This is a genomic window from Flavobacterium sp. (genome assembly GCF_028689845.1).
Lineage (GTDB): Bacteria > Bacteroidota > Bacteroidia > Flavobacteriales > Flavobacteriaceae > Flavobacterium.
Map to the genome: position 1 here is coordinate 115,343 of NZ_JAQVCH010000001.1, position 57,671 is coordinate 173,013.

Here is a 57,671-nt window from a genome sequence, read left to right on the forward strand (position 1 = left end):
TTGCAATTGAAGTTCGATGGATGGAATACTCATTTTTGGACTATCTTGTAACGGATATTTCTGTTTGGCAAACAAATTTAACGCTAAAAAAGAAACGAAACAAACGTCTTTTTAGTTTAGATTTTTTTACTTTTATGTCATGGATAAAAAAGCAATACGAAAAAAATATAAGGAACTCAGAAAAGCGTTATCAAACGACGAGCGTGACGAGCGTAGTTTAGCGATTGCCAACCAATTGCTAAAAATTCCTATTTGGGATAAAACCTATTATCATTTATTTTTAACTATTTCTGAATTATTAGAAGTAGAAACGGAATTTGTTTTGCAAGTTTTAGCGGGAAAAGACAAAGAGATTGTGGTTTCTAAATGCGAGTTTAAAACTGTAGAAATGTTGCATTTTTTATTAACTGAAAATACAAAAATCAAGAAAAATAGTTTTAATATTCCAGAGCCCGTCAATGGTTTAGAAGTTCCTGTCTCAAAAATTGAAGTGGTTTTTGTGCCGCTTTTAGCTTTTGATACTAAAGGAAACCGAATTGGTTATGGCAAAGGTTTTTATGACAAATTTCTATCTGAATGCAAACCAAATACAATTAAAGTAGGTTTGTCTTTTTTTGAAGCTGAAGCAGAAGATTTTGAAACACACGCATTAGACCAAGTGTTAAACTATGTGATAACCCCACAAAAAGTGTATCAATTTAGCTCGTAGCGATTTCCGTTTCGGCAGTTCCAAATGCTTTTTTATTAAAAACAATTAGAATTCCGACACCCGTAGAAATGGCCATATCGGCAATATTAAAAATTGCGTTAAAAAAGGTAAAATATTTTCCGCCAAAATAAGGTAACCATTCAGGAAGCGTTCCTTTCCAAATAGGAAAATAAAGCATGTCGACTACTTTGCCGTGAAACCAAGTTCCGTATGGGTTTTCAGAAAAAAGAACCGCAGGAGCATTATAACTGTCATTAAAAATAACGCCATAAAAAACACTGTCGATAATGTTTCCAAAAGCACCCGCTAAAATCAAAGAAACGGCTATAATCAAATAATTAGAACTCTTTTTTTGAACGCTATCCCACAACCAATAACCAATTCCGAATACCGCCACAATTCTAAATAAGGTCAACATGAGTTTTCCATAATCTCCTGGAATTTCTGTTCCCCAAGCCATGCCTTCATTTTCTATAAAGTGAATTCGGAACCAATCAAAAACGTGGATTTCGCCGCCGAGAATAAAGTTGGTTTTAATGTATAATTTAGAGACCTGATCAGCTAAAAGAATCAGAACAACGATGATATAGGCCTTTTTTAAAGTCATTTTTTAAATTTTATCGTGCAAAAATAGGAATATTATCGCTCAAAAAGAGCAATTCTATCGCGGAGTCTATAATTTTAGGTTTTTTTTAAACCTTTTTGTTCAATTTTCTTCATTATTCTGATAAAGACAAAAAAAGACCCCGCAAAAAGCGAGGTCCATTTCAACTATTTGAAGGACAGTTAACGCTGCATATTTTTAGCTTCTATACTCATGGTAGCATGAGGAACTAATTTCAAACGATCTTTTGAAATTAATTTTCCAGTCACTTTACACACTCCGTAGGTTTTATTTTCTACTCTGAAAAGAGCATTTTTTAAATCGCGGATAAATTTTTCCTGACGAATGGCTAATTGTGAGTTGGCTTCTTTACTCATCGTTTCGCTACCTTCTTCAAATGCTTTAAATGTTGGCGACGTATCGTCTGTTCCGTTATTTAAATCATTCATATAGGCACTTTTAATAAGTTCCAAATCATTTTGAGCTTTCTCGATTTTCTTTAAGATAATTTCTTTGAACTCCGCCAAATCGGCTTCTGAGAACTTCACTACTTCATCTGTCATAATCTTTATTATTTTGAAATTATTATTTTTGTTTTAATATCATCAAACTCAATTTCCGTACCATTTTCAATTCTTTCTACAAAAACCAAGATTTTAGTTAAGGTTTCGGCTTGAACATACTCTAAATTCGTTGAAATTGCTTTTTCTAATTGTTTGTTTTTTTCCAATCGTACTTCAATCTTATCTGTGACTTCGAATCCACTATCTTTTCGAATGTTTTGAATACGGTTGACTAACTCTCTCGCAACCCCTTCCATTCTTAGCTCTTCCGAAATGGTAATGTCTAAAGCAACTGTAATTCCGTTCGCATTTGCCACTAACCACCCAGGAATATCTTGCGATGAAATCTCGACGTCATCTTGTGATAAAGTTATTGATTTTCCTGAAAGAACAAGCGTTAAGCTTCCTTCACGGTCAAATGTATTGATTTGTTCTTGCGAAAAAGACTGTATCTCTTTGGCAATCAACCCCATATCTTTTCCAAAACGAGGCCCAAGTGTTTTGAAATTAGGCTTTATTTGTTTCACCAAAACGCCCGAAGCATCGTCTAGCAAGACCACTTCTTTGACGTTTACTTCTGCTTTAATTAGGTCTGAAACTGCTTCAATTTCATGTCGCTGATTCTCGTCAAGTATTGGAATCATTACCTTTTGCAACGGTTGACGCACTTTAATCATTTCCTTCTTACGCAACGATAAAACAAGCGAAGAAACGGTTTGTGCTTTCATCATTCTACTCTCTAACGATTTATCAACATATTTTTCAACATATTTAGGAAAATCTGCGAGGTGAACGCTGTCAAAATTTTCTGTCTTTGTGGTTTGTGTTAAATCGCGGTAAAGCCTGTCCATAAAGAACGGAGCGATAGGTGCGGCTAATTTTGAAACGGTTACTAAACAGGTATACAAGGTTTGATAAGCGGCAATTTTATCGGTGCCATACTCGCCTTTCCAAAAACGGCGACGACACAAACGAACATACCAATTGCTTAAATTCTCTTGTACAAAATCGGAAATTGCTCTTGCTGCTTTAGTTGGTTCATAATCGGCATAACTTTCGTCTACCAATTGAACCAATGTTTGAAGCTCTGATAAAATCCACCGGTCTATTTCAGGTCTTTCCGTTAGAGGAACTTCCTCTTCTTGGTACGTAAAACCATCAATATTGGCATATAAAGCAAAAAAAGAATACGTATTATACAAAGTTCCGAAGAATTTTCGTCTAACTTCTGCAACGCCTTCTATATCAAATTTTAAATTATCCCACGGATTGGCATTGGCAATCATATACCATCGCGTCGCATCGGGACCATATTGAGCTAACGTTTTAAAAGGATCGACTGCATTTCCGAGTCGTTTGGACATTTTTTGTCCGTTTTTGTCTAAAACTAAACCGTTTGAAACGACATTTTTATAAGCAATTTGATCAAAAACTAAAGTTGCAATGGCGTGCAAGGTATAAAACCAACCTCGGGTTTGGTCGACCCCTTCTGCAATAAAATCAGCTGGAAAATCTTTATTCTCTTCAATTTTTTCTTTGTTTTCAAATGGATAATGCCATTGTGCATAAGGCATTGCCCCCGAATCGAACCAAACATCTATTAAATCCGTTTCGCGTTTCATTGGTTTTCCTGAAGCAGAAACTAAGATAATCTCATCGACTACATTTTTATGTAAATCAACTAAATCATAGTTTTCTTCTGCCATATTTCCAATTTCAAAACCTTTAAACGGATTTTCTTTTTGGAAACCAACAGCGATTGATTTTTCGATTTCAAGATATAATTCTTCCACAGAACCGATTACTATTTCTTCTGTTCCTTCTTCATTTCGCCATATTGGTAAAGGAATTCCCCAATAACGCGAACGTGATAAATTCCAATCGTTGGCATTTTTCAACCAATTTCCAAATCGGCCTTCACCCGTGGCTTTGGGTTTCCAATTAATGGTTTCATTTAAGTCGAACATCCGTTCTTTTACTTCGGTTACTTTGATGAACCAAGAATCTAGCGGATAATATAAAATGGGTTTATCGGTTCGCCAACAATGTGGATAACTGTGAACATATTTTTCTACCTTAAAGGCTTTGTTTTCTTCTTTTAATTGAATTGCAATTTCAACATCGACCGATTTTTCAGGAGCTTCGCCATCATTATAATATTCATTTTTAACATATTTTCCAGCATAATCACCTAAGCCTTTGATGAATTTTCCTTGTAAATTGACTAGCGGCACAAGGTTTCCTTTTTCGTCTAATACCAACATAGGTGGCACTTCGGGTTTTGCTTCTTTAGCAACTTTGGCATCATCTGCTCCAAAAGTAGGAGCCGTATGTACAATTCCAGTTCCATCTTCGGTCGTTACAAAATCACCTGAAATTATTCTAAACGCATTTTCTGGGTTATCATTAGGAAGAGCTAAAGGCATCAGTTGTTCATATCGAATACCAACTAAATCAGCTCCTTTGAATTCGGATATAATTTGATAGGGGATTTTTTTATCTCCTTCATTAAAATTTTCAAAATCATGAGGCTCATTACTTTCAAAAAAACCTTTACTAAATTGTTTTCCGACTAAGTTTTTAGCTAGAATTACTTTTGTGGGTCGAAATGTATATTGATTAAACGTTTCTACCAAAACATAATCGATTTTTGGCCCAACGGTTAACGCTGTGTTGGAAGGCAAAGTCCATGGCGTAGTTGTCCAGGCAAGAATATGCACCTCTCCAAATCCGGATAAAAAATCGGGTAACGTTTCATTTATCGCTTTAAACTGAGCCACTACGGTGGTATCGGTTACATCTCTATAACTTCCGGGCTGGTTGACTTCGTGCGAAGATAAACCTGTTCCTGCTTTTGGTGAATACGGTTGGATTGTGTAGCCTTTGTATAACAAATCTTTATTATAAATTTGTTTTAGCAACCACCAAACCGTTTCCATATATTTGGATTTATACGTCACATACGGATCACTCATATCGACCCAATAGCCCATTTTTTCTGTCAAATCGTTCCACACATCGGTGTACCGCATGACTGTTTTTTTACAGGCTTCGTTATATTCTTCCACCGAAATTTTGGTGCCAATATCTTCTTTGGTAATGCCCAATTCTTTTTCGGTGCCGAGTTCTACGGGCAAACCGTGCGTATCCCAACCTGCTTTTCGTTTTACTTGAAAGCCTTTTTGGGTTTTATACCGACAAAAAATATCTTTAATAGCACGAGCCATCACGTGGTGAATTCCAGGTAATCCGTTGGCCGAAGGAGGCCCTTCAAAAAACACATACGGTTTATTCCCTTCACGAGAAGTGATACTTTGTTCAAAAATCTGGTTTTCTTTCCAATACTTTAATACTTCGTCCGCCACTACGGGAAGATCAAGTCCTTTGTATTCTGTGAATTTCTTATTCATTTAATCAGTTTCTAAATCGAAATGCGAAAGTAATAAATTTAAGTCGAAAGTCGAAAGTCGAAAGTCGAAAGTTGTGAACTAGTCAGATTTAGGTTTTTTTAAGAAAAAACAGCTGCGAGCACATCCAACGACTTTGGTTTTTTAAACCCATCTAAATGTATCGCATAATAATCTAATACGATTTTCAAGAGTAGTTGTCTTTCTGCAGCTACAAACAATTTAGCTTCGCTATCGAAACGCAAATTAATTAATTTTTTAAATAAAAGCGTTTCGTGTTCACTCAGACAACTTACGCCGTGATAAGGTGTAAAAATGCCTTCTGTCAGTTCAAAAAAAGCTGCGTTTTGATTTGAAATAGCTGGATAAAATCCAAAAAAACGGGTCATTCCCAATAAAAGAATTAAATGAAAATTGGCAGCTTCATCATGTTCGTCAAGCCAAAATAAAGCTGCTTCTAAATAGTTGAAAAAATCCTCATTTTTTTCCTCCTCTTGAATACAATGGTGTAAAACTTCCGATAAGAATAATACAATTGCACTTTTAACAATATTTTGATGAATCGTTTTAAAGGGATAGCCCATTCGAACTTCTTTAAAATATTCTAAAGTTCCTTTATTCTTGTGCTTCGCTTCAATTTCTAAAATAGTCAGCGGCTGAAAATAAGCTATTTTTTGAAGGTTTTTTTTGCTTGCAAACGCATTAGCCACAAAATAGGTCTTCATTCCATCAGAGAGGGTTAAACACTTTACAATCAAGGATTTTTCTTGGTATTTTAACGCTGAGATGACAATGGCTTTGGTTTTGACTTGCATGGGATAAAATTCCAAAAAAATAGTGAGAATACCAATAAAAAACGGACGCTCAAATGAGGGTCCGTTTTTTTTAATTTTATAAAAAATTAATCTGTGTAATTATTTTTTCACGATTAAGAATTCACTTCTTCTGTTTTCAGCGTGTTGTTCTTCTGTACAGTTTTCTTTACAATCCACTTTTGGTTGAGTTTCACCCATTCCTTTTCCAGAAATACGCTCTTTTGAAATTCCTTTAGAAATGATGTATTGAATGGTTGATTTTGCTCTTCTATCTGATAAATTTAAGTTATAGATATCTGAACCGCGGTTATCTGTATGTGAATTTGCCATAATAACCATATCTTGATTATGTTGCATTACTTGCACTAACTTATCCAACTCGAACGCTCCTTCTTGCGTAATATTGCTTTTGTTGAATTCGAAGAAAATTGGTTTTAAAACTACTTCTGTTTCGGTTACAATCACATCGATTGGGTTCAATGGAGCATCCACTTTCTTTTCTGGTCCTTTACTTGCGGCTACAGGGAAAGTATTGCTTTCATAACCATCTTTTGAAGCTTGTACGGTGTAGTTTTTATCACATTCAACATAATACGTCACTTCTCCTTTAGAGTTTGACATTTCTGTAGAAATTACGTTTTTCTTATCATCAACAATTGACACTTTAGCATTCGCTAAAATAGCTCCTGTTTTGGCATCCGTTACGATAGTCATTACTTCAACGCCACAAATTGGTGTCGCTAAGTAAATATTATCAACACCTGCTCTATTACTAGAGATAAAGCCAATGTTTTTTTCTTTGTTGAAAGAAAAGGCGAAATCATCTTTTTCACTATTCACAGGTTTACCCATGTTTACCGATTCCCCTTTGCTCATGTCGTACATGAATAAATCATAGCCGCCAAAACCTTGTCTTCCGCTTGACGCAAAATAGAATATTTTATTGTCTTCAGAAACCGATGGAAAACTTTCATCCCCTTCTGTATTGATTTTAGCACCCATGTTTTCTGGTGTTCCAAAAGTTCCATCTTGGTTTACAGCCACTTTCCACACATCGATTCCACCAATTGAACCTGGCATATTAGAAGAAAAATACAATGTTTTTCCATCTTTACTCAAGAACGGATTACCGGTAGAATATTCGTTGTTACAAAAAGGAAGAACGGTGATGTTACTCCATTTTCCGTTAACGTTTGAAGCTTTAAAAAGATTGACTTGACTAATTTTTAATTTAGTATTGTTAATCTTGTCTTTTTCAAAACTTTTCTCTAAAAAACTTTCACTTGCAAAATACATGGTATTACCATCTGCACTTAACGTTACAGGGCCGTCATGCCATTTAGAATTAACTTCTGTCACGGGTTCTGCATTAATAATCGTTCCGTCAAGATTGTAATTCGCTTTATAGATGTCTAAATAAGGCTCTTCGGTCCATCCATAGGTTTTACGAGCACCATTTCTAGCACTAGCAAAATATAATGAATTTTGGTTTAAAAAAGCACCGAAATCTGATTTATCACTATTTAATTCCAATGCTTTCACTTCATATTGTTTTTGTTTATCTAACAATTTTGGTAAGTAGTTTGGATTTGCGTTAAAATCTTTTGCTCTTTGGTCATTTGGTGCTTTTGCCGCAAACTGTTTCATTTGTTTGTTGGCATCTTCATATTTTCCTTGTGCTTTAAGCATTTGAGCATAGCGAAAATATGTTTCTGCCTCTTGAGGTGTTTCCACTGCTTTGGCATACCATTTACTTGCTTCGGCGGCATTAAACATATTAAAATAACTTTCGGCTAACTGCTTGTGAACATAGCCATCCGCTTTACCGTTTTCTGCTATTTTAAGGTATTCTGCAGCGGCATCAAAATAGTCAAATTGCTTAAAAAGCTTATCTGCTTTTTTAGTGTCTTTGTTCTGTGCACTTAGAGGAGCAATGCTTAACATTACTAAACTAAGTATAAATATATAAACTTTTTTCATCGTTTGGATTGCTTATTAGGTTAGAAAAATCGTGATGAACGTGATACCTTTTTCGGGAAATTCAAATCAAACAACAAAATTACCTCGTGCGAGGAAGGTGTTGTAACATTCAAATCAGAAACGATATGGTCATAGGCATAACCGATTCTCAAACTTGGAGAAATGGCATAATTGACCATGGCACCAAAGCTATCTTCTAAACGGTAAGTTGCTCCAATTTCAAATTTTTCATTGAACAAGAAGTTCGTAGAAACATCTAGTGAAGTTGGAACATTGAATGCCGATTTTAACATAAAGAACGGTTTAAACTTAACATTAGGAGATAGGTCAAAAACATATCCACCGGTTAAGAAATAGTGCGAGGTTTCGCTACCATATTCTCTACCATCGTAATCTAAGTGTTTTGCATTTATCATGTTTGGAACAGATAAGGCAACATAGTATTTATCTGTATAATAGAAAATACCCGTTCCAAAGTTAAAATAAGTATTGTTGATGTCATTTGCAAAAACACCATCTTCAGGGTCTGGTAACGTTGGTCTTACTTTATTAAAATTCACATCGTGAAAAGTTACACCTGTTTTTAATCCTAATGCTAAGCGGTGTTCCCCTCCTAGATTTAACGTATATGAAAAGTCTCCATATACATTTTTTTCAGTAACTGGTCCAATTTCATCTGAAATAATCGAAAGTCCAACGCCTACGTTTTTTCCAACTGGCGAACTTCCAGATAGTGTAAAAGTGGTAGGTGCATCTTCAAGTTCTACCCATTGTTTACGGTAGAGAAGGCCAAAGGACAAGTTCTCTTTACTTCCTGCATAAGCTGGATTAATCACGTTCATGTTATACATGTACTGTGTGTAATGAGGGTCTTGCTGAGCCGAAACATCTGCTAGGCTTACTAAAGTAATTAGTATCGCAAAAAATATTTTCTTCATTTTTATAGTTTTTGTAGGGTTAAAGTGCACCGGTTGGACGAGCCAACCGGCTTACTTATTTTCTATTTAACGAACTCTATTAACATAAATCCATCCTGTAGTATTAGTACCTTCTGTAAAGTAAATTACAAAATAATAGGTTCCGTCAGGTAAATCATCGCCTTTATCGGTTTGACCATACCATTCGTTTTCATAATTATTTTTGCTATATACTTTTAGTCCGTATCTATTAAAGATCTCTAATTTGCTAACGTTATAGTTTGCTAAATCAAAGTAATCATTACTACCATCGTTATTTGGAGAAATACCCTTTTGAATCGTACAATTTTTAATTGTTACTTGAAAATCTGATTGGGCTGAACATCCATTGTTGGTTGCATATATGTAGATTAACTGTGATGTTGTTACATCCGAACCTGGCTGTAATGGCGTACCCGTTCCGTTTGGACCCGTATAGTAAGCATTACCTGCATTTAATTCTGGTAAGGTATATTTTCCACATTCTTCTACATCACTTAAATCTTGAGCCATTACTTCTACAATCGTCACGGTAAAACTTGTTTCATTGAAACAGTTTGGCGTGGTTCCACTTTGGGCATAAACATAAATCGTTTGTGATTCTGTTACACTGTACGGAAGATTTAATTGTTGACCTGTTGCTCCAGGACCAGTATAGTAACTGTTTCCTGAACTTAAAGGTTGTAATTCAAAACCTCCGTCTGATAAACAAGCTGTAGCATTTTGAACAACATCGGCTGTTGGTGTTGCAAAAACTTCAATAGTCATCGTAGTTCCTATAGCACATAGGCCAGCTGTTGGTGTAAATGTGTAGGTAGTAGGTCCGACTTGTTGCGTATTAATGGTAGAAGGATTCCAAACTCCTGTTATGTTTTCAATTGAGGACACAGGTAATTGAGGAGCTGTACTTCCTTGACATAATGACGCAATTTGTGCAAACGTTGCCGTTTGTGGTGCTTGTATCGTTATTTCTAAGCTAGTTCCTAAAGCACATTGATTAGGGTCTGCAGTGAAAACATACGTTGTTGTGCCCACAATAGTAGTATCAACAGTTGATGGCAACCAAGAACCAGTTACGCCGTTAGTTGATTCTAATGGAAGCGTTGGTGATGCTCCATTTTGACAAATCGGTGCAATGGCATCAAAAGTCGCTGTAACAGGAGTACTTATAGTGATTACTAACTCAGTAATAATAGCACATTCAATGGTTGCATCGGGAGTAAAGACATAAGTCGCATCTCCTAAGGTTGCAGTATCAATTATAGCTGGTTCCCATGTTCCAGGAACACTGTTATTTGAAGTTGGTAATGCATCAGGTGTTGCATTTTGACAATAGGTTGTCGTAATGGCATCAAATGTAGCTGCTATAGTTGGTTTCACTTCAACGATTAAACCTGTTGCAATAGCACATTCAAAAGTACTATCTGGCTCAAAAGTAAAGGTAAACTCTCCGGCTGTACTTGTATCGATTGTGCCATTCCATTGCCCGGTAATTCCTTCTAAAGAAGTAGTTGGCAATACCGGTGCTTCTGAACCTTGGCAAATTGAAATTGGATCAAATGTTGGAACAATTTCGGTTGAAACAGTGATGAGCAAGGTTAAACTTACCGCACACTGACCTGCATCTGGAGTAAAGGTATAAGGAACGTCAACAACTGCAACCGAAGTATCTATTGTTGCTGGACTCCATGACCCTGTTATTCCATTAGTAGATGTAGTTAAAACATCTGGTGATGCATTTAAACAATATGCCGTTACAATTGGATCAAAAGTTGGAACAATTTCATCATTTATTGTAATTAACAACGTAAATGTACTTGCACACTGACCTTCGTCAGGAGTAAACACATATTCAGCATCATTTACAGCTACCGAAGTATCAATTGTTGATGGACTCCATGAACCAAGCACTCCATTTAAAGAAGTAGTTGGTAATTCGTCAGCTGTTGCTCCAATACAATAAGTTACTGATATTGGATCGAATGCAGTATCAAAAGGAACAATTACTTCAACAGTGATTGTAACTGGAATTGCACATTCATAAGTTGCATCAGGTGTAAAAGTGAAATCAAATTGTCCTGCGACACTCGTGTCAATTAAACCATCCCAAGTTCCCGTTACTCCTTCTAAAGAAGTATCTGACAATATTGGAGCATCGGCACCTTGACAAACTGAAATTGGATCAAAAGTTGGAACAATTTCGGACGCCACAGTGATAAGCAATGTAACTGGTAACGCACATTGACCTTCGTCAGGTGTAAACACATACGGAGCATCAACAATTGCAACTGATGTGTCAATTATTGAAGGACTCCATGTTCCTGTTATTCCATTAGTAGCCTCAGCTAATATATCTGGTGTTGCATTTAAACAATATGCCGTAACAATTGGATCAAAAAGTGGTGTTGTTTCTTCAATTACAGTTACTGTAAGCGTTGTAGAAGTCGCACATTCAGCAGAACCAAATGGTTCAAAAACGTATTCAACTGTTCCTACAACAGAAGTGTCTACCGTAGATGGTGTCCAAAGACCCGTAATTCCATTTAATGAAGTAGCAGGTAAATCTGGTGCTGTACCGTTTAAACAGATGTTAGGAATTGCATCAAATTCAGGAACAATTTCGTCTGTCATTGTTACTTCAAAACTTCCTTCACTTGTACAGTCGCCATTAGTTCCACTAATTACTAAATAAACATAAATAGTTGTGTTTTCTGTAATAATATCACCTGCACTTAATGGTTGACCTTGACCTCCAGCTTCTGTAAAATAGTTTCCTATAGCTAAAATAGGCAATTCGTATCCAACAGTAGCACAAACTGTTACATCGTCTTGAACTGGTAATTCCTCACCTATAATGTTTAATAAGATGGTGTCTGTTGTAATTGTTTCTCCTCCACCACAGGCAGCATAAATTGCTTGAGCTGTCATACTTGTCGTTTCAGATACACACACATTTATACTTAAATCACTACTATAAAATTCACCATCTTTTAACCACGAGAATGTTACGTTAGATGGTCCAGCAGGTGTAAATCGCCATGCTTCATTAGAAGCAGACCATGTTCCTGTATTTCTTCCTGGTGGAACGTGAGCTTGTGTACCCGCTTGGTTTTGAATACCAAGAACTCCGTTTCCTGAATTCCAGTTTAAACAGGGAACACGATTTTGAACATATATTTCAATTGCATTTGACGTTTCATATAAAACGATTTGACTCGTTTGAAGCGGCACGTTTGTATTACAACTAAATTGAGCTAATTGTGAGAAGTTAACCACTAATACACGACAAGGAGCTGTTCCAAGAACTTGATAATTGATACTTGGTTGAGCAGGTGGTGTTGTTACGTTAGGGTTAATGTCTTGATAAGGACCATAAATCGCAGCCTTAATTGGAAAACCAACGTTTGGAATGGTTTGCGTAAATGGCCAAGCACAATATCCGCCAGCTGCCTGAGCACCTCCAGGAACTACTCCCTGAATATCAAAACTAATTACTCCATTTGAACCTACTAATGCTTTGGTATAATTTTGACCAAAGAAACAGAAGTTAAATGGTAAATCAATTGCTGGTGACCACACGTCATCTGTATTTACAGAGGTTGGAATACCTCCTGTAAAAGGGAATGGCGGTGTAAATGGTATACTAGTAATATTATAAGTTGTGGTATCTCCTGTTTCAAAGAAAGAAGCAGTTAAATCTACACAGTTTTCACCTGGACATAAGTTTAATACACCTGGCGTTGACGTTTGTAAATCAATATCAACTCCGGCACAACCTGGTAAAGCGGCAAGGATAAAGAAATTTTGTGGTCCTGCCCATGCACTTTTATCTGTAGGAGAACAAATTGCTCTTACATAGAACTCATAGAAACCTGCACTTAAGCCTGTTGCCGTATAGGGGTTTTGAGAAGTAATTACTCCCGCTGTTGCTGGAATACCAGCACCTACTGCCTGAACTACAACTTCAAATAAAGTAGCAGGAGCAATGTTTGTCCAAGACAAGGTAGCGGTATTTGTATCTGCTCCAATAACAATTAAGTTTATTGGTGCAGGACAAGTTGGTAAAGTCGTTGCCGTAGCAGGACCAGCCCATGTACTTGTTGGGTTTACACCAGTACAAAGTGTACGTACATAAAAATCATATGCTGTACCTGCGGTTAAACCAGGTACTATAAAAGGATTAGATGTTGCAGGAATTCCAGGAGTAGCCGCAGTTGGAGCAGGAGAACCTGCTGGTAAAGCAATTACTTCAAAGTTAGTTCCTCCATTAGGAGTCCAACCTACTGAAACTTGATTTATTCCGATATTGGAAGTTACAACATTAAAAGGAGCTAAACACTCTGGATTTAAACAATCTACATTGCCACTGTATAAAATCGTTCCTACTAATCCAGCAGAAGCCACATTCATATTATAAAGAGATTGTCCAAAAGGATTTATAATTTCCACTCGTACTTCAGCTGGCCAGTTTCCTGGCACACTCCAAAATAACTCAAATGGAAGGTTATTACATAATGGAACTTGAATATTTACAGGTCCTGCACCATTATTGAATGTTCCTCCAATTGTAGCGACAATAATTCCATTTTGACGCACTTGCATTAGACCGCCATTCCAACCATCACCAAAACTGTCACGCAATCTAAATATATAATTACATTGATCAGCAACGGCACAAATGGTTGTGTTAAATGAAGAAACTGGTGTCCAATTACTTGGTGAAGTTGTACAAAGAGCTCGCACATATACATCATATATGGTTGCAGCAGTTAATCCTTCTATTGTAAATGGATTGTCTGTTGTAACTGTTCCAGTGCTTGTGGCAGTTGGAGCAGGTGAACCTGCTGGCAATACAATAACTTCAAAATTTGTAATTCCAGGAATTGGTGTCCAAGATACATTGGCAGAAGAATCACCAATGGCAGAAAAAGTAATTCCAGTTGGTGGTAAACACTCAGGAATTCCACATTCTACTAAATTGTCTGTATATAAAATGGTTCCTACTAAGCCAGCAGAAGCCACGTTCATATTGAAAACTTGTTGATTAGAATCATTGATAATCGCCACCCGGATTTCAGCAGGAAAATTTCCTCCAGCATTCCAAAACAAGTCAAATGGTAAATTGTTACACAACGGCACAATTATATTTATCGGTCCTGCTCCTGCAGTAAAAGTAGTTCCTATTGTAGCGACAACAATACCGTTCTGACGTACTTGCATTGTTGCTCCATTCCATCCATCTCCAAAACTATCGTTCAAACGGAACGTGTAATTACACTGTTCAGAAATTTGACAAATTGTTGTATTGAAAACCTTTACTGGCGTCCAATTACTAGGGGTTGGTGTAGCACAAATTGCTCTAATATAAACATTGTATATTGTACCTGATGTTAAGCCTTCAATTAAAAAAGGATTATCAGAAGTCACCGTTCCTGTACTTGCAGGTGTTGGAGCCGGCGAACCATTTAATAAAACAATCACTTCATATTGCGTTACTCCAGGAATTGGTGTCCAAGAAACATTGGCACTCGTGTCACTAATATTATTGACTACAACTCCTGTAGGAGGTAAACATGCTGGATTATTACAATCAACTGTTCCTGCATACAATACGGTTCCCACTAAAGGAGCAGAAGCCACCGTCATAGCATATAACGATTGATTAAAAATTGGCGAGTTAAAGATCTCCACACGAACTTCATTAGACCATGTTCCTCCTACACTCCAAAATAAATCAAAAGGAATACCAGTACATAGAGAAACTTGTATGTCTATCGGCCCAGCACCTGCGGTAAAGGTTTCACCGATAGTTGCTATCACAATTCCGTTTTGACGCACTTGCATTCTCGCTCCATTCCAACCATCACCAACACTATCTCTCATTCGGAAAGTATAGATACATTGTTCTGCTGGTTCACAAATTGTGGTATTGAATGCAAAAGGACCAGCCCAAGCACTAAATGTTCCGTCGCCACAATCTCTTCTAACCCAATATTGATATTGTGTAGCGGCTTGAATTGGCGTACCGTCTAATAAGTTGGTTACAGTTACATTTTGATTGGCATTTGTTTGTACTCCAGCTCCTGGAGGAATAACGCCTCCTAAAACTTGTACTGCATATTCCCAAGAAGTGGCTGCGTTGGCATCCCATCCTAAAACAGCACTTGTTTGTCCACCTACCGCTGTTAAGTTGGTTGGAGGAGGACAGTTTACTACTTGAATAGATAAAGTAAACGGAATCGTATTTGGATTTCCGTTTGTAGAAATTACAATATAATAGGTTTGACCTTGTGTAACAGGTAAATCAATAACACGAGGACCTCCACCAGTATTGGCAGCACCCGCAATACAACTTACCCCAACATTCGCACAACTGTTGTATACAAATACACCTGAGTTGTTGCCTGTTGGCGTCATTGTAATATTAATTACTCCCGTAGTTGTAGCAGTATAACTATAATAAACGTTGTTTCCGTTTAAATAATTTCCTGTTGCTCCACAACCCGATGCTCCTGGACTACCATCGATATCATCGAGGTAATTGGACGTATTATCGGTTGTAAAATAGGGAAGTGCCGCAACTTGAATTGCAGAACTACAGGCCTGACCAGGGGTCGTGGTTATAAAATTGACTGGCCCGACCCATTCACTTGAACTAAATTCACACTTAGCTCTTACATATACTTGGTATTGAGTGGTTGGCGATAAACCTTCGGCTAAATAAGGATTATTAGTCGTTACCGTTCCAGCTACAGGTGCTCCTGGTGCAGGAACTACTGAAACTTCAAATTCTGTCGCTCCGCCTGGATTATCCCAAGAAATCAAAGCACTCGTTTGAGTAATACCATTAACCACAATATTTTCAGGATCGATACATTGTTCTACTAAACGAACCTCATCCACAATCCAACGGTCTCCCGTTAATCCGGCTGTTGGTTGATTCATTACAATAACAAATGCAATGTAAACGTTGTTACCAGCAAAACCAGCTAGGTTAACTTGTTTATCTTCACAAATGTTAAACGTTTCGTTTAATTCTGCCTCTGTCCAAGATTGTACAGTAATAAAACTGCCTGTATTGGTTTGAGAAGTGGTTGACAATCGTATTTCATACGTTGTGTTGTTTGGTCCACTAATGGTAGAACGTGTTTGAAAAAACAGTTGCCCATTTGCGGGCACTTGCACTTGTTGTGTTACAAGCCAATTTTCGGAGGTGTTACCCGCACCGATATTTTGACGTGCATTCATAAAGGCTGCAGTTGTACCCTCACAAACTGTTGGCGGAGTGGTTACCGATGTAGTTGTGGTCCATGTGTTGGTACCAAAACCGTTGTTAAATACTGCCCAGTTAGTTGGAATACCGCCTTCAAAATTTTCTGTGAATTGCGAATATCCCACTCCCGTCAGTAAAAACAACAGTATCACTAAAGTAATTCTTTTCATAAAATGAAAGTTTTAGGTTGTTTTGATTAATTTTTTGTAGGTTTAGAACGTCAAATTTAACAAAAATTAAGAATTGAATACCATTTTTTTGATATTTAACTAAATTCATTCAAAATATTTGCTTTAATAATGAAAAAAAGAAGTGTTAAACCATCTTGAATTGTCTAATTTTGCAAGAGAATCAAAGAAAATGTTAGAAAAAGAAAAAATAAATTTTGAAAAGACAATTATTGTAGGAATTGTATCAAAGGACCAAGATGAGTCTAAATTAAATGAATATTTAGACGAATTAGAGTTCCTAACTTTTACTGCTGGAGGTCAAGTAATCAAGCGTTTTTGGCAAAAATTAGAAAAACCAAATCCTAAAACTTTTTTAGGTACTGGAAAAATTGAAGAAATTCATCGCTACATAGTAGAAAACGAAATTTCATCCGTTATTTTTGATGATGAACTTACGCCTGCTCAGCAAAAAAATATTACTAAAATTTTAGATTGTAAGGTTTTAGACCGAACCAATTTAATTTTAGACATCTTCGCTCAGCGAGCGGAAACTTCCTATGCACGAACGCAAGTTGAATTAGCCCAATGTCAGTATTTGTTACCGCGACTATCTGGAATGTGGACACACTTAGAACGTCAACGTGGTGGAATTGGAATGCGTGGCCCGGGTGAAACCGAAATTGAAACAGACAGACGTATCGTTCGGGATAGAATTGCATTATTAAAAGAAAAAATCAAAACTATCGATAAACAAATGGGCGTTCAGCGTGGCAATCGCGGAGCAATGGTTCGTGTGGCTTTGGTAGGCTATACCAATGTAGGCAAATCGACTTTAATGAACGCGATTGGCAAAAGTGATGTTTTTGTAGAAAATAAATTATTCGCAACGCTAGATACAACTGTTCGAAAAGTCGTCATTCGGAATTTACCTTTTTTGTTATCCGATACGGTTGGTTTTATCCGAAAATTACCTACACAATTAGTAGAATCTTTTAAAAGCACCTTGGATGAAGTTCGTGAAGCCGACTTATTATTACATGTAGTTGACATTTCACACACCGATTTTGAAGATCATATTGCGGCAGTCAATAAAATATTAGTCGATATTAAAAGTGCAGACAAGCCTATCATTATGGTTTTCAATAAAATCGATGCGTATAAACCTGCTTTTTTAGCTGAAGATGATTTGATGACAGAACGCACCTCAAAGCACCATTCGTTAGCCGAATGGAAAAACACTTGGATGCACAAAGTAGGTGCTGATAATGCCTTGTTTATTTCGGCTACCAACAAAGAAAACTTTGAAGAGTTTAAAGAACTAATTTACGAGGCCGTTCGTGAAATTCATATTACACGGTTTCCTTATAATAAATTTTTGTATCCCGATTATAAAGATGCTGCAGAAGAATAAAAAGAAGGCTCCTAGAGATAGGAGCCTTTTGCTATTTTTTATACTTTAGAAATTGTAGTTCACGCCTAAGCCAAAAACTTGACGAATTTGAAGACCTCTAAACGCATTGTCATCATAAACCGTTTGAACAATCAGATTCGTAGAGAGAAATTTATTAATAGTCATTACTAAATTTAATTGGTAATCTAAATCAACATTTTGTGGGTCTTCTAGGTAGTTTGAATACAAACTCAAAATGTTTTCTGCCGATACATTTTCAAATAAATTAAACTTATAATATCCCGAGGCATAAAAACCTAATTCATACCGCATCGTTTTGCCTTCATCCACACCAAAATAGTTTACTCCTGCATATTGCTCTCTTAACTCTTCGGTTACAAAAGTTATTTTTGAAGAAATTGGAGCTAAATTGAATTTGAAATTATCTGTTTTTTTCCACATTAAACCAGGGCCAAAAGTTAGGTACGCTGGCGAAAAGAAATCTGTATATTCTGTTCTAATTTCTTTCCCGTTGGCATCGGTATCATAAACATATCCTTTTGAAAATTGTGTTTGAAAATTTACAAATGCGGAGTAATACCAATATCCTCCAGCTCTTTTGCCCGCTAATGAATTAAATTCTAGACGGTCATCTGTTTTCTTTTCGAATTCAGAATTTTTTGTTCGGACCAATCCATAAGAAGCAATAATTTTGTTATCCCAAGACCAATCTTCACTTTTATAATTGAAATCATAATTAATCCCGAGGTTACCCGAGATATTATTTTCTCCACCTGTAACCCAATTGTCAAAACTTGATTGATTAAATAAAAAGGATATTTTCCCTTTTTTGGTCCATCCATTTGTTCGGGTAGTATCGTTTACTGCCTTAACAACCTCATCTACACTTTTTACTACCTCTTGCTGAGCTAATATAGGCGTGACTGTAAGAAAAGTTAGAAGTATAACTAGTTTTTTCATTATTATTATTTTATTGTTAAAGTGCAAAAATATAATAATTGTTAATTACATCAAAATTTCATGATACGAACTACTTCTTTTTATAAAGTGGTACGGCAGAACATGCCTCGCCAAACATGATGCTTTTGGCCACTTTTTGTAAGTGTTGAACGGCCAAAACATAAGCTGATTCTGGCACTGGTTTTTTAGCACAACCCTTTAAAATAGTAGGTTTGTCTTGATAGGTGGAGTAATCTATTTGATTTAAAATTTCTGTGTATAGAATTACATCAATATCCTCTTTCTTTCCTAAAATTGTTTTTTTGGCAAAAGGCTGCAGATTAACCGTTACTAAAATTGTTGCCCAAGCGGGCAAAATAGCATCAGTTGAACAAAAAATAGCTACATACTGATTTTGATACTGTGACCAATCATGATTTTTAAGTGATTCCCGAAACTCTTTTTCTTTTAATAAAAACCCTTCTTCTAGCCACTGCGAAACATCTATTTGTGTTCGAATTCCGGAAGGGTAATAATCTTCTAAATCAAAAACCTCGAGAACTGAATTGGCTACTTTATTTATAATTTCGTCCATAATTTAATTTCTATTGGCAGTTTTCAGCCGAAGCAAACTGAATACTGCGACTGAAAACTGCCTGCTTTTTTAAAGCATTCCCAATTCTAGTTTAGCTTCTTCGCTCATCAAGTCTTTTGTCCATGGCGGGTCAAACGTGATTTCTACTTCACATGATTTTACAGCGTCCAAAGATTTAATTTTTTCTTCTACTTCCATGGGTAAGGTTTCTGCAACCGGACAGTTTGGTGATGTTAACGTCATTAGTACTTTTACATCGTTATCTTCATTAATCATGACATCGTAGATTAAGCCTAATTCATAAATATCAACCGGTATTTCTGGATCATAAATGCTTTTTAAAACTTTTACTACATCTTCTCCTAAGTTGATTTCATCTTTAAATTCTTCCATAATTATTGTTTTTTTTAAACACATGAGTCAATTCAATAACTCATTAATTTCTTGATTTTGTAAACTATTTTTTTGCGATTGGCTTATTTGACTTATATGGTTCATTATTTTTAAACGCTTTTTTTAACCATATGAGTCATAAAAGTTATTCCCACTTCTTATTAATTTATTGATTTTGCAAACTTTTTTTGCGATTAGCTTATATGACTTATATGGTTCATTATTTTTAAACGCTTTTTTTAACCATATGAGCCATATAAGTTATTCCCTCTTCTTATTAATTTCTTGATTTTGTAAACTATTTTTTTTGCGATTAGCTTATATGACTTATATGGTTCATTATTTTTAAACGCTTTTTTTAACCATATGAGTCATATAAGTTATTCCCACTTCTTATTAATTTCTTGATTTTGTAAACTATTTTTTTTGCGATTAGCTTATATGACTTATATGGTTCATTATTTTTAAACGCTTTTTTTAACCATATAAGTTAATTCAATAACTCATTAATTTCTTGATTTTAATCTTTTATTGCGATTGGCTTGCATGATTAATTATTTCGAAAGCAATAACTTTATTTTGTTTAATTTTTAGCATCAAAAGCCAACGCATACATTTTAATTTGTTTAATCATTGAAACCAAACCGTTTGCTCGAGTGGGCGACAAATGCTCCTTTAAACCAATTTTATCGATAAAATCAGTGTTTGCTTCAAGAATAGCCGCTGGTTTTTGATGTGAAAAAACGCGGATTAAAATTGCAATAATTCCCTTAGTTAAAATCGCATCGCTATCGGCAGTAAAAACAATTTGTCCGTCAGCTTCTTGCCCTTGTAGCCATACTTTAGATTGACAACCTTTGATAATATTGTCATCGGTTTTATATTGCTCTTCAATCATCGGCAATGTTTTTCCTAATTCAATAATGTATTCGTAGCGTTGCATCCAATCGTCAAACATCGAAAATTCATCTACAACTTCATCTTGTATGGCTTTGATGGTCATGTTTATTCTTTTATGGTTAAAAATATTAATTTGTTTATCAAATTCTCAATTTCAATTGGCGGATAGCCGTGATCAAAACCTTCTGTAGTATACGTTTTCCCTTTTACAGTGATGCTTATATTTGCATGTGGAGCACCGTCATATAATCGTTTTTCGGTTGGTGCTTTTAAAGTAGCCATTCCTTCAAGATTGATTTCTTTAAAGGCTTCAACCAATTCATTCCACTCTTTTTTAGAAAGCGAAACTTCCGTTTGCTCTCCATCTCTTTCATTTATCACGAAGAGTTTTTTATCTTCAATTTTAATGTTTTTATAAAACCCTCTTGAACTTGCTTCATAGTTTATAATGGCCGTATCAAACTCATCATTTGAACAGCTTTTGGATAAAATCAATGTCAAAAAAATAGTAAAAATTGTTTTCATGTTTATTGGATTAGGTATTAACTTAACATCATTTTTGCTTTTTTAACAGCTTCTACCAAGCTATCAATTTCTTCTTTTGTATTATAAAAAGCGAAACTAGCACGAATGGTTCCAGGAATTTGATAGAAATCCATGATAGGTTGAGCACAATGGTGACCTGTTCGAACCGCTATTCCTAACTTATCAATAATTGTACCGATATCATACGGATGAATACCTTCTATATTAAATGAAATTACAGAGGTTTTTTTGAACTCTGAAATATCGGGACCATAAATTTTCAAGCCTTCAATTTCCAGCAATCGTTTCGTGCCGTATTCCAATAATTCGTTCTCGTAGGCCGCAATATTTTCAAAACCTATCGAATTCATATAATCCAAAGCAGTTCCAAGCACAATTCCACCGGCAATATTAGGCGTTCCCGCTTCAAATTTATGTGGTAATTCAGCATAGGTTGTTTTTTCAAAAGTCACTGTTGCTATCATTTCGCCGCCACCTTGATAGGGTGGGAGCTTGTTTAACCAAGCCTCTTTTCCGTATAAAATTCCTGTTCCGGTTGGGCCGCAAATTTTATGTCCAGAAAACACATAAAAATCACAATCTAATTCTTGAACATTCGGTTTTAAATGTGGTGTTGCTTGTGCTCCATCAATCAAAATTGCAGCACCAACAGCATGTGCTTTTTCAATCATCCTTCGGATTGGATTGATGGTTCCCAACGCATTGGAAATATGATTTACGGTAACAATTTTAGTTTTATCGGAAAGTAATTTTTCGTATTCCGAAAGGATTAATTCACCACTTTCATTCATTGGAATCACTACTAATTTTGCTCCTGTTCGTTCACAAAGCATTTGCCAAGGCACAATATTGCTATGATGTTCTAAAGCCGAAATTAAAACTTCATCGCCCGTTTTTAAAATCGAGGCAAATCCATTCGCAATGGCATTAATAGCATGTGTTGTGCCCGAAGTAAAAATGACTTCGTGTGAAAACTTGGCATTAATATGGTTTTGGATTTTCATTCGAGATGCCTCATACGCATCGGTAGCCAACTGACTCAAGGTGTGCACCCCGCGGTGAATATTAGCATTAATTTCTTTGTAATAATTTGCTTCGGCATCAATCACCACTTGTGGTTTTTGAGAAGTCGCTGCATTATCGAAATACACAAGCGGTTTTCCGTTTACAAGTTGTGAAAGAATTGGAAAATCGGCTCTTATTTTTTGAATATCAATCATTTCTTTATTTAGAAAAGTTCTAAATACAAAAGTAATGAAAAGTGTATTCAATTGGAAATAAAAATCAATTCATCTTTTAAAAACTTCCACCTGCACCGCCGCCACTATATTCGCCTCCACCAAACGTCATTGGAGATTCATTTGTAGAGGGAATAGCATTGTTCACATTGGCGTTTACCAACAAGTGATTTACAGCTTCAAAAGCCATTGGATTCAAGTTTTTATCTTCATTAAAGTTAATTCCGATAGTGTTATCTCTAATTTTTTTTATCGAAAAATAAACCACCACAAAAAGAAGGCTTCCCGCCAGAAGCAGTGCATATTCAATTAATAAAAAAGAATGATAATAACGAATGGTCGCAAAGCCCAAAGCCAAAGTTAACAAGCCTATCCAAAAAAAGCTTCGGTCTCTGTTATTTAATCCGTAAAAAATATAAAAAAGCGGTAAGCCAAAGGTGGCAAAATAAAATAATGCTGCTAAGGGAATTTCTTCGTTGGGCAAAAGTTGTAAGCCTAATAAAACAGCAGATAATTCACGAACGACATAATAGTTTAAGGCCGCATAACCGATTATTAAACTGAAAATTTTAATCGTTAAAAATACATTAGTATAAATGAAATTACTGATTTTTTTAGAAAGTTTAAGTTGAAAAAAATATAATCCTATTGCTACTAAAAAAATCAAAACGGGCAAATAATAAGAAGGCAAAATCTTTTCTTGAATCACCAAATATCCCGTTAATCCTATCATGCCAACCAGTGTGAAAAAAGCAGAGGGAACATGTACATAGCGAAGGGTACAAAAACCAGAAATTAGTACAAAAACAAAGAGTACTACGAGAACGCTTTCTGTAAAAATGCCTAAAGAAATGCACAAAAAAAGGCTAATTGACAAGATAAAAGAATCGTCAAAACCATAGGCAAAATAGTTTTTCTTATAAATAAATTCAGAAACCATGACACTGCCTATAGCGGCCAATAAAAACCAAAAAGCAAATGTATTTTGATGATCAAATGCATTTATAAAAAGTGCGAAAAAGCCCAAAACAGAAGAAATTAAAAAATTTCCTAACAAGAAAAATCCAATTCTCACCAAAATAGTTGAGTTAGTTTTGGTGTCTTTTGTGGTCTGCTTAATTTCGTTCCATTGGTCTTTAGAAACAAAATCTAAAGCTTCTAATTTCTCTACTTCTTCTAGTAGAAAATGATTTTGTATCTGAATAAAATTACTTGCTAACATTGGTTCTCTTTTTAAAATCTTTAATCATTTTGATAAATAATATAATAGAACCAATTACATAGAATGGCATTAAGAATATTAAAAATTCAAAAATTTGATACAAGTCTAAAACACTAATTAGCTTAAAAATCAAAATGTTAAATCCTAGATAGCCATAAAGCAATACAAAAACGTACCATGAAATGGCTTTAAACTCAATACTTTTTTTATAAAAATAATAAACTACAGCACCTAAAATCATCAGATAAAAAAACCAATATAATTCTTGTGAACTACCCGTTATAGAACTGATTGCTATAACGTGTAAAGCAAACGTAAGTAGCACAAAACTAAAGTGTGGTTTAATCGTATTTTTAACTGAAAACCATTGCCAAACCAACAATAATATTCCAAATCCTATTCCAGCAACTAACAATTGGATGTCGTTAAAAATCGCATTTTCAAAAAGTGTCTGAATTTTCAATGAAAGTCCGATAAAACTTGCTAAAGCAGTAATACCAATCGTTAAAGCACTTTTATTATCAAAATAATAAGCCATTCCTAAAGCAGCTACTGCCGAAAAAAAGGTTGCTAAACTATAATTGCTGTTTTCAAAACTAAAATTATATTGAAAATAACCAATAAACGTACACAGTAAAATAGTTGTAAAAAGCACCAAATAATCATACAACGGATTATCAAAAACAACTACTTGTTTAGAAAAACCTTTTGCTTTTTTAAAGCATAAATAGAAACACAAGGCCGTAAAAATAGCTAATAAAACTAACAAAATAGAGTGTCCGATGGTGTCGATATTTTTATATACAATAACGCCAACGCCACTTGTAAAAAGCAAAATAGAAATATAAAGCAAGAACAACAATTCATTGCGAATAGAAAATAATTTCAGATTTTGGTATGCTAGAATTGCTTGGTGCTGCTCTTTGCTGATGAAATTTTTAGAAACTAATAAGTCAAAAACGTTGTTCATAGTAAAGTGATATTTCCCAAAGATAAACAACGCTAATGTATGTTTTATTTATCTAGAAAAAACTTTAACTTGCATCAAATTCTATAACAAATGAAAAAAACGGTTAAGGTTCTGGCACTAGTTCTTTTGGTTGCTTTGGTTTATGGACGAATTGCAATTTATCCGCAATTGGATTTAATTTCTGGTTTTTCGGCAAAAAGTGTGGCTTCCGGTCATTTTTTAGCGAATCGATCATTGGAATTAATTGAAGGAGGCGACAATGATATTGACAAAATTGATTGGGCCAAAAATGTTATTGATGCGTCCGAAAGCTCGGTTTCTTCTACCGTTTACGGATTCAAAAAACGAAAAGCTATTTATCGAGAAGGTTTAGGAGCTACTTTAATCAATGCTGATTTTGATGTTTCCAAACCGTATGAAGTTCCCAATCGAACAAAACAGAGCATTAATTTGCCTTATCCTTACGGGAATTTAGAGCCAAAAGACACCGTTTTTGCTGAAGTTGATTATACGAAATTACAAAAATCGCTTGCGAATGCTTTTGATGAAAAAGAAGAAAAGAAAAAGCGAACCCGCTCTGTTTTAGTTTTGTATAAAGGTCATTTAATTGGCGAAAAATATGCAGATGGATTTACAAAAGATTCCAAAATGTTAGGTTGGTCTATGACCAAAAGCATCACGGCTACCTATTTTGGGATTTTGCAAAAACAAGGTCAATTCGACATCACAAAACCAGCACCGATTGCGGCATGGCAAAATGATAATCGCAAACACATTACAACCGCTAATTTGTTAGAAATGAATTCCGGTTTAGAATGGGAAGAGCGATACGATAAAATTTGTGACGCCACCCAAATGCTATTTATTGAGGAAGACATGACCCAATCACAAATAAATAAACCGTTGACTGGAAAACCTAATCAAAGTTGGAATTATTCGTCTGGAACAACGAATTTATTATCTGGAATTTTGCGACAACAATTCAAATCACATCAAGACTATTTAGATTTTTGGTATGCGGAATTAATTGACAAAATCGGCATGTATTCGATGCTTATAGAAACTGATATGGCAGGTAATTTTGTTGGTTCATCTTATGGTTGGGCCACGACACGAGATTGGGCAAAATTTGGACAATTATACCTCAACAAAGGGAATTGGAATGGCGAACAACTTTTTGAGGAAAGTTGGGTCAACTATGTTGCCACGCCAACCAATAGTTCTAATGGTGAATATGGTGGACAATTTTGGCTAAATGCCGGCGGAAAGTATCCTGATGTTCCTAAAGACATGTATTTTGCCAGTGGTTTTCAAGGACAAAAAGTAATTATAATTCCGTCACATGACCTAGTTATTGTACGGTTTGGCTTGACAGAAGATGAAAATTTTGATTTTAATGGAATGATGAAGGGGATTTTAGATAGTATCAAAAAATAATTTTAACTGCAAAGGACGCAAAAGTTAATTATATAAACTTTGCGTCCTTTGCAAAAATCTTAACGAGCTTAGCGGTTAAGCTTTACAAATCAAACCCTAAATTAACGCCTAATTTGGTTGCGATAATCTTAGTAATCCGCTGTTTTAATTCTGGAATTTTGATGCTTTCAATAACTTCATTAGAAAACGCATACATCAATAACGCTTTGGCTTCTTTTTTTGGAATACCGCGTTGCTGCATATAAAACATCGCTGATTCGTCTAGTTGACCAATGGTGCAACCATGTGAACATTTGACATCATCGGCAAAAATTTCTAATTGTGGTTTTGCATTTAATGTGGCTTTTTCACTCAATAAAATATTGTTGTTTTGTTGAAAAGCATCGGTTTTTTGAGCTTCTTTTTCAACATAAATCTTACCGTTGAAAACGCCTGTTGCACTATCATTCAGGATTGTTTTATAATTCTGATGACTTTCGCAATTTGGCGTAGCATGTTGCACTAAAGTGTAATGATCTACGTGTTGTTTATCCCCAATAATTGTAATTCCTTTTAAAGTAGAATCAATTCGTTCTCCGAAATGGTAAAAATTCAAATTGTTTCGAGTAATGTTTCCACCAAATGAAAACGTATGAACGGCCACTCTGCTTTCTTGTTTTTGAGAGATATAAGTATTATCAATCAAATTAGCGGTTTGCACATCATTTTGGATTTTATAATAATCTACAATCGCTCTTTTTTGTGCAAATATCTCTGTAACCGAATTAGTTAAAACCGGATTTTCATTCAAACTTTGATGTCTTTCAATAATTTGAACGTGTGCATTTTCGCCAACAATCACTAAATTTCGAGGCTGAATCATCAGTGCATTTTCAACACCTGTAGAAAAATAAATAATTTCAACCGGTTTGTCTGTTACTTTTCCTTTTGGAATATTGATGTAAGCCCCTTCGTTAGCAAAAGCGGTATTTAACGAGGTCAAACTCTCCTCTTTACTAGCGATTTTATTGAAATATTGATCAATAATCATTTTGTATTTTGGTTTGGTCAATGCCGATGACATCAAACAAACATCTACACCATCATGCGTGGTTGAAGATAGATAAGAAGAAAATTTTCCATCCACAAAAATGACTTTATAGGTGTCGATTTCATGCATGAAATATTTTTTTACGTCTTTAAATTCAATAGAATCATCGTGTTTTGGAAAAACCGAATAATCATTTTTCAAAATTGAATTCAGTGATGTATATTTCCAAGCTTCTTCTTTTTTAGTTGGGAAGCCTTTATTTTCAAAGTTTTTTATAGCCGAAGTACGCACCTCATGTAACGAATTATCAACATCGATACTTTCTTCAAACGCCATAAAAGACGAGATTAATTTTTCTTTTAATTCCATTTTTTTTTGTTTACAGTTTGTAGTCGCAGTTTACAGTCTGAACACTGAATACTGTGACTGTTTACTGAATTTCAGCTTTAATCCAATCATATCCTTTTTCTTCCAATTCGTAAGCTAGTTCTTTTCCACCTGATTTTACGATTCTACCGTTCATCAAAACATGTACAAAATCTGGAACAATATAATCTAACAAACGTTGGTAATGGGTAATTACTAAAACAGCATTGTTTTCGTTTCTAAGCTTATTTACACCATTTGCAACTACTTTTAAGGCGTCAATATCCAAACCAGAATCGGTTTCGTCAAGAATAGCAATTTTTGGCTCTAACATAGCCATTTGAAAGATTTCATTTCGTTTCTTTTCACCACCTGAAAAACCTTCGTTTAACGAACGTGATAAAAATTTTCTATCAATTTCTAATAATTCTGATTTCTCTCGAATTAATTTCAACATTTCGTTCGCAGGCATTTCAGCTTTTCCATTCGCTTTACGTGTTTCATTAATGGCTGTTTTTAAGAAATTCGTAACTGATACACCAGGAATTTCTACTGGATATTGAAACGACAAGAAAACCCCTTTATGTGCTCGTTCTTCTGGAGCAAAATCGGCTAAATCTTCGCCTTTCAACTCTACAGAACCTTTTGTTACTTCAAAAGTTTCATTTCCAGCAATGACAGCAGAAAGCGTACTTTTTCCAGAACCATTTGGTCCCATTATCGCATGCACTTCACCTGCTTTAATTTCAAGGTTAATTCCTTTTAATATTTCTTTGTCTTCAATGGACGCGTGTAAATTTTTTATACTTAACATTGTTTTTTTGGTTTAAAGTTTAAAGTTTAAAGTTCTCATGTTTACTGAAACTTAGTTCCTTTAAAATCTTTTTTGTTTAAATATGATATAAAATTGTTTATTTTTCCACTTAAATTTTCAAAATCAATTTTTAATTGATTGAATTTATCTTCTTTTATATAATTACAATCAAAAACTCTATACAATTGAGATCTAGTTTCACCTGCTGATCCTTTTGCAATTGATAGAAACTGTCTGAATTCTAAATTTCCATTCCTTTCAAATCCTTCTGCAATATTATCCATTATAGAACCTGATGACGCTTTTATTTGATCTTTAAATCTAAAGTCTGTTTTTAACTCTGTTTCTACACAAATTAGATGAATTTCTTTTGCCAACCTTCGTGCTTCTTGCCAAATTTCTAAGTCTTCAAATTTAGTTATTGTTGCCATTGCTATTTAGTTTAAAAGTTTAAAGTTTTCTTTGTTTAAAGTTTCTTACTGTTTCTTGCCATCAAACTTTAAACCTTAATCTTTAAACAAATATTTAACCAACAGAACCCTCTAGCGAAATTTCCAATAATTTTTGTGCTTCTACCGCAAATTCCATAGGCAATTTATTCAATACTTCTTTTCCAAAACCGTTCACGATTAACGCGATGGCTTTTTCGGTTGGAATTCCTCTTTGGTTGCAATAAAAAACTTGATCTTCTCCAATTTTTGAGGTCGTAGCTTCATGCTCTATTTTGGCGGATGTGTTTTTACTTTCGATATAAGGAAAAGTGTGTGCACCACAATTGTTTCCCATTAACAGCGAATCGCATTGCGAAAAGTTACGAGCATTATCGGCGTTGGCACTGATTCGAACTAAGCCACGGTAACTGTTTTGTGATTTTCCAGCTGAAATTCCTTTAGAAATAATGGTTGATTTGGTGTTTTTTCCTAAATGAATCATTTTTGTTCCCGTATCGGCTTGTTGGAAATTATTGGTTACAGCAATCGAATAAAATTCGCCAACAGAATTATCGCCTTTCAAAATACAAGAAGGATATTTCCACGTAATGGCAGAACCGGTTTCGACTTGCGTCCAAGAAATTTTTGCGTTTTTCTCACAAATTCCTCTTTTAGTTACGAAATTATAAACACCACCTTTCCCTTCTTTGTTTCCTGGAAACCAGTTTTGAACGGTTGAATATTTAATTTCAGCACCATCCAAAGCAATTAATTCTACCACAGCGGCATGCAATTGATTTTCATCACGACTTGGAGCGGTACAGCCTTCTAAATAAGAAACATAACTGCCTTCGTCTGCAATTAAAAGCGTACGCTCAAATTGCCCTGTTCCAGCTTGATTAATTCGGAAATAAGTTGATAATTCCATCGGACATCGAACGCCTTTTGGGATATAGCAAAAACTTCCATCAGAAAAAACAGCCGAATTTAGAGCGGCATAAAAATTATCTTTTTGCGGCACAACCGTTCCTAAATATTTTCTAACGAGCTCTGGATGTTCTTTAATGGCTTCGGAAATCGGACAAAAAATAATGCCTCTTTCCGCTAATGTTTTTTTGAAGGTTGTGGCTACAGAAACCGAATCGACCACAATATCCATGGCGACATTGTTCATTTTCTTTTGCTCATCAACAGAAATTCCGAGTTTTTTGTACATCGCCAATAATTCTGGATCAACATCGTCTAAGGTTTTATTTGGGTCTGTTTTTTTAGGAGCTGAGAAATAGGAAATTGCTTGAAAATCTGGTTTTTCATACTGAACGTTTGCCCATTCTGGCTCTATCATTTCTTGCCAAGCACGAAATGCCTCTAAACGCCAATTGGTCATCCATTCTGGTTCTTCTTTTTTCAAAGAAATCGCTCGAACGATGTCTTCATTTAGCCCATTCGGAAAAGTTTCAGCATCTAATTCCGTATAAAAACCGTATTCGTATTCTTTGTTTTCGAGTTCGACTTTTAAGTCGTCTTCTGTATATTTTGCCATACTATTTAATTTTTACAGTGAAAACGATTCACCACAACCACACGTTCTATTCGCATTTGGATTATTAAACACAAATCCTTTTCCGTTCAATCCGCCTGAAAACTCTAAAATTGTTCCTGCTAAATACAAAAACGATTTTTTTTCTACTGCTATTTTCACATGATTATCTTCAAAAACTTTATCGTTTTCACCAAGTTCTTTATCAAACCGTAGTTCATAGGACAAACCGGAACAACCTCCGCTTTTCACGCCCACACGCACGTAATCTTGAGCGGCATCAAAACCATCTTCTTGCATCATTGCAACGATTTTTTTGCTTGCGTTATCAGATACTTTTATCATAAACTTACTAATTACTATTTATTTAAATCAGACAATAAATTTTTAAACACTTGATTATCATCGCGTTTTGAAAAAAGCTTATTTTGATTTTGTCTAAATTAACTGCAAAGTTAGCACATAAATCGTGTTTTCCAATGGTTACTAACATTTTTATAACTTATATAAGCATTGCTGTTTTCAATATCAAAAAAAATCCTCTTCAAAACGATGAAAGAGGACTTTAAAAACGAAACTAAATTATATTTCCTGTGAATTTATAGAATTGAATTTAGAAACAATAATTCTGATTATTACTAAATATATTCCTAAAGCTATTGTTTTTAACTGGTTTTATAATTGACTTAGATGGTTTTTTGTTTTTTTAAATAATATGATACTTTTTTTTAACCCTATATGCCATAGAAGTTCACTAATACTGATTGGAAATGTTATTTAATGTTTCCGTTTTTTTGGTTCTCTCCTATTATTGGCATGAAGCCGATTAATTTATTTTTAAGTATAACCTTAGTGAACTAATTGTTCCTTTTATCCCTATTGGTTTTGCATCTAAAGTGATTTCATAGCTTCCTGAAGGAATTTCGGAAACGTTATCATCTCCATTTATTTGCAAATTTGACAGCATCGAAATAAAATCAAATGTTTCAACTGGCATTAACATATCGCCAGGAAAAAAAGGGATTGGTGCTCTTTTTATGTTTCCAATAATTTTACCATCTCTTTTAATAGTGGTCGAAAACACAAACTGAACGACTTCTTTTTTTTCTGTATTTAATGGAATATCGATTCCTGTGAAAACAAAATGAATGGGATAATTATTTTCGCGAAAAGCTGCATATAAATTTACTGCTTTATTGCCTTTTATCTCTAATTCTACTTTTGATTTCTCTTTACATTTTAAATCACCTTGCACTAATTGAGCTTGCGTTTTAATGGCAAATAATACCATTGCGATAATTATAATTTTTTTTGACATGATTTTATGGATTTACTGCGGTTTCAAAATTCTCTTCAAATACTTTGGTTGGACGTTTATCTTTAAAAACATAAGTGGCTTTGATATATCCTAAATAACGATTGGTTTGACGGTAAAATGTATAGCTAATTTCAAATTTTTTCACTGCGAAATTATCTGAAGTTTCCACCGTCATTTGGTATTTGGTTCTTCCGTCACCATTATAAACTTGAGGTGCCGTTTTATTAAAAACATACAACGGTTTAATATCATAACCCACTTTCATGAAAATGGTGGTTTTGGCTTGATATTCTACTTCAAATTTTGGCATGTTGGAGGTAGGGTTTTTATTCCAAAACTTAAGTTGGGCATTGGATTGAATACCAAACATTAGTACTAAAAAAAGAATTAAAATTCGCATGTTATTGTAACTTTTGAGTAATAATTAATTTAGCGGTTTCAATCGCCTTTTTATCGTTATCTACGATATTATCAGATAAATCTGCTTGAATGGTAAACGAAAGACCTTTATAGAAAACTTTTAAATCTCTAGTGGAGACACCCATAATTCCGCTATTTACAAAAACCGAATAATCGCCAAGATTGGGAACTTCTTCTACTTTAAATTTAGAAATAGAACCTTTTGCAATGCTATTGGCTTGATCGGTTTGTTCTTTAGAAGCTTTTCCTTCTGCAATAAGTTGGTTCATTTTATCGTCCATTGCAGCTTGAGCATTTTTTAATTCTTCCGCAGTTGGGTTGTGATAATCGTGTTTAAATTGTTCTAGCGTCGTGTTTTTGACCCAACTCAATTCGATAAGATTCTTTAGCGGAATATCCATAAAATTACCTTTAGAAATCTCAAACTTTTTTGTTCGATCGGATTTCCATTCGTATTTTACACTTTCCATGACAATGGTAGAATGTTCTTTTTCAGCTTCATTGGCAGGCAAACCAGAAACTTGTGCAGCCATTTCGAGCGTCAACAATTCATCTATATTATCTTTAAAATCTTCGGCTTTCAATCCCGCTTCTCTAGATAAATCAAGAGCTTCTTTTTCTAAACTGTTCAAGGGTAGATTTTCTTTTTTATCGCCTGTGCACGTAAAGGCAAAGAGAAACATACTTACAAGTGCTATTATTGTGGTTTTCATGATTTAATTTACTTCAACTTTAAACAATGCTCTCGAGTTTTTGAAATCTAAATCAAGAATAGAGTCGGTGTTTTCTCCATTTTTATAATCTTTTCCAACCCAAATTTTGTTGTTTCTGTCCAAACCAATCGTGTTTAGATTGAATGTTTCAGTATATTTTACATAATCTCTGTTGGGCCCATAAATTTTTCCTTTAATGTGATGCCAAAGTCGCACTTCAAAACGTACGTTCGGGTTATTCCAATCTGCCGTACTTATTTGAAATTCTCTTTGATAATTAGGTTGATTAGGAAAAGAATAGGTGCCAAAAATATTCCCTGGAAACGGATTGTTTTCAGTTGTATTGAAGAAATATTGATTTTTATTTCCAAAGCTTTTTAGCAATGTAGAACCGGAATTGGTTACTTTATACACTTCAATTCCAACAAAACCATATAATTCTTCTAATCTTGTTGTAAAATTATTTCCTCTAATAATTTTAAGTAATGAGACTTTAACCGTTCTATTGGAATTGGCATTATAATTTGTTCTCAAGCCTTGTTTTATAGATCTCACATTGTTATCTTCATCTTTATTTGTATTGCTTTGATTTTCAGCTGTTGGACTTTGCGTTGAAGAAGCAGAAGTTGAAGAAGATGGTTTTTTAGACAATTCTTTATTGTTTTTAATATATTTTGTTCCGTCCCAATTTCCTTCAGTCATATTTGAGTTCCAACCCCATTTGCCTTTAAATGTATTTCCTTCAAAATAGAATTCGATATAACCGGTTTTATTGATATTCTGATTTAGAAAAGTTCCTTTCAATAATCGAGTTGACGGATTATAAATAGCGGTTACGGTTCCAATACCTTTGTATCTTCCAGTAACATTTTTTCCAACCTGAACCAAGTGCATGTTGCCATCTGTGGTATTCCATGTTCCAGACCACACGTTAGTTTCGTTTTTTATAGCAACTGAACTTCCTGTTTTTCCCGTAATATTCCATTGATTTGCAGCATTGGTATCATTTTTATTATCCGAATTATATCCCCAAAAACCATTCATAGTAGAGATAGGTTTGTTGGCCGTTAAAGCGAAAGGCAAAATGAAAATATATTTTCCTTCAGAAGAACCGTTATAAAAAGCACCTTTAATTTCCTTCTCAAAATTGGCATAATAACCCGAAATCGTTCCACTTTCTTTATAGTCACCATAAATAAGTGAGCCGTTTGGAAATTCCTTATCATACTCGGTGGTCATTGAAATGTTTCCAAATGTGCTGCTGTACTTTCCATCAACAAGTGATTGTGCAGTGGTTTGTAATCCTACAAAAAGGATTAGTGTTGCTAAAATTGTTTTTAAATTTTTCATATGTTATAGTTTTATAAATTCTACTCTTCTGTTTTGTGCTTTTTCTGATGAAGAAGCATTATTGTTTAAAGGTTGGCTTTCGCCTTTTCCGTCGGTTTCTAATCTTGATAAATCAATTCCGTAGAAACTTGCCAATGCATTTTTTACAGCAACTGCTCTTTTTTGAGATAATGCTAAATTGGCATTTGCATCGCCATCGCTATCGGTATGACCAATGATTTTTACTTTTACGGTAGGATTTTCCTGTAATGTTGTGGCAATTTCTTTTAAAACAACACCACTTTCAGGTTTGATATTATCGCTGTTCACGTCAAACAAAATTCCGTTGGTTACAAATCGTCCTTCTGTGATTAATTTACTTCTCGTATCTTCACCAGCCACGGCATATCGTATGTTTGAAATCATAAACTCATCATCATTTTCTCTGCCATTGGAATAATTCATGTACTTGGAACCAATTTTAAACACGTTGTATTTCTTTTTTGCATCAAAAGCTTGTGGAATATCTAACACTTTATTTTCATTTACATAAATCCGAAGTCTTGAATTTTGTCGCCAAATTGAGAACTTTGCAATGATAGGTTCGCTGTAGTCTTGGTTTTGACAGGTTAAATCTTTAACAACAATCCCTTCGTTTTTAGAAATGGTTTCTCCGTTTTCAACCACAAAATAACTCGCAGCCTTTTCGCAACCCATCCATTGAAATTGAAAATAATCACTCGGATATTCATTCGATAAATCTTTTTTAGGATTGGCAGACGGCATCAAATAAAATTGATATTCTAAAATATTATTACTTCTGTACTTTGTAAAAATCTCAAATTCTAAAGTAAAATTATCAGGCATATCATTAATAAATTCCGGTTGAAAGTAACCGTCTTTACTCATAAACAACCACTTTTGACCACTGTCGTCGATGGTTACAATTTCTGCTGATGAATTGGTATTCCATCCCAAAGGAAAATCACCCACATTGGTTGTAGAAAAATCATCAAAACCCAATTGTTTTTGTCCAGGTTCAAAATCGAATTTAGAATTCTTTTTAACTGGTTTTTGTGGCGATTTATCGTTTGATTGAGGTGTTGACTGAGTCTCAGAAGAAGTGTTTTCACTTTCTTGAGAAACCTCTTCTGTTTCATTTTTTTTCTTTTTATCTTTCTTTTTAAAGATGCCGTTAATGCCTTCTTCCACTTTGTTTAGAGCTTTGTCTACTGTTTCATCACTTTTTTGTTCGCCACGCTGATAGGTTTTGTCTTTTGCATTTTGAATGACCCGGTCACCAACTGTTGTTTCCTGAGCAAAAGCAGCTAAGGAACATAAAAGGAAGAAGGTTAAAATTTTACTGACTTTCATACGATTATTATTTTTAGGTTATTAATTAAAAACTGTGTTTTCAGTTTAGTGCAGCACTGTAAAAAAAGTAAACATTGTTTTGATGTTTTTTTATAAATAGTTTATGTTTACTTTTGATAAAAACCTGCACTAATGAATAAACCAAATCATTTGACAGTAATTGAAATGCTAAAAAAAGGAGATGAAAAAACGATTCATCAACTTTATGTTGACCATAAAAATGGCTTTTCATTATTTGCAAATAAATATGATTTGTCTTCAGATGATTTGTTAGATATTTATCAAGACAGCATCATTGCGATGTGTGAAAATGCCAAAAAAGGTACTATTGACAATTTAGAGAGTAGTATTTCTACTTATTTGTTTTCTATCGGTAAATATATGATTTACAGAAAGTTGAAAACAAGAAACACAACTATTTCTATTGATTATGATTCTTATTTACCACAAGTACTAGAAGATGAAACGGACGAAATGAACAATGAAAATGAAGTGTTATTATTGCAAGAAAATTTTAAAAAGTTAGGCGAACAATGTCAAAAAGTATTGCGGCTTTTTTATTATGAAGAAAAAAAACTAGATACTATTTTAGTTGAATTAAATTATACCAATAAAGACGTTTTAAAAAGCCAGAAATCAAGGTGTTTAAAACAGTTAAAAGACTTAATTAAAATATAAGCTGTTTTTAATTCTATAATTAAATTCAGAATCATGAAACGATAAAAAATGGATAAAGAAACATTAATCAATCACTATTTTGAAAAATCGCTTTCTGCAGATGAACAAAGCCGTTTTGATTCTTTGATGAAATCGGATGTTGATTTTGCACAAGAAGTTGCCTTTCAAAAGAACCTGAAAAAAGCGATTGTATTAAACGAAAGAGGTAATTTGAAAAAGAAATTACATTCGTTTGAAATACCAAAAGCGAAATCAAAATCTTATAAAATTTGGTATGCCGCCGCTTCGCTTATTTTAATTAGTGGATTAGGATTTTATTTTTCGCAAAATTCCAACACCGCTATTTATAACGAATTTTATCAGTCGTATCCTAATGTGGTTGCTCCAACCGTTCGTGGCGAACAAAAAGAAGACATCAAATCGGAAGCTTTTTATGAATATGATAGTGGAAATTATCAAAAATCAGTCGTGTTGTTTTCTAAAATTTATGATGCCGAAAAAGATGATTACGCTTTGTTTTATAAAGCTTTATCATTAATGGAGTTGAAAAAAACAAATGAAGCAATTTCAACTTTTAAACAATTTGATTTAAACAAAAACAATGCTTTTACGCCCTTTGTAAAATGGTATTTAGCATTGGCTTACCTAAAAACAAATGAAAAGGAAAATGCAAAACTTTTGCTAGAATCACTAGTAGAAAATGCAAATCCACAACAAGAAATGGCTCAAAAATTATTAACTGAATTAGAATAATTTTTTTCTAAAAAGAAAAAGCAATACTATAATTCCAAGTCCAATTCCGAGATAAATCATCCAATTATTATTAGATAAAATAGGTGAAACATCGCCATTAACAACAAATCCAGCCCAATAAAATGGATGTTGCTTCATTGGGTTTTTAGTAATAAAAGTTGTTTTTGCGTTTGCTAAAGCTTCATCTTTTGGTTGACCTTTTTTGAGGTTTTCATAAAACGAAATCATGATTTCTGATGTTTCCTTATCTGGAACTTGCCACAAACTGTATACAGAAGATTTTACACCCGAATAGGTTAAAGCTCTAGACAAACTCATAAGTCCTTCGCCATTTTCGTTTTTACCAATTCCGGTATTACACGCACTTAAAACAACTAATTTCGATGGAAAATTTAATTGATATAATTCATTAAAATATACTTTTTCATTACTCGCAAAAACCAAAGCTGATTTTGAGTAGTCTTCCTCTAACTGCGAATGCATAGCCAAATGATGCAACGAAAAATTGGTTGTCGATTTTAGAAAATTATCCCGATTAGCTTCTTGATTTTCAAAAAGTTTTCCGTCTAATAATTCACTTATTGCTCTCGCTTCTTTTTTTGCATCGACTAAATCATACAACCCTGCTCTAACCAAACCATGTGTTGGAATTTGTGTTGGAATTTTAGAATAATTTGGTGCAAAAGTCACAATGTTGTTTTCTGCCGAAAGATTTTTATTGTTTGTTTGTAAGATATCCCAAAGTTTAATCGAGTAAGCATAGCTTGTTTTACATTCCTGAACTAATAATTTTCCGTTTCTGTCTTGTAAACTTTCAAATGAAACAGTTGTTAAGAAATCTTCTGGAATGAAAATTATTGACGATATCGACTTTGTTTTGAGTAATGGTTGAATCAATTGAGCGTGCAATTCTTTGGACGTTTTTAGATAGAGATTGTCAATTGTTTTTATTTGTTTGTTATAGTGATTAACAACTTCTTTTAATGCATCCAGTTCTCCTAAATTGACCAATTGAATTGTTTCTTTTTGAATAGTAAACGCAAAAACTTGTTTATCGGTTACTATATACTTTACCAATAATTGATTACTAAGCAGCTTTTTTTGTGCCGTTTCAATAGTGAAACCTGCTGATTTGAATTTCTCAAATGAGGCATCTTTTTTATTAATGGAAAGCTGCGTTTTAGCAATCTCTTTTTCAAGAATTCCTAATCGGTTTTTAAGCTCTGCGGTTGCTGATGTTTTTTCAATTTGTTCTTTGACGCTATTTTTTTCAAAGACTAATTCATTTAGTTTACGGATTAATGAGGCGGGTACTTTTAAATTTTGACTACTTTTTATCTCGAAAATATTCCATAAATGTTGCGAAGAATTATTTTCGATTCGATTTAAGATTTCTTTTAGTTTTTTCTGATCATTCGGATTTATCAATAGTTGCGTTTGCAAAAGTCCAGAAGCAATTTCTTGATTAAAAATATTTAAACTGTAATTGTATTTTCCTTTTTGATAAAATTCGGCAAAGATATCCGAAGCAATAAAATAAAGATTATTAGCAATGAGTAAATCTTCTTTATTTTTGGTTTTTTCATAAATTAATTCATATAATCGGGCAGAATTTATAGTGTTTCTAACAAAAGTGGAACTGTTGAATTTCTTAAAATCAGTATACGAAAGATTCTTTAGATTGGAATTGGTTAATTTTTTTTCTAATAATTTTTCGAAAGCGAGTCTTAACACTTCTTTTGATTGTTCATTCTTATTCATTTTTTGCAAAACCATTGCTTCTAAAACTTGAATAGTATAGCGAGAAGCATGAAAGAAATTTACAGCTATTTTTTTTGATTCCTCAACGGTTTTTAACGCTTCTGAATACATGTTATAATTATAATAGGTCTTAGCCAACAAAAAAGAGGCCACCAATTCTTCATGTTGAGAATTGTATTTATGGGCTAATTCAATGGTTTTTTTATTAAATGCTATATGTTCTTGATGAAGTTGCTCTTTTTTATTTTTATTTAAATTGAAAAGTTTTACATATTCATATCGAGCAAAAAGATAGGTTTCAAAATCTCTTTTTTTAATTTCTATTGGCAACTTTTGAAAAACAGATTCAATTGAATCATAGAATTTTTTGGATTCCGTTATGTTTTCCTTATAAACTTGTACTCTAAGGTTACACAAATAAGCCATCATCTTAAAATATTCTTTACGCTCTTTGGCTGGATAAGGTGTATTAATTCTAGTAAAATCTTTTTCATTATACCATTTTTGGAAATTAGTATTCAAAAAAAGCAATGCACTTTCGGCCTTACTTTGATCTCCATAGCTTAAATTTTCCCAAATTACATTATTTAGAGATTGTACCAAAAAAGAATTGTCTGCTTGTTTTGCTTTTTTAAGAAACTCCAATTCTTTTTCATAATGGTACAAGGATTGTGTATGAAAATGAGAGTCAGAATACCCAATTCCCAAGCCATTGTGAATTAACGCAATTTCAGAAAAGTTTTTAGGTTGAAGTTTTTGAGTTAGTTTTAAAGCTTTTTCATAAAAGATAATTGATTCAGAATAATTCCGCAATTCATTGCTTATAAAACCTAAATCTTGAAGCAAGTCAATTATTGATTCATCATTAGGTAGATTTTTTGAAGCAAATTTATAGCTTTCATTTGCAATTTTTAATGCTTTATCCCATTGTCCAACAAGACTATAGGCGTAATAATAGTTATTGTATATTTGAGCAGCAAATTTAATTTGATCTGGGTTGGAATTGAATTTTGAACTATTTTGAAATGCAGCTTTGATATGCAACAAATTAGTTTCAAAATCACCTTTTTCATATGCAGCTTTCGCTTTCGTCATTTCATATTTTGCTTTGAAATAATAATAATTTTCATCGCTTTTATGCTCTACTAATTTTTCCCTAATAAGTAAGGTTTTAGTAATATCTTTGGATTCTAAACTGTCTGCTTCAATACTCTTTTTAAGCAGCTCTTTATTTTGACCAATGGCAAGGCAAGAATAAAGTAAAAAAGTAAGAAAAGTTAGTTTCATATATTAGGAATCCGTTAAATGATTATATTAGTGCAATTATCAATTAAAAGTAAACAAAAAAATAATTACTTTTTTTGCTTTTAATCACTTAATGAAATTAAAAATCATTATTTACTTTTGTATAAATTAAAAATCCCATGAAAATATATCCTATAGAAGCTGGAAATTTTAAACTTGATGGCGGTGCGATGTTTGGCGTTGTGCCGAAAACATTATGGAACAGAACCAATCCAGCCGATGAAAACAACCTCATCGATATTGCTGCGAGATGCATGCTTCTTGAAGATGGAAACCGATTAATTTTGATCGATACCGGAATGGGAAACAAACAATCCGACAAGTTTTTTGGCTATTATTCACTTTGGGGATCACATTCACTTGATAAATCATTGGCAAATTATGGTTTTCATCGTGATGATATTACCGATGTTTTTATGACGCATTTACATTTTGATCATTGCGGCGGAAGTGTGAACTGGAATAAGGACAAAACCGGTTATGAACCCGCTTTTAAAAACGCAAAATATTGGACCAATGCACCCCATTGGGAATGGGCAACTAAACCAAACGCTAGAGAAAAAGCCTCTTTTCTGTCGGAAAATTTACTGCCAATGCAAGAAAGTGGCCAATTGCATTTTATTGAAAAACCATCCGCTGATTTTGGAATTTCAAAGGAACTTGATTTTGGAATTTTCTACGTTGACGGGCATACCGAAAAAATGATGATTCCACATATCAAATACCATGATAAAACCATTGTTTTTTGTGCCGATTTATTGCCAACGGCTGGGCATATTCCCCTGCCTTTTGTAATGGGATATGATACGCGACCTTTATTGACCTTGCCAGAAAAAGAAAAGTTTCTGAAAACGGCTGCCGAAAACAATTTTTATTTATGGCTTGAACATGATGCCCACAATCAAATCATCACCGTTCAAAACACTGAAAAAGGTGTTCGATTAAACGAAGTTTTTTCAGTTCAAGATGTCTTAAGATAGTGTTAATCTCCTATTTATGTTTTTATAAATTTCTATTTTTACCTCAAAACTTTTTTTATGCATTACTTAAAATCCTTTTCGTTTGTTGCTGCTAGTTTACTAGTTATCGGTTGTGGAGCTTCCAAGACGGTTTCGTATACGCAACTCAGTCCAATTCAAGCAACAGCTGTTCCGTTAAAAAACGGCAAGATTTCTGAAGCGGAACTGCTGCGATGGAGTCATTTAGACATCGTAAAAGACACCATTCCCGGAATGAGTGTTGACCGGGCATATCAAGAATTACTTAAAAACAGAACGGGTCAAAAAGTAATTGTGGCTGTAATCGATTCAGGCACCGATATTGAACACGAAGATTTAAAAGGTCGAATTTGGACAAATCCGAAAGAAGTTCCAGGAAATGGTATTGATGACGATAAAAATGGCTATATAGATGACATCAATGGTTGGAATTTTTTAGGCGATATTATTCATGAAAATCTAGAGCTTACTCGAATCTTGAAAAAAGGAGATGACGGTTCAGAAACCTATAAAAAAGCAAAAGCCAAACACGAAGAAAAAGAACAAGAAATCTTAGGGAACAAACAGCAATTAGATTTTATTTTAGCTGCCGATAAAGCCATCACGGATTATTTAAAAAAAGATAATTATACCGTGGAGGAGTTAAAGTCAATTTTAACAACCGATGCGATGTTGGGTAACTATAAAATGGTAATGACTCAGGTATTGTCCAATACGACCCGAGAAGAGTTTGTAGAAGGAATTGCAGAGTTTAAAGATTATATTTATGACCAATTGAATTATAATTTAAATTTAGAATTTGATGGTCGCAAACTTTTAGGCGATGATGCCGAAGATTTTTCTACAAAATATTACGGAAACAATCAAGTGTGGGGGCCAGATAAAAAAGAGGCTTTACACGGTACACACGTAGCTGGAATTATTGCTCAAGTACGAGGAAATAACTTGGGTGGCGATGGTGTTGCAACAAATGTAGAAATCATGGCTATTCGAGCCGTTCCAAACGGAGACGAGTATGATAAAGACATTGCGTTGGCTATTCGCTACGCAGCAGACAATGGAGCAAAAGTTATTAATGGAAGTTTTGGAAAAGGTTTTTCTCCTCACAAAGAATGGGTTTATGAAGCCATTCAATATGCGGCAGCCAAAGATGTGTTATTTGTTCACGCTGCAGGAAATGATGGTGAAAATATGGATACGGAAGAAAGCTATCCAAACGATTTTAAAGACGGAAAAGAAATTGCTTCTAATTTCATTAAAATTGGAGCGTTAAACTATGTTTATGGTTCAAAGTTAGCCGCAGATTTTTCAAATTATGGACAAACACAAGTCGATGTTTTTTCACCAGGAGTAAAAATTTATGCGACTGTTCCGAACAATAAATACAAATACGAACAAGGCACCTCAATGGCGGCACCAAATGCGGCAGGAGTTGCTGCTCTAATTCGTTCATATTATCCAAGTTTAACTGCGGCACAAGTGAAACAAATTTTGAAAGATAGCGGCGTTTCGGTGTCAAAAACCGTAGTGGTTAGTGGCGACGCTTCCTTAAAAATGCCCTTTAGTGAATTATCGGCTTCTGGAAAAATAATCAATGCCTATAACGCCCTTTTAATGGCTGATAAAATGTCAAAATAATTTAGCATGAAAAAAACAATATTTCTTTTAAGTCTAGTCTATTCAACACTTTCTTTCGCTCAAAACAATCCAAATCCTGGCTATTGGCAACAACAAGCTGATTATAAAATGGAATTGGAAATGGACGTAAAAACCTTTCAATATAAAGGAAATCAAACGGTAACCTATACCAACAATTCTAATGATACGCTTCGAGCGGTTTATTTTCATTTATACCCTAATGCTTTTCAACCCGGAAGTGCAATGGATATTCGTTTGCAAACGATCAAAGATCCAGACAAACGAATGGTCAAAAGCTTTAAAGTTGCCGAAAAAGAAACCAAAGAAAGTCGGATTTCAACGCTAACTCCAGACCAAATTGGCTATTTAAAAATTTCTAATTTTAAACAAGAAGGTGTAGTTGCTGCTACAAAAGTGGAGGGAACCATATTAGAGGTCACCTTGGTCAAACCTATTTTACCAAAATCAAAGACTACTTTTACGTTAGATTTTGACGGACAAGTTCCAGAACAAATTCGCCGTTCTGGCAGAAATAGTTCAGAAGGAGTTGCCTTATCGATGACGCAATGGTATCCTAAAATGGCCGAATTTGACTTTGAAGGATGGCATGCCGACCCGTATATTGGCAGAGAATTTCACGGTGTTTGGGGAAATTATGATGTAAAAATCACACTTGATAAAAACTATACTATTGGCAGTTCTGGTTATTTACTAAACAAAAATGAAATCGGTCACGGCTATCAAGACGAAGGTGTCGAAGTAAAACATGCTAGAAAAACCAAGAATCTTACTTGGCATTTTGTAGCTCCGATGGTACATGATTTTGCTTGGGGTGCCGATAACAATTACATTCACGATAAAATCATCGGAGAAAACGGTGTCGAGTTACATTTCTTTTACAAAAACGATAAAGAAATTATCGAAAATTGGAAAGCAATGCAGCCGAAAACAGCCGAATTACTTTCTTTTTTTAACAAAAACATTGGTCCCTATCCATATAAACAATACTCAGTTATTCATGGTGGCGATGGCGGAATGGAATATGCCATGTGTACGCTCATCACCGGAAAACGCTCGTTAGGCAGTTTAGTGGGTGTTACCGCCCATGAAATGGCTCATTCGTGGTTTCAACAGGTTTTGGCCACAAATGAAAGTAAACATGAGTGGATGGACGAAGGTTTTACTTCCTTTATTTCTGATTTAGCAATGACTGAAGTGATGCCTTCTAAAAACAAAAAAGAGGATGAAAATCCGTTTTTAAGTAGCTACAATAACTATTTTTATATGGTTGGTACAGGAAGAGAGCAGCCGCAATCAACACACGCAGACCGCTATGATGAAAATATGGTGTACGGAATTTCTTCCTATAGCAAAGGAACTGTTTTTCTGACCCAATTGGGTTATGTAATTGGTATTGAAAATATGATGAAAACCTTAAAGCGTTTTTACTATGATTATCAATTTACTCATCCTACGCCAAACGATTTTAAACGTACTGCCGAACGTGTTTCTGGAGCAGTCTTAGATTGGTATTTGGTCGATTGGACACAAACCACCAATACGATTGATTACGGAATTAAAAACATCAGCGACAACGGAAAAATGACTTTAGAACGCATCGGTAGAATGCCTATGCCGCTCGATATTTTAGTTGCTTATGAAGACGGAACGGTAGAAAGTTTTTATATTCCTAATCCGCTGATGCGATGGGAAAAAGAAAATCCGTATCCGCAAATTAAACGAACCGTTTTAAAAGATTGGGATTGGGCTTATCCAACCTATGAATTCAACCTTTCACAAGAAAAAGCAAATATTAAATCGATTGTCATAGACCCAAGTGGTTTAATGGCCGATGTTAACAAAGAAAATAACGTTTTTGAAAACAAATAATGCCGGATTTAGCTACTTTTTTTTAAATTAGCAGTAGATTTGACCCTCTTTTATCAAGTGATTCATTTTATGAACGTTAAATCCATTCTTCTTTTTTCGTTACTTTTTGGTTTTATTTCCTGTCAAAAAACAGAAGAATATACTGATGTCATTGCTTTGCAAAATGCAAAAGGCCAATTTGTGGGTAATGCATCCTGCGTGGGTTGTCATCAAAATGAAGTAAATGATTGGTCCGATTCTAATCACGCTAAGGCGATGTTAGAGGCGAATGAAAAAACGGTATTAGCCAATTTTGACAATGCCGAATTAAAACGAAACGGACTCGTTCATAAAATGTACAAAAAAGGAAATGCCTTTTTTGTATTAACCGATGGCCCAAATGGTGTTTTGGAAGAGTTTGAAGTAAAATACACTTTTGGTTATCATCCTATTCAACAATATTTAGTAGAATTTGAAGGCGGCCGATTACAAGTGCTTTCACTTACTTGGGATGTGGCTAAAAAAGAATGGTATTATATGTCTGATGAAGTGTATAAAAACTTTAGTATAGACCATGAAAACTGGTTACATTGGACAAACCAAGCCTATAATTGGAACGGCATGTGTGCAGAATGCCATACCACGAATTTAAAAAAAAATTATCATCCTGAAACCGATTCTTATAAAACCACTTGGAGTCAGTTGAGTGTAAGTTGCGAAGCTTGCCACGGTCCAGCCGAATACCACTTAAAATGGGCATCTACTAAAGATAAAGACATTGCCAACTATGGTTTTGTCAAAAAATTTAAAGACAGTGATAACCATTCACAGTTAGAAACCTGTGTGCGATGCCATTCCAGAAGAAGTATTTTTGGTGATTATGACTACGCTTGGACCGAAACACATGAACACATGACCATCGGCACAGTGGGTTCACCCAACTATCACAGTGATGGTCAAATTAAAGAAGAAGATTTTGAAATCGGTTCTTTCATGCAAAGTAAAATGCATGAAAATGGTGTAAAATGCTCTGATTGTCATAATGTTCATTCCGGAAAAGTTAAATTTCAAGACAATCGCTTGTGCACGCAATGTCATGAACCTGCTGATTATGATTCAAAAAAACATCACTTTCATGACAAAAATAAAGGCGGTGCTTCTTGTGTAGATTGTCACATGCCGGGTCAATATTTTATGGGTCGTCATTTTAGAAGAGACCACAGTCTTCGTATTCCAAGACCTGATATTTCTAAAGTAACCAATGCTCCCAATGCCTGTACTGCTTGTCACACCGATAAAACTGTTGATTGGGCAATTGAAAACACCACCAAATGGTACGGTCCAAAAGCACAAGACCATCACGGATTTACGTTTCATAAGGCAAATTCGCAAGATCCAGCAGCAGTTGGTGAACTCAAAATAATCATTAACGATGAAAAGAAACCCCTCATTGTTAGACAAACAGCGATGGATGTGTTACGCATCAATTATCCGGGACAAGCCCAAGCTATTTTAAACCCGTTTTTATCACATCAAAATGCAGCTTTGCGATTTCAAAGTGTTTTTAATTCTCGCTTTGAGGACTCTAATAGCAAAGAAATTCTCGCTTTATTAAAAGATCCGATTAAGGGAGTTCGAAATACTGCTGCAATTAAAATAGCAGAAAACAAAACATTATTACCCTCAGACTATCGCACATTATTTGAAAAAGAAATCAAAGAATACGTAGCTGTTCTAACCTATAATAGTGATTTTCCGGATGCTAAACTCAATTTAGGAAATTACTATTACAGTCAAAATAATTATCCAAAAGCAACAAATTATTACCAGCAAACCATTGCTCAGGATAAGGAATTTATGCAAGCCTATTATAATTTGGCCTATCTCTACGGCGAAACAAATCAAAAGAAAGAAGCTGTAGTTGTTTTAGAATCGTATCTTCAAAAAAATCCAAAAGACAAACAAGCCCTGTTTGATATAGGTTTATTAATTGCAGAATATGGCGATTATGATAAAGCTGTTATCTATTTAGAAAAGGCAAAAGCGACTATTAATCCTAATGATAGAATAACGTTAAACTTAGCAAAGATTTATGCCTATTTAGACCAAAAACCAAAGGCGGAACGTTATTTTAAAGAGTTAGTTCAAAACTTTCCACTAATTGAAGAATATGATGTAGAGTTATTTCAATTTTACATCACCAATCAAAATATCGAAAAAGCAAAGCAAGCAGCTATTCAAATTTTGAAAAAATACCCAAATTTTAAGGAACGAAGTGTTTTAGAAAGCTTTATTCAAGGAAATTTACCAAAGAACGAAAAATAAAAAACGAAAAAACAGCTAGTTAAAAGCATCTGTTTACCTTTGTTGCTTTAGCAATTGAATTGACATGTCATTTTCCTATCCCAAACACGAAAAACTAAAAAGCAAAAAGCTGATTGATTTACTTTTTGCAGAAGGAAAATCGGTTTCTAAATATCCGTTACGGTTAGTTTATGTCCCTGTCGAGCTTGAAAACGACGAGAAAATTAAGTTTGGCGTTTCAGTTTCTAAAAAACATTTTAAGAAAGCCGTTGACCGTAATTATTTCAAACGAGTATTGAGAGAATGTTATCGGTTAAACAAAGCTCTTTTGTTAGATAACTTAGAAAAGCCATATGTCATGATGTTTTTTTATCAATCAAAAGACAAGATGTCATTTACAGAAATGAATGAAAAAACGAAATTGCTTTTTGAAAAATTTCTGCTTGAAATTCAAAAATAAAAGTGGTTCAATTCTTGTTGTACGATTTTTGATGATTTTTCGTTTTTAATTGTAAATTCCTGTTGTTATGAAAATAGTTCTTGCTTATCTATCGTTTTTGGTGCTTCCGCTGATGTGTGGCGGAAATCCCAATAGTAATGTTTATGACTCCGAAAATGCCGTTGAAGACATTGCTGTCGCTTTGGAAGAACCGAAAAGTGTGGAAAATTTTGAAGTAGAAACCGAACAAAAAATCATAAAAGAAAGTACGCTTCACTTTGAAACACAAGATTTGCAAGCAACCTATCAACAAGTAACTTCGGCGATTGTTAAACATAAAGCCTTTTTGCAAAGCGATACAGAAGGCAAGGATTACAACTCGATTTATCGAAATTTAACGGTTCGGATTCCAACTGCGGCATTTGATGCTTTTTTAGCCGATATCGGAAAAGGAGTCGCTTATTTTGACCGAAAAGAAATTTCTGCCAAAGACGTAACGGCCGAATTTATCGATATTGAAGCTCGTCTAAAAGCTAAAAAAATCTTAGAAGAACGCTATTTGGCTTTATTGCAAAAAGCGAACAAAGTATCGGAAATTCTTGAAATTGAAAAAGAATTATCTATCATCCGTGAAGAAATTGAAGCCAAAGAAGGACAATTAAACTACTTACAAAATCGGGTTTCATTGAGCACGGTGAATATCGAATTTTATAAAAAAGTAGCCCAATCAGAAGACGCCACGGTTTCTTATGGCTCAAAAATGTGGAATGCTGTAAAATCGGGCTGGAACGGAATTTCGAGTTTCTTTATCGGATTACTTCATATTTGGCCATTTATCCTTATTTTAGTGGCCTTAATCTTTGTGATTAAACGTCAATTAAAAAAGAAAAAACAATAAAAAACATGTTCAAAAAATTAAAAAAACGCTATATAATCCCGGTTTTCTTATCGCTATTTTTATTTGTCGGAGTCAGTTTTAAACAGGATTTTTTTGAAATTGCCAAACAAATCGAAATTTTTACCAACTTGTTTAAAACCGTCAACATGAATTATGTAGACGAAACCAATCCAGCAGACATGATGGATAAGGCCATAAAAAGCATGTTGGCCGATTTAGATCCGTATACCAACTATTTTAACGAAGCCGATGTGGTTCGTTTTAAAATCAACAATACAGGTGAATATACAGGCATTGGTGCCATGATTACTCGAAAAGAAGGAAAAATTATCATCAAAGAACCGTATAAAGATTATCCAGCCGATAAAGCCGGTTTAAAAGCGGGTGATGAGATTATTCAAATTGGCGATATCCAACTTAAAGATTACAAAGAAGATGCTTCTGCTTTGATGCGAGGAGCAAAAAATGCTAAAATAGAAGTGAAATTTCTTCGTCAAGGAAAACCAAACACGACTACCCTAATTTTAGACGAAGTAGAAGTAAAAGCGGTTCCGTATTTTGGAAAAGTAGACGAAAAAACGGGCTACATTGTGCTTTCGCAATTTAATCGAAAAGCAACTTTTGAAACACAAGCGGCTTTATTAGAATTAAAATCACAAGGAGCAGAAAAAATCATTTTAGATTTACGGGGAAATCCAGGTGGATTACTTAACGAAGCGGTAAATATCTGCAATCTTTTTGTCCCAAAAGGCGAAGTAATTGTGACTACCAAATCGAAAATAGAAAAACACAACCAAACCTATAAAACGATGCGTGAACCTATCGATTTAGATATTCCGTTAGTGGTTTTGGTAGATGGAAAAAGTGCTTCGGCGAGTGAAATTGTTTCGGGAGCTTTACAAGATTTAGATCGAGCCGTAGTGGTTGGAAGCCGAAGTTTTGGAAAAGGCCTTGTGCAACGCCCGTTAGATTTAACGTATGGAACACAAGTTAAAGTAACCATTTCTAGGTACTATACTCCTTCTGGTCGATGCATTCAAGCCTTAGATTATTCTAAAAAAGATTCCGAAGGAAAAGCCATAAAAACCGACGCCAAAAACTACAACGCTTTTAAAACAAGTAAAGGACGAACGGTTTATGACGGTGGTGGTATTCAACCCGATGTAGAATTAGAAGAAACCAAGTTGAGTGCTATTGCAGAAGCATTGCAAAAAAACGATGCGATTTTCAACTTTGCAACGATTTATTATTTTAAGAATCCCTCGCTTGGCACAAAAATTCCAACGCTTACCGATGGCGATTTTGCTGATTTTAAAGCTTATTTAAAGAAAGAAAATTTTTCGTTTGATACCGAAACCGAAAAACAACTCAAAAAAACCTTTGAATTAGCCGAAAAAGAAAAAATAGACCAAAATATCAAAACAGAATATGATAATTTAATGACTGCTTTACGTAAAAGTGAAGAAATTCAACTGAATAAAAATCAAGCAGAAATCAAAGAATTATTGCTAGACGAATTGATTAAACGCTACCAATACAAAGAAGGATTGTATCATTATTATATCCAACACAATTCGGAGGTAAAAAAAGCGACTTCGCTTTTGGCCAATCCAAGTGAGTATAACAAACTACTTAAAAAATGATAAAATCTAGTATCGCACTTGTTGTATTTTTGATTAGTTTTCCGCTTTTTGCTCAAGAAGAACTGGTACAATCTATTTATTTTGACACCAACAAATCGGATGTTGAAGCGAGACAAACCAATTTACTCGTTGATTTTATCAAGAAAACGGATAGTATTCGCATTGAGAGCATTCAAATTTTTGGTTATTGTGATGATGTAGGAAAAGACGAATACAATCGGAAATTATCGACGGAACGAGCAGAAAATGTTAAATCTGAAATTATCGCGAATGGCATTCGCAATAAAATTATTGTGACTATTGAAGGCAAAGGCCGCATTTTAATTGAAGATGATATTGTAGACAATTTACCCGAAGTACGTTCTAAAAACCGACGTGTTGATGTAGTGATTAATTTATTGCCCATTCCGGAAGAAGACTTGAAGATTCCGGGTGTTTATGCAACGTTTAACAAAGATAATATTGTGGGCGACCGCATTGTGTTATCGGATATGCTTTTTGAACGAGGTAGCAGTACATTAACCGTAAAATGTAAAAACGAACTAGACAAAATGGCCAAATTATTAAATCGGTATAAAAACTTGCATATTGAAATTCAAGGTCATGTTTGCTGCACACCGCCCAATCACAAAGAGGCAATTGACAAAGCGACCAAAAAACGTAAATTGTCTCAAAACCGAGCAGAAAACGTTTATAAATATTTGATTACCAAAAAAGTATCTAAAGATCGTTTAACGTATAAAGGCTATGGCAATACGGTTTCATTAGGAAAAGGGCCGGAATTAGACAGAAGAGTGGAGTTGGTGATTACGAAAAAGTAAGATTCAAACTTACCATACTACAAAAAGAGCAGGTTGTTTTTTGAAACCTGTAGATTTCGTTTATAAAAATGTAATTTTAAATTTATCTAGACTTTTGGGTGCAGCCAAAATGTAAAAGTTAAAAAAAACAGTGTTAAATTAGACATTTATAAGTCGAACTATTTATCTGTTTACGCTCTTCTGAACCTTTGAGACTTTTGTATGCCCACGTTTAAACAAATGAGTATCTTTGTACTAGGTTTAAAAATCATTTGAAATGAGACGAATCTATACGTTACTTAATGTAGGATGCTTTACTGTTTTTTTGTTATCTTATTGCAATGAAGCCGCCGGAAAAATCACAAAAACTTTGGATTGTCGATTTGTGTGTAATTTCAAAAAATCAACAAAATTTACATTTCTGATACTAGTCGCCTTTTTGGGACAACTTTCTTGTACGATTGATAAAGTTGAACACAGAAAAGTGCTAAAGTCTTATGATAACGGCCAATTAATGCAAGAACTAGTTAAATATAAAGAGAACGATACCTTGGTTGAATTCACCTATTTTTTAACAGGCCAATTGAACCAAAAAAGACAGCTGCTCAATGATCAACGAACAGGTTGGTCATACATTTACACAAAAAATGGGGAGTTACTTTTTCAAGAGCACTACCTAAATAACATGTTAAACGGTGAGTTCAAAGCTTTCTATCTGTCGGGTCAGATTTCAAGAATAGAGCATTATCGAGATAATAAAATGATAGATACCTCGACTTATTTCCTTAAAAATGGAGAGGTGGAAAAGAAAATCACTTTCCTTGCTCCTTGTGAAATTGGTTCATGTGAATGTAATCAAAATGTGGTCGTTTATGAAAACGGCAGCAAAGTTTATTCTTATGAAGTTAATAACGGAATAAAATCAAAAAACCAAACGGTCTATGACCAAACGGTGTATCAGAACCTTATGGGTATTATTGCCCAAGAAGCTTTATTTGAAAAGGGAGAGTTGCTATTTAGAAATCAATGTGGGACATGCCATAGACTTAAAAATCAACCCGTTGGTCCCGCACTTAGTGACTTTTCAAAGACAATTACTACGGATGAATTAGCAGAAATTTTAATCGGAAGTAAAGGTCATCCTGCAAGCAAAATAACCGAGGAAGAAACTGCTGCAATAATTGAATATATTCATAAACACTGTTCTTAAAAAGACATAACGCGTGTTTTTATAGTTATTAAAACTAGATTTACTTTTTCTTCATCTCAATATGCGGAATAGCATCTTCAAGATATTCATCGCTCGTGCGAACAAAACCAACATTTTCATAAAATTGCTGCAAATACAATTGAGCCGAAATGGTTATTTGGGCTTCATTTAAAACGGTTGCGGTTGCCCGAATAGCTTCATTCATTAAATCATAGCCCCATTTTTTGTTACGGTAGATTTGTTTCACTAGAACACGTCCGATGGAAGCTTCTTCAAAATAATCACCCGGTTTAAAAATGCGTGCATAAGCCACGAGTTCTTCACCAAACATGCCTAATACGTGAAGGGCCTTTTCATCTTTACCATCTATATCTAAATAAACGCAATTTTGTTCCACCACAAAGACTTCGCTTCGTAGTTTCAGCACTTCATATAGTTCGCTTAACGAAAGTTCGTTAAATCGCTTTATTTTGAATTTTATTTCCATAAAAAAAGGAAGTCTGCACTTCCTCTCGATTTTTTATAATAATTTAATCGACTTGATAATCGATTCTAATTCGTGCATTAAATCTCTTTTAGCTTGTGATGGATTATAACAAAATCCTTCAATTACTAAAAAGCGGTTATTTTTTTTGTCTTTGATCGCATAATTGATAAATGGTCCCGCCATAAAATCATTTTTCAATTCCCAAGTTCCTTTGGTTTCGTATGTTTTTTTACCGTTTAAGTTCACAGTCGAAAAATAAGGTGAATAGGCTGCTTCTGTAATCATAAACGTATTTGGCAAGGTTCCTTCTATGTGTTTTTCGCCTATCGAATCCCGCATGTGAATGATATTCAACAAGGTGTTTTCGTCTTTTTCTATGGTCGTAATCGGCACTTCATAAATTAAAATACTTGAATTTCCTGAGGTAAGTTCTTTTCGAATCCAAAAGAAATTTTTCTCTTCAATAATATACCGATAAGCCGTTGGTAGTTTTAAACTGGCTTTAAATGTCTTTTCAATTTTAGTATCGTTTAATAAAGATTTGTTGATTCGTCGTTGGTTTTCGGCAATATCCGTTTGTTTGAATTTGGCAATAATTTCATCTGAATGTTCTTCTAAAAGTTTTAGGATTTCAGAAATAGTAGAGCCCGAAATATGAGCCACATTTTGTGGTTTGGCAAATTCGTCTTTTTTTAATGCAAAGCCGTTATCTTCGTTTTTTAAAACCACCAAAATATTACGACTATTCGTCATGAAACCTTCAAATAGATTTGGTGCATATTGTTTGATAGTAAACAATGGTTCTTCTTGTGGTAAACCATCTACGGGAGCGGCAAATTTATTTCGAATGCTATCGCCTACTTCCCCATTCCACAATTGGTTGTCAATAATAACTGAAAGATGGTTGATTTTTCCAGACGAATCTTTATAAGCTGTTCCTGCGTTTTCTTCTTTACAAGAAATAAAAAAAAGAGCCACTAAAAAGAGAGAAAACATTTTTTTCATGATAGTCGATTAAGTGGAAATACTAAAAATTATCCGCTAATTTTCAATTTCATTCCCGGTTGGATGTTACCACCGCTAATACCGTTCCACTTTTTTAAGTCGGATACCGTAACGCCCTTAATTTTTTGAGAAATGCTATATAATGAATCACCTTTTTTAACCGTGTAGGTGTTTTCTTTCTTATATGTGATGTGTTTTTCTACTTTTGAATTTTTTACTTCGACAACAATTTCTTCTTTTTCAGGTTGCAAAATTCGAAGCGTACTGCCGGTTAAAATAGAAGAATCATCTAGTTCATTCCATTGTTTTAAATCTTCTAAAGAAACCTCATATTTTTTGGCGATGGTACTCAAGTTATCACCACTTTGTACAATGTATTCTTCAAAATTCTCAGTGGGCAGATTTGAAACAATTAAACTCGTTCCTAATTTGATGTTGTCATCCTCTAAATTATTCCATTCTTTTAAGTCTGCTTTTGTAACCTCATATTTTTGAGCAATAATAGAAAGGTTATCTCCTTTTACTACTAAATGGGTTTTTGCAGTATCTTTAATTTTTGCAGCTTTAGTCTTTATCGAATCGGCAGAAGCCACAACTGTTTTCGGTTTAACTTCCTCTTCTTTTTTAGGAGCCACGACTACGCGTTCTTCAGTAACAATTTTTAAGCTTTTTCCGGTGGTGATGGTATTAGAACGCAAATGATTCCATTTTTTTAGTTCTGCTACAGAAACGCCATATTTATTAGAAATAAGCCCTAACGATTCCCCTCTTTTTACTTTATGGTATTTTGTTTTAGAAACAATTCCTGTGTTTTGAGCAACATCCGAAGAAGAATAAGGTCTTTCTCTTTTATCAAACTCATGTGCAGCATAAGCATAAATTTGACTTTCATTGGAAGTAAAAACAGCTATTTTGTCTAATGGGAGTCGTAAATAATGATTTTTATTAGCTTGATAAGGAACTAAATCTCTTTTGTATTGCGGATTTAAAAACCGAATTTGATCTTCAGAAATACTCAACAAATCAGACAGCTGCTTAAATGTCATTTTGTTTTTTACCATGATGGTATCGGTTTCAAAATGATTGACAATCGGCTTATTCGGTTTAATTCCATGTTCTTTATGGAATTCAAAGACATACATCGTTGCAATAAAAGCAGGCACATATCCTTGTGTTTCTTTTGGTAAATAGGGACGAATATTCCAATAATTCTGTTTACCGCCTGAGCGACGAATTGCTTTTGATACATTTCCTGGACCTGCGTTATAGGAAGCTAAAACCAAATCCCAATCGCCAAAAATAGCATACATATTCACCATATATTGACACGCCGCTTCGGTTGCTTTAAGCATGTCGCTACGTTCGTCTGTATAAGTAGTAATGTCTAAATTATATTGTTTTCCGGTGGCATACATAAACTGCCATAAACCTGTTGCTCCTGCTTTAGAAACCGCTAACGGATTTAAAGCCGATTCCACAACCGCTAAATATTTTATTTCTAATGGCACATTATATTTGGCCAATGACTCTTCGAATATTGGAAAATAATATTGCGATAGAGCCATTAAACGTTCATAAGCTCTACTTCTGTTTTTTAAATAGTGCTTGATAATGTTTTCTAAGCCTTGGTTATATTCAATATGAAAAGCCGATTTATCATCAAGAATCTTTAAACGTTGTTTTAATAATTCGGTAGAAAGTTCATAATCAACTTTTGTATCAGGATTCAAATTTTCAATATCTGCAATCATTTCATTATATAAATCCTGATTGCTCAATTCGGTCATCCATCGTTCGTCTACACAACTTGCAATTTCATGCTTTACAAACGTTTGCTTAATTGAATCAAGGTAAGAAAGCTTAACGTCTGCTGATTCTTTTATGCTAACCACCGTGCTTTCTTGAGCATAAGTCAAGGAAGAAAAAAGGAACAAGGTGGCGAATGTGGTATTTCGTAAATTCATTGGTTTAAGTAATCTTTTATTTATCAAGTCTTTATACGCATATGCAAACATAATTATATACAACGATAACTGTTGTTTATTTATTGTTAAAAGTGATTTTATTCTAAAATTGCCGCAATTCCTGGTAGCGTTCTTCCTTCTAACATTTCTAACATCGCTCCGCCACCAGTAGAAACATAGCTCATTTTGTCTTCTAAGCCAAATTGTTTTACTGCCGCGACAGAATCGCCGCCGCCCACTAAAGAAAATGCTCCATTAGCTGTTGCTTCTGCAATATATTGACCTAAAGCAATGGTTCCGTGTGCAAATTTTTCCATTTCAAAAACACCTAACGGACCATTCCATAAAATGGTTTTTGAGTTCATAATGACGTCTTTGAAATTTTCTAGCGACTTTGGACCCGCATCTAAACCTTGCCATCCGTCAGGAATTTCTCGCACATCAATCACTTGGGTGTCCGCATCATTAGAAAATGAATTGGCGGCAACCACATCCATTGGTATATGAACTTGTACGTTTTTTTCTTTCGCTAAATGCAAAATATCTAAGGCCAATTGTAATTTATCATCTTCACAAATAGAATTTCCGATGGATCCGCCCAAGGCTTTAATGAACGTAAACGTCATTCCTCCACCAATAATCATGTGGTCTACTTTGTCTAAAATATTTTCTATTACTGTAATTTTCGACGATACTTTTGATCCTCCTAAAATTGCAGTAACGGGTTTTACACTATTGTTTAATACTCGATTTAAACTGTCAATTTCTTTAGCCAAAAGCAACCCGAAACATTTATGATTTGGAAAAAACTGAGCGATAATCGTAGTAGAGGCATGAGCTCGGTGAGCTGTTCCAAAAGCATCATTGACATAAATATCACCTAAAGAGGCTAGTTTTTTAGCAAATTCCACGTCACCAGCTTCTTCTTCTTTATAAAAACGCAGGTTTTCAAGCAGTAATACTTCGCCTGGTTTTAAGTTTTTAGCAGCATTTTCTGCTACTTCGCCTATGCAATCGGCTACAAATTGAACTGGAACGCCTAGGACTTCACGCACGGAATCCACAATATGTTTTAAAGAATATTTTTCTTCTTTTCCTTTTGGTCTTCCTAAATGCGACATTAAAATAACGCTACCGCCATCGGCTAAAATTTTATCAATCGTAGGTTTTGCTGCTTCAATGCGATTGGCATCGGTCACTTTAAAATTTTCGTCTAAAGGCACGTTAAAATCAACTCGGATTAAGGCTTTTTTATCTTTAAAGTTAAAATCAGAAAGGGTTTTCATGTTTTATATTTTTAAGTCGTTTGTCTGTATTTTTTACAAATATAACAGATTAAAATTTGCTAAAATTTGATATAAATCAGGTTTTGATTATTTTTCGATATTGACAATCAATATCCATAATTCTTCTGTAAAAGTATTGTTTAGTTTATTCTGTTGCAATGCTTCTGCAGCCTCTCGGCTATTGACAAAGTCCAAATAAACATACATAAAATTATTTTCGGGATTCGTAAAATAATTCGGATTGAGTCCTTCATCGCGTAAACGCATCATAAATTTAGCTGCGTTTACCCGTTCGTTAAATACATTGGCGACTAAATAATAACCTTTTGGAACATCAATATTATTTAGGATTTGAACCGATTTAGAAAAAGGTTCTACCATTGGTTTGGGTTTATCCGTTGTTTTTTTAGGTTGCGGAACTTGAACCACTTTTGTTTCGGCTTCCTTTTTTGTGGGTTGACTCGCTTTAATTGGAACTATCGTTTCTTTACTTGGCAAAGGCGTTGGTTTTTCAACGGTTTTAGTTTGTGTGGCCAGCGGTTTTTCAGCTGGCTGAATGACTTCTTTTACTGCTGTAGGTGCTGGCATCGTCACTTCTTCTGCTTTTGCAACAATTTCTTTGTTTGTTTTTTTGTCTATCAGTTTAAATTTCTTGTCTTCATACACTAATTTGGTTGTATCTGCCGGTTCGTCAAACTGAATAGGAGATGGTTTTACTTCAAGTGTTAACGCACAATGAAATAGGTAAAAAACATCGCCCGAAGATTTAAATCGAATTCGAGCATCTGTTGCTTTGTTTCCAATTTTTGAATTTTTTGGATTATATAATGTGGTCAATAAAGCATCATAACCGAGTGTGTTTTTACTGTCGGGAATGCGATAGCGAAAATCTTCATCTTCTATCGTAATGGTACTATCAAAGAAATTACTGTATTTTCTGGTCAATGTTTTAATGTTGGAAAGACTTGGGTTTGTTGACGAGCTAAACATCAACAAATCGCCATCCACATTTAAATCGCCTTCTAAAGCAGAGCAAGCTAATTTAACAACCACATCGCCTTCTGCTTTGGTTTCAAAATTTTTAAAAAAGATATCAATACTGTTGCTTGAAGCTCCACCAAATCCATCATGAGAGGTAATATACTTTTCAGACATGGATAAATCTTCATA

46 protein-coding genes (2 of these 46 running past the window's edge) are annotated in these 57,671 nt (G+C 34.4%); 14 read left to right on the top strand and 32 right to left on the bottom strand.

The window, feature by feature from the left end; genetic code table 11:
* Window positions 1-33 carry the beginning of an excinuclease ABC subunit UvrC gene (uvrC, locus tag PHR76_RS00415; protein WP_300057497.1) on the bottom strand. The gene continues 1,767 nt to the left of window position 1, outside the view, so the window shows 33 of its 1,800 coding nt (coding positions 1-33); the start codon lies at window positions 31-33; its stop codon lies beyond the left edge, outside the window.
* 106 nt (window positions 34-139) lie between these two features.
* Here uvrC and PHR76_RS00420 point away from each other — a divergent pair, with 106 nt between their 5' ends.
* Entirely contained in the window at window positions 140-709 is a 570-nt protein-coding gene (locus tag PHR76_RS00420; RefSeq protein ID WP_300057115.1) for a 5-formyltetrahydrofolate cyclo-ligase, read from the top strand.
* On the opposite strand, the gene PHR76_RS00425 is transcribed toward PHR76_RS00420, so the two are convergent.
* The 7 genes from PHR76_RS00425 to PHR76_RS00455 all read right to left on the bottom strand — a co-directional run bounded on the left by PHR76_RS00425 (window position 699) and on the right by PHR76_RS00455 (window position 16,477).
* On the bottom strand, window positions 699-1,316 hold the full coding sequence (locus PHR76_RS00425) for a lipoprotein signal peptidase (RefSeq protein ID WP_300057118.1): 618 nt from the start codon (window positions 1,314-1,316) through the stop codon (window positions 699-701). The genes PHR76_RS00420 and PHR76_RS00425 overlap by 11 nt on opposite strands.
* A gap of 179 nt (window positions 1,317-1,495) precedes the next feature.
* Entirely contained in the window at window positions 1,496-1,876 is a 381-nt protein-coding gene (locus PHR76_RS00430; RefSeq protein ID WP_300057121.1) for a TraR/DksA C4-type zinc finger protein, read from the bottom strand.
* A gap of 8 nt (window positions 1,877-1,884) precedes the next feature.
* The gene (ileS, locus tag PHR76_RS00435; protein WP_300057123.1) at window positions 1,885-5,286 is read right to left on the bottom strand and encodes an isoleucine--tRNA ligase; all 3,402 of its coding nucleotides are present in this window, start codon (window positions 5,284-5,286) and stop codon (window positions 1,885-1,887) included.
* 98 nt (window positions 5,287-5,384) lie between these two features.
* Complete coding sequence (recO, locus tag PHR76_RS00440) at window positions 5,385-6,098, bottom strand: DNA repair protein RecO (protein WP_300057125.1); 714 nt, start codon at window positions 6,096-6,098, stop codon at window positions 5,385-5,387.
* A 99-nt stretch (window positions 6,099-6,197) separates the two neighbouring features.
* Window positions 6,198-8,078 (bottom strand): OmpA family protein, encoded by a 1,881-nt coding sequence (locus PHR76_RS00445; RefSeq protein ID WP_300057127.1) that lies wholly within the window; start codon window positions 8,076-8,078, stop codon window positions 6,198-6,200.
* A gap of 20 nt (window positions 8,079-8,098) precedes the next feature.
* Window positions 8,099-9,016: a type IX secretion system membrane protein PorP/SprF gene (locus tag PHR76_RS00450; RefSeq protein ID WP_300057130.1), complete on the bottom strand. Its 918-nt coding sequence runs from the start codon at window positions 9,014-9,016 to the stop codon at window positions 8,099-8,101.
* Window positions 9,017-9,082: 66 nt separating this feature from the next.
* A complete protein-coding gene (locus PHR76_RS00455; protein WP_300057134.1) occupies window positions 9,083-16,477 on the bottom strand; it encodes a fibronectin type III domain-containing protein in 7,395 nt (2,464 codons plus the stop codon).
* A 190-nt stretch (window positions 16,478-16,667) separates the two neighbouring features.
* Between PHR76_RS00455 and hflX the strand changes: the two genes are divergently transcribed.
* Entirely contained in the window at window positions 16,668-17,888 is a 1,221-nt protein-coding gene (gene hflX / locus PHR76_RS00460; protein ID WP_300057501.1) for a GTPase HflX, read from the top strand.
* Window positions 17,889-17,933: 45 nt separating this feature from the next.
* On the opposite strand, the gene PHR76_RS00465 is transcribed toward hflX, so the two are convergent.
* The 8 genes from PHR76_RS00465 to PHR76_RS00500 form a co-directional block, all read right to left on the bottom strand.
* Window positions 17,934-18,848 (bottom strand): DUF3078 domain-containing protein, encoded by a 915-nt coding sequence (locus PHR76_RS00465; protein WP_300057136.1) that lies wholly within the window; start codon window positions 18,846-18,848, stop codon window positions 17,934-17,936.
* A gap of 70 nt (window positions 18,849-18,918) precedes the next feature.
* Window positions 18,919-19,422 (bottom strand): DUF2480 family protein, encoded by a 504-nt coding sequence (locus PHR76_RS00470; RefSeq protein ID WP_300057139.1) that lies wholly within the window; start codon window positions 19,420-19,422, stop codon window positions 18,919-18,921.
* Window positions 19,423-19,491: 69 nt separating this feature from the next.
* A complete protein-coding gene (locus tag PHR76_RS00475) occupies window positions 19,492-19,815 on the bottom strand; it encodes an SUF system Fe-S cluster assembly protein (RefSeq protein WP_300057142.1) in 324 nt (107 codons plus the stop codon).
* Window positions 19,816-20,398: 583 nt separating this feature from the next.
* On the bottom strand, window positions 20,399-20,818 hold the full coding sequence (locus PHR76_RS00480) for a SufE family protein (RefSeq protein ID WP_300057145.1): 420 nt from the start codon (window positions 20,816-20,818) through the stop codon (window positions 20,399-20,401).
* 2 nt (window positions 20,819-20,820) lie between these two features.
* On the bottom strand, window positions 20,821-21,240 hold the full coding sequence (locus PHR76_RS00485; RefSeq protein WP_300057148.1) for a hypothetical protein: 420 nt from the start codon (window positions 21,238-21,240) through the stop codon (window positions 20,821-20,823).
* A gap of 17 nt (window positions 21,241-21,257) precedes the next feature.
* Window positions 21,258-22,481, bottom strand: a complete 1,224-nt coding sequence (locus PHR76_RS00490) for a cysteine desulfurase (protein ID WP_300057504.1) — start codon at window positions 22,479-22,481, stop codon at window positions 21,258-21,260.
* Between the two features lie 76 nt (window positions 22,482-22,557).
* A complete protein-coding gene (locus PHR76_RS00495; protein WP_300057151.1) occupies window positions 22,558-23,721 on the bottom strand; it encodes a hypothetical protein in 1,164 nt (387 codons plus the stop codon).
* The gene (locus PHR76_RS00500) at window positions 23,708-24,691 is read right to left on the bottom strand and encodes a DUF2157 domain-containing protein (RefSeq protein ID WP_300057154.1); all 984 of its coding nucleotides are present in this window, start codon (window positions 24,689-24,691) and stop codon (window positions 23,708-23,710) included. The genes PHR76_RS00495 and PHR76_RS00500 overlap by 14 nt, the downstream gene beginning before the upstream one ends.
* Before the next feature lie 90 nt (window positions 24,692-24,781).
* Between PHR76_RS00500 and PHR76_RS00505 the strand changes: the two genes are divergently transcribed.
* Complete coding sequence (locus tag PHR76_RS00505) at window positions 24,782-26,128, top strand: serine hydrolase (RefSeq protein WP_300057157.1); 1,347 nt, start codon at window positions 24,782-24,784, stop codon at window positions 26,126-26,128.
* Between the two features lie 82 nt (window positions 26,129-26,210).
* On the opposite strand, the gene sufD is transcribed toward PHR76_RS00505, so the two are convergent.
* The 10 genes from sufD to PHR76_RS00555 all read right to left on the bottom strand — a co-directional run bounded on the left by sufD (window position 26,211) and on the right by PHR76_RS00555 (window position 35,463).
* Window positions 26,211-27,527 (bottom strand): Fe-S cluster assembly protein SufD, encoded by a 1,317-nt coding sequence (sufD, locus tag PHR76_RS00510; protein WP_300057160.1) that lies wholly within the window; start codon window positions 27,525-27,527, stop codon window positions 26,211-26,213.
* A gap of 61 nt (window positions 27,528-27,588) precedes the next feature.
* Complete coding sequence (sufC, locus tag PHR76_RS00515; RefSeq protein WP_300057163.1) at window positions 27,589-28,338, bottom strand: Fe-S cluster assembly ATPase SufC; 750 nt, start codon at window positions 28,336-28,338, stop codon at window positions 27,589-27,591.
* Between the two features lie 41 nt (window positions 28,339-28,379).
* The gene (locus PHR76_RS00520; protein ID WP_300057166.1) at window positions 28,380-28,769 is read right to left on the bottom strand and encodes a four helix bundle protein; all 390 of its coding nucleotides are present in this window, start codon (window positions 28,767-28,769) and stop codon (window positions 28,380-28,382) included.
* A 94-nt stretch (window positions 28,770-28,863) separates the two neighbouring features.
* Window positions 28,864-30,312, bottom strand: coding sequence for a Fe-S cluster assembly protein SufB (gene sufB, locus PHR76_RS00525; protein ID WP_300057169.1), 1,449 nt, complete (start codon window positions 30,310-30,312; stop codon window positions 28,864-28,866).
* A 12-nt stretch (window positions 30,313-30,324) separates the two neighbouring features.
* Window positions 30,325-30,654 carry an iron-sulfur cluster assembly accessory protein gene (locus PHR76_RS00530; RefSeq protein ID WP_300057172.1) on the bottom strand — a complete coding sequence of 110 codons (330 nt, stop codon included), beginning with the start codon at window positions 30,652-30,654 and terminating at the stop codon, window positions 30,325-30,327.
* Between the two features lie 481 nt (window positions 30,655-31,135).
* Complete coding sequence (locus PHR76_RS00535; protein ID WP_300057173.1) at window positions 31,136-31,627, bottom strand: hypothetical protein; 492 nt, start codon at window positions 31,625-31,627, stop codon at window positions 31,136-31,138.
* Between the two features lie 4 nt (window positions 31,628-31,631).
* Window positions 31,632-32,027 (bottom strand): hypothetical protein, encoded by a 396-nt coding sequence (locus PHR76_RS00540; RefSeq protein WP_300057174.1) that lies wholly within the window; start codon window positions 32,025-32,027, stop codon window positions 31,632-31,634.
* Window position 32,028: 1 nt separating this feature from the next.
* On the bottom strand, window positions 32,029-32,760 hold the full coding sequence (locus tag PHR76_RS00545) for a hypothetical protein (protein ID WP_300057176.1): 732 nt from the start codon (window positions 32,758-32,760) through the stop codon (window positions 32,029-32,031).
* Between the two features lie 3 nt (window positions 32,761-32,763).
* On the bottom strand, window positions 32,764-34,110 hold the full coding sequence (locus tag PHR76_RS00550) for a hypothetical protein (protein ID WP_300057178.1): 1,347 nt from the start codon (window positions 34,108-34,110) through the stop codon (window positions 32,764-32,766).
* 3 nt (window positions 34,111-34,113) lie between these two features.
* Entirely contained in the window at window positions 34,114-35,463 is a 1,350-nt protein-coding gene (locus tag PHR76_RS00555; RefSeq protein WP_300057180.1) for an OmpA family protein, read from the bottom strand.
* Window positions 35,464-35,595: 132 nt separating this feature from the next.
* Between PHR76_RS00555 and PHR76_RS00560 the strand changes: the two genes are divergently transcribed.
* A complete protein-coding gene (locus PHR76_RS00560; RefSeq protein WP_300057182.1) occupies window positions 35,596-36,141 on the top strand; it encodes a sigma-70 family RNA polymerase sigma factor in 546 nt (181 codons plus the stop codon).
* Window positions 36,142-36,189: 48 nt separating this feature from the next.
* Complete coding sequence (locus PHR76_RS00565) at window positions 36,190-36,894, top strand: tetratricopeptide repeat protein (protein WP_300057184.1); 705 nt, start codon at window positions 36,190-36,192, stop codon at window positions 36,892-36,894.
* Here PHR76_RS00565 and PHR76_RS00570 read toward each other — a convergent pair.
* Window positions 36,886-39,942 (bottom strand): CHAT domain-containing tetratricopeptide repeat protein, encoded by a 3,057-nt coding sequence (locus PHR76_RS00570; protein WP_300057186.1) that lies wholly within the window; start codon window positions 39,940-39,942, stop codon window positions 36,886-36,888. The genes PHR76_RS00565 and PHR76_RS00570 overlap by 9 nt on opposite strands.
* Window positions 39,943-40,079: 137 nt before the next feature.
* Here PHR76_RS00570 and PHR76_RS00575 point away from each other — a divergent pair, with 137 nt between their 5' ends.
* The 9 genes from PHR76_RS00575 (at window position 40,080) to PHR76_RS00615 (ending at window position 51,759) form a co-directional block, all read left to right on the top strand.
* The gene (locus PHR76_RS00575; protein WP_300057188.1) at window positions 40,080-40,940 is read left to right on the top strand and encodes an MBL fold metallo-hydrolase; all 861 of its coding nucleotides are present in this window, start codon (window positions 40,080-40,082) and stop codon (window positions 40,938-40,940) included.
* A gap of 57 nt (window positions 40,941-40,997) precedes the next feature.
* Window positions 40,998-42,596, top strand: coding sequence for a S8 family peptidase (locus PHR76_RS00580; RefSeq protein WP_300057190.1), 1,599 nt, complete (start codon window positions 40,998-41,000; stop codon window positions 42,594-42,596).
* A 6-nt stretch (window positions 42,597-42,602) separates the two neighbouring features.
* On the top strand, window positions 42,603-44,486 hold the full coding sequence (locus PHR76_RS00585) for a M1 family metallopeptidase (protein WP_300057192.1): 1,884 nt from the start codon (window positions 42,603-42,605) through the stop codon (window positions 44,484-44,486).
* Window positions 44,487-44,555: 69 nt separating this feature from the next.
* On the top strand, window positions 44,556-46,790 hold the full coding sequence (locus PHR76_RS00590; protein ID WP_300057194.1) for a tetratricopeptide repeat protein: 2,235 nt from the start codon (window positions 44,556-44,558) through the stop codon (window positions 46,788-46,790).
* A 64-nt stretch (window positions 46,791-46,854) separates the two neighbouring features.
* Window positions 46,855-47,229 (top strand): ribonuclease P protein component, encoded by a 375-nt coding sequence (rnpA, locus tag PHR76_RS00595; RefSeq protein WP_300057196.1) that lies wholly within the window; start codon window positions 46,855-46,857, stop codon window positions 47,227-47,229.
* Window positions 47,230-47,296: 67 nt separating this feature from the next.
* A complete protein-coding gene (locus PHR76_RS00600; protein ID WP_300057198.1) occupies window positions 47,297-48,106 on the top strand; it encodes a DUF4349 domain-containing protein in 810 nt (269 codons plus the stop codon).
* Between the two features lie 5 nt (window positions 48,107-48,111).
* A complete protein-coding gene (locus tag PHR76_RS00605; protein ID WP_300057200.1) occupies window positions 48,112-49,749 on the top strand; it encodes a S41 family peptidase in 1,638 nt (545 codons plus the stop codon).
* Window positions 49,746-50,570, top strand: a complete 825-nt coding sequence (locus PHR76_RS00610; protein ID WP_300057202.1) for an OmpA family protein — start codon at window positions 49,746-49,748, stop codon at window positions 50,568-50,570. Before PHR76_RS00605 ends, PHR76_RS00610 begins: the two co-directional genes overlap by 4 nt.
* A gap of 256 nt (window positions 50,571-50,826) precedes the next feature.
* Window positions 50,827-51,759, top strand: coding sequence for a c-type cytochrome (locus tag PHR76_RS00615; RefSeq protein WP_300057204.1), 933 nt, complete (start codon window positions 50,827-50,829; stop codon window positions 51,757-51,759).
* A 40-nt stretch (window positions 51,760-51,799) separates the two neighbouring features.
* On the opposite strand, the gene PHR76_RS00620 is transcribed toward PHR76_RS00615, so the two are convergent.
* The 5 genes from PHR76_RS00620 to PHR76_RS00640 form a co-directional block, all read right to left on the bottom strand.
* Window positions 51,800-52,246: a GNAT family N-acetyltransferase gene (locus tag PHR76_RS00620; protein WP_300057206.1), complete on the bottom strand. Its 447-nt coding sequence runs from the start codon at window positions 52,244-52,246 to the stop codon at window positions 51,800-51,802.
* Between the two features lie 33 nt (window positions 52,247-52,279).
* The gene (locus tag PHR76_RS00625) at window positions 52,280-53,251 is read right to left on the bottom strand and encodes a DUF4837 family protein (protein WP_300057209.1); all 972 of its coding nucleotides are present in this window, start codon (window positions 53,249-53,251) and stop codon (window positions 52,280-52,282) included.
* A gap of 29 nt (window positions 53,252-53,280) precedes the next feature.
* Window positions 53,281-55,215, bottom strand: coding sequence for a LysM peptidoglycan-binding domain-containing protein (locus tag PHR76_RS00630; protein ID WP_300057212.1), 1,935 nt, complete (start codon window positions 55,213-55,215; stop codon window positions 53,281-53,283).
* Between the two features lie 98 nt (window positions 55,216-55,313).
* A complete protein-coding gene (locus tag PHR76_RS00635; RefSeq protein WP_300057214.1) occupies window positions 55,314-56,501 on the bottom strand; it encodes a phosphoglycerate kinase in 1,188 nt (395 codons plus the stop codon).
* 87 nt (window positions 56,502-56,588) lie between these two features.
* A protein-coding gene (locus tag PHR76_RS00640; RefSeq protein ID WP_300057217.1) for a hypothetical protein crosses the window boundary here: on the bottom strand, window positions 56,589-57,671 show its 3' portion. Its footprint extends 663 nt past the window's final position; only the last 1,083 of its 1,746 coding nucleotides appear in the window; its start codon lies beyond the right edge, outside the window; the stop codon is at window positions 56,589-56,591.

Coding starts and splice junctions, on each gene's coding strand:
- PHR76_RS00565 (WP_300057184.1), top strand. CDS start 36,190: ATGGATAAAGAAACATTAATCAATCACTATTTTGAAAAATCGCTTTCT.
- PHR76_RS00485 (WP_300057148.1), bottom strand. CDS start 21,240: ATGAAAACAATTTTTACTATTTTTTTGACATTGATTTTATCCAAAAGC.
- PHR76_RS00545 (WP_300057176.1), bottom strand. CDS start 32,760: ATGAAAACCACAATAATAGCACTTGTAAGTATGTTTCTCTTTGCCTTT.
- PHR76_RS00420 (WP_300057115.1), top strand. CDS start 140: ATGGATAAAAAAGCAATACGAAAAAAATATAAGGAACTCAGAAAAGCG.
- PHR76_RS00610 (WP_300057202.1), top strand. CDS start 49,746: ATGATAAAATCTAGTATCGCACTTGTTGTATTTTTGATTAGTTTTCCG.
- PHR76_RS00425 (WP_300057118.1), bottom strand. CDS start 1,316: ATGACTTTAAAAAAGGCCTATATCATCGTTGTTCTGATTCTTTTAGCT.
- PHR76_RS00600 (WP_300057198.1), top strand. CDS start 47,297: ATGAAAATAGTTCTTGCTTATCTATCGTTTTTGGTGCTTCCGCTGATG.
- PHR76_RS00590 (WP_300057194.1), top strand. CDS start 44,556: ATGAACGTTAAATCCATTCTTCTTTTTTCGTTACTTTTTGGTTTTATT.
- PHR76_RS00570 (WP_300057186.1), bottom strand. CDS start 39,942: ATGAAACTAACTTTTCTTACTTTTTTACTTTATTCTTGCCTTGCCATT.
- PHR76_RS00455 (WP_300057134.1), bottom strand. CDS start 16,477: ATGAAAAGAATTACTTTAGTGATACTGTTGTTTTTACTGACGGGAGTG.
- PHR76_RS00480 (WP_300057145.1), bottom strand. CDS start 20,818: ATGACCATCAAAGCCATACAAGATGAAGTTGTAGATGAATTTTCGATG.
- PHR76_RS00530 (WP_300057172.1), bottom strand. CDS start 30,654: ATGATAAAAGTATCTGATAACGCAAGCAAAAAAATCGTTGCAATGATG.
- PHR76_RS00635 (WP_300057214.1), bottom strand. CDS start 56,501: ATGAAAACCCTTTCTGATTTTAACTTTAAAGATAAAAAAGCCTTAATC.
- PHR76_RS00580 (WP_300057190.1), top strand. CDS start 40,998: ATGCATTACTTAAAATCCTTTTCGTTTGTTGCTGCTAGTTTACTAGTT.
- PHR76_RS00535 (WP_300057173.1), bottom strand. CDS start 31,627: ATGTCAAAAAAAATTATAATTATCGCAATGGTATTATTTGCCATTAAA.
- PHR76_RS00500 (WP_300057154.1), bottom strand. CDS start 24,691: ATGAACAACGTTTTTGACTTATTAGTTTCTAAAAATTTCATCAGCAAA.
- sufB (WP_300057169.1), bottom strand. CDS start 30,312: ATGGCAAAATATACAGAAGACGACTTAAAAGTCGAACTCGAAAACAAA.
- PHR76_RS00475 (WP_300057142.1), bottom strand. CDS start 19,815: ATGGAAGAATTTAAAGATGAAATCAACTTAGGAGAAGATGTAGTAAAA.
- PHR76_RS00605 (WP_300057200.1), top strand. CDS start 48,112: ATGTTCAAAAAATTAAAAAAACGCTATATAATCCCGGTTTTCTTATCG.
- PHR76_RS00575 (WP_300057188.1), top strand. CDS start 40,080: ATGAAAATATATCCTATAGAAGCTGGAAATTTTAAACTTGATGGCGGT.
- PHR76_RS00540 (WP_300057174.1), bottom strand. CDS start 32,027: ATGCGAATTTTAATTCTTTTTTTAGTACTAATGTTTGGTATTCAATCC.
- PHR76_RS00620 (WP_300057206.1), bottom strand. CDS start 52,246: ATGGAAATAAAATTCAAAATAAAGCGATTTAACGAACTTTCGTTAAGC.
- recO (WP_300057125.1), bottom strand. CDS start 6,098: ATGCAAGTCAAAACCAAAGCCATTGTCATCTCAGCGTTAAAATACCAA.
- PHR76_RS00450 (WP_300057130.1), bottom strand. CDS start 9,016: ATGAAGAAAATATTTTTTGCGATACTAATTACTTTAGTAAGCCTAGCA.
- PHR76_RS00490 (WP_300057504.1), bottom strand. CDS start 22,481: ATGATTGATATTCAAAAAATAAGAGCCGATTTTCCAATTCTTTCACAA.
- ileS (WP_300057123.1), bottom strand. CDS start 5,286: ATGAATAAGAAATTCACAGAATACAAAGGACTTGATCTTCCCGTAGTG.
- PHR76_RS00445 (WP_300057127.1), bottom strand. CDS start 8,078: ATGAAAAAAGTTTATATATTTATACTTAGTTTAGTAATGTTAAGCATT.
- PHR76_RS00625 (WP_300057209.1), bottom strand. CDS start 53,251: ATGAAAAAAATGTTTTCTCTCTTTTTAGTGGCTCTTTTTTTTATTTCT.
- PHR76_RS00505 (WP_300057157.1), top strand. CDS start 24,782: ATGAAAAAAACGGTTAAGGTTCTGGCACTAGTTCTTTTGGTTGCTTTG.
- PHR76_RS00585 (WP_300057192.1), top strand. CDS start 42,603: ATGAAAAAAACAATATTTCTTTTAAGTCTAGTCTATTCAACACTTTCT.
- sufC (WP_300057163.1), bottom strand. CDS start 28,338: ATGTTAAGTATAAAAAATTTACACGCGTCCATTGAAGACAAAGAAATA.
- PHR76_RS00470 (WP_300057139.1), bottom strand. CDS start 19,422: ATGGACGAAATTATAAATAAAGTAGCCAATTCAGTTCTCGAGGTTTTT.
- PHR76_RS00550 (WP_300057178.1), bottom strand. CDS start 34,110: ATGAAAAATTTAAAAACAATTTTAGCAACACTAATCCTTTTTGTAGGA.
- PHR76_RS00615 (WP_300057204.1), top strand. CDS start 50,827: ATGAGACGAATCTATACGTTACTTAATGTAGGATGCTTTACTGTTTTT.
- PHR76_RS00520 (WP_300057166.1), bottom strand. CDS start 28,769: ATGGCAACAATAACTAAATTTGAAGACTTAGAAATTTGGCAAGAAGCA.
- PHR76_RS00630 (WP_300057212.1), bottom strand. CDS start 55,215: ATGAATTTACGAAATACCACATTCGCCACCTTGTTCCTTTTTTCTTCC.
- PHR76_RS00430 (WP_300057121.1), bottom strand. CDS start 1,876: ATGACAGATGAAGTAGTGAAGTTCTCAGAAGCCGATTTGGCGGAGTTC.
- sufD (WP_300057160.1), bottom strand. CDS start 27,527: ATGGAATTAAAAGAAAAATTAATCTCGTCTTTTATGGCGTTTGAAGAA.
- rnpA (WP_300057196.1), top strand. CDS start 46,855: ATGTCATTTTCCTATCCCAAACACGAAAAACTAAAAAGCAAAAAGCTG.
- PHR76_RS00555 (WP_300057180.1), bottom strand. CDS start 35,463: ATGAAAGTCAGTAAAATTTTAACCTTCTTCCTTTTATGTTCCTTAGCT.
- hflX (WP_300057501.1), top strand. CDS start 16,668: ATGTTAGAAAAAGAAAAAATAAATTTTGAAAAGACAATTATTGTAGGA.
- PHR76_RS00560 (WP_300057182.1), top strand. CDS start 35,596: ATGAATAAACCAAATCATTTGACAGTAATTGAAATGCTAAAAAAAGGA.
- PHR76_RS00495 (WP_300057151.1), bottom strand. CDS start 23,721: ATGTTAGCAAGTAATTTTATTCAGATACAAAATCATTTTCTACTAGAA.
- PHR76_RS00465 (WP_300057136.1), bottom strand. CDS start 18,848: ATGAAAAAACTAGTTATACTTCTAACTTTTCTTACAGTCACGCCTATA.